55 protein-coding genes, 2 tRNA genes and 2 pseudogenes (1 of these 59 only partly in view) are annotated in these 57,099 nt (G+C 67.6%); 11 read left to right on the top strand and 48 right to left on the bottom strand.

The window, feature by feature from the left end:
• From ABD260_RS09115 to ABD260_RS09055, 13 genes and pseudogenes are all read right to left on the bottom strand, one after another.
• Positions 1-14, bottom strand: the beginning of a protein-coding gene (locus ABD260_RS09115) for a helix-turn-helix transcriptional regulator (RefSeq protein WP_344233227.1). 736 nt of this gene lie to the left of the window's left edge; the window shows 14 of its 750 coding nt (coding positions 1-14); the start codon lies at positions 12-14; its stop codon lies off the left edge, out of view.
• Complete coding sequence (locus ABD260_RS09110; protein ID WP_344232952.1) at positions 14-268, bottom strand: hypothetical protein; 255 nt, start codon at positions 266-268, stop codon at positions 14-16. Before ABD260_RS09110 ends, ABD260_RS09115 begins: the two co-directional genes overlap by 1 nt.
• 229 nt (positions 269-497) lie before the next feature.
• Positions 498-2,714, bottom strand: a complete 2,217-nt coding sequence (locus ABD260_RS09105; RefSeq protein WP_344232951.1) for an FAD-dependent oxidoreductase — start codon at positions 2,712-2,714, stop codon at positions 498-500.
• Between the two features lie 11 nt (positions 2,715-2,725).
• Positions 2,726-3,619 carry a MurR/RpiR family transcriptional regulator gene (locus tag ABD260_RS09100; protein ID WP_344232950.1) on the bottom strand — a complete coding sequence of 298 codons (894 nt, stop codon included), beginning with the start codon at positions 3,617-3,619 and terminating at the stop codon, positions 2,726-2,728.
• A 52-nt stretch (positions 3,620-3,671) separates the two neighbouring features.
• On the bottom strand, positions 3,672-5,045 hold the full coding sequence (locus ABD260_RS09095; protein WP_344232949.1) for a hypothetical protein: 1,374 nt from the start codon (positions 5,043-5,045) through the stop codon (positions 3,672-3,674).
• On the bottom strand, positions 5,042-5,860 hold the full coding sequence (locus ABD260_RS09090; RefSeq protein WP_344232948.1) for a carbohydrate ABC transporter permease: 819 nt from the start codon (positions 5,858-5,860) through the stop codon (positions 5,042-5,044). The genes ABD260_RS09095 and ABD260_RS09090 overlap by 4 nt, the downstream gene beginning before the upstream one ends.
• Positions 5,853-6,794, bottom strand: coding sequence for a carbohydrate ABC transporter permease (locus tag ABD260_RS09085; RefSeq protein WP_344232947.1), 942 nt, complete (start codon positions 6,792-6,794; stop codon positions 5,853-5,855). The genes ABD260_RS09090 and ABD260_RS09085 overlap by 8 nt, the downstream gene beginning before the upstream one ends.
• Positions 6,794-7,966 carry an ABC transporter substrate-binding protein gene (locus ABD260_RS09080; protein ID WP_344232946.1) on the bottom strand — a complete coding sequence of 391 codons (1,173 nt, stop codon included), beginning with the start codon at positions 7,964-7,966 and terminating at the stop codon, positions 6,794-6,796. The genes ABD260_RS09085 and ABD260_RS09080 overlap by 1 nt, the downstream gene beginning before the upstream one ends.
• A 304-nt stretch (positions 7,967-8,270) precedes the next feature.
• On the bottom strand, positions 8,271-8,822 hold the full coding sequence (locus ABD260_RS09075) for an endonuclease domain-containing protein (RefSeq protein ID WP_344233226.1): 552 nt from the start codon (positions 8,820-8,822) through the stop codon (positions 8,271-8,273).
• 165 nt (positions 8,823-8,987) lie between these two features.
• Positions 8,988-9,122, bottom strand: a pseudogene (locus tag ABD260_RS09070) (type IV toxin-antitoxin system AbiEi family antitoxin domain-containing protein); the annotation flags it as partial.
• 143 nt (positions 9,123-9,265) lie between these two features.
• Positions 9,266-10,291 carry a UDP-N-acetylmuramate dehydrogenase gene (locus ABD260_RS09065; protein WP_344232945.1) on the bottom strand — a complete coding sequence of 342 codons (1,026 nt, stop codon included), beginning with the start codon at positions 10,289-10,291 and terminating at the stop codon, positions 9,266-9,268.
• Complete coding sequence (locus tag ABD260_RS09060; protein ID WP_344232944.1) at positions 10,288-10,689, bottom strand: MaoC/PaaZ C-terminal domain-containing protein; 402 nt, start codon at positions 10,687-10,689, stop codon at positions 10,288-10,290. The genes ABD260_RS09065 and ABD260_RS09060 overlap by 4 nt, the downstream gene beginning before the upstream one ends.
• The gene (locus tag ABD260_RS09055) at positions 10,686-11,108 is read right to left on the bottom strand and encodes an FAS1-like dehydratase domain-containing protein (protein WP_344232943.1); all 423 of its coding nucleotides are present in this window, start codon (positions 11,106-11,108) and stop codon (positions 10,686-10,688) included. The genes ABD260_RS09060 and ABD260_RS09055 overlap by 4 nt, the downstream gene beginning before the upstream one ends.
• 71 nt (positions 11,109-11,179) lie before the next feature.
• On the opposite strand from ABD260_RS09055, the gene ABD260_RS09050 reads away from it, so the two are divergent.
• Entirely contained in the window at positions 11,180-11,926 is a 747-nt protein-coding gene (locus ABD260_RS09050) for a (2Fe-2S)-binding protein (protein WP_344232942.1), read from the top strand.
• A 240-nt stretch (positions 11,927-12,166) separates the two neighbouring features.
• Here ABD260_RS09050 and rpmG read toward each other — a convergent pair whose 3' ends face one another.
• From rpmG to ABD260_RS37540, 12 genes are all read right to left on the bottom strand, one after another.
• On the bottom strand, positions 12,167-12,334 hold the full coding sequence (gene rpmG, locus ABD260_RS09045) for a 50S ribosomal protein L33 (protein WP_344232941.1): 168 nt from the start codon (positions 12,332-12,334) through the stop codon (positions 12,167-12,169).
• A gap of 63 nt (positions 12,335-12,397) precedes the next feature.
• A tRNA-Met gene (locus ABD260_RS09040) sits at positions 12,398-12,471 on the bottom strand.
• 42 nt (positions 12,472-12,513) lie between these two features.
• Positions 12,514-12,586 (bottom strand) — tRNA-Thr (locus ABD260_RS09035).
• A gap of 175 nt (positions 12,587-12,761) precedes the next feature.
• Entirely contained in the window at positions 12,762-13,538 is a 777-nt protein-coding gene (locus tag ABD260_RS09030) for a DUF1684 domain-containing protein (protein ID WP_344232940.1), read from the bottom strand.
• Positions 13,535-14,632 (bottom strand): LLM class flavin-dependent oxidoreductase, encoded by a 1,098-nt coding sequence (locus ABD260_RS09025; RefSeq protein ID WP_344232939.1) that lies wholly within the window; start codon positions 14,630-14,632, stop codon positions 13,535-13,537. The genes ABD260_RS09030 and ABD260_RS09025 overlap by 4 nt, the downstream gene beginning before the upstream one ends.
• Positions 14,622-16,550, bottom strand: a complete 1,929-nt coding sequence (locus ABD260_RS09020; RefSeq protein ID WP_344232938.1) for an FAD/NAD(P)-binding protein — start codon at positions 16,548-16,550, stop codon at positions 14,622-14,624. Before ABD260_RS09020 ends, ABD260_RS09025 begins: the two co-directional genes overlap by 11 nt.
• Positions 16,547-17,602: an NADPH-dependent FMN reductase gene (gene ssuE, locus ABD260_RS09015; RefSeq protein ID WP_344232937.1), complete on the bottom strand. Its 1,056-nt coding sequence runs from the start codon at positions 17,600-17,602 to the stop codon at positions 16,547-16,549. The genes ABD260_RS09020 and ssuE overlap by 4 nt, the downstream gene beginning before the upstream one ends.
• 8 nt (positions 17,603-17,610) lie before the next feature.
• On the bottom strand, positions 17,611-18,591 hold the full coding sequence (locus tag ABD260_RS09010) for an ABC transporter substrate-binding protein (protein ID WP_344232936.1): 981 nt from the start codon (positions 18,589-18,591) through the stop codon (positions 17,611-17,613).
• A gap of 8 nt (positions 18,592-18,599) precedes the next feature.
• On the bottom strand, positions 18,600-19,544 hold the full coding sequence (locus ABD260_RS09005; RefSeq protein WP_344232935.1) for an ABC transporter substrate-binding protein: 945 nt from the start codon (positions 19,542-19,544) through the stop codon (positions 18,600-18,602).
• A complete protein-coding gene (locus tag ABD260_RS09000) occupies positions 19,545-20,297 on the bottom strand; it encodes an amino acid ABC transporter ATP-binding protein (RefSeq protein WP_344232934.1) in 753 nt (250 codons plus the stop codon).
• On the bottom strand, positions 20,294-21,187 hold the full coding sequence (locus tag ABD260_RS08995; RefSeq protein ID WP_344232933.1) for an amino acid ABC transporter permease: 894 nt from the start codon (positions 21,185-21,187) through the stop codon (positions 20,294-20,296). The genes ABD260_RS09000 and ABD260_RS08995 overlap by 4 nt, the downstream gene beginning before the upstream one ends.
• A gap of 86 nt (positions 21,188-21,273) precedes the next feature.
• Positions 21,274-21,348, bottom strand: coding sequence for a putative leader peptide (locus ABD260_RS37540; protein ID WP_360164380.1), 75 nt, complete (start codon positions 21,346-21,348; stop codon positions 21,274-21,276).
• A gap of 340 nt (positions 21,349-21,688) precedes the next feature.
• On the opposite strand from ABD260_RS37540, the gene ABD260_RS08990 reads away from it, so the two are divergent.
• Entirely contained in the window at positions 21,689-22,666 is a 978-nt protein-coding gene (locus tag ABD260_RS08990) for a M23 family metallopeptidase (RefSeq protein WP_344232932.1), read from the top strand.
• 28 nt (positions 22,667-22,694) lie between these two features.
• Here ABD260_RS08990 and ABD260_RS08985 read toward each other — a convergent pair whose 3' ends face one another.
• Positions 22,695-23,192, bottom strand: a complete 498-nt coding sequence (locus ABD260_RS08985) for a GNAT family N-acetyltransferase (RefSeq protein WP_344232931.1) — start codon at positions 23,190-23,192, stop codon at positions 22,695-22,697.
• A 106-nt stretch (positions 23,193-23,298) separates the two neighbouring features.
• On the opposite strand from ABD260_RS08985, the gene ABD260_RS08980 reads away from it, so the two are divergent.
• Positions 23,299-23,556, top strand: coding sequence for a hypothetical protein (locus ABD260_RS08980; protein ID WP_344232930.1), 258 nt, complete (start codon positions 23,299-23,301; stop codon positions 23,554-23,556).
• A gap of 100 nt (positions 23,557-23,656) precedes the next feature.
• On the opposite strand, the gene ABD260_RS08975 is transcribed toward ABD260_RS08980, so the two are convergent.
• Entirely contained in the window at positions 23,657-24,178 is a 522-nt protein-coding gene (locus tag ABD260_RS08975; RefSeq protein ID WP_344232929.1) for a GNAT family N-acetyltransferase, read from the bottom strand.
• A gap of 39 nt (positions 24,179-24,217) precedes the next feature.
• On the opposite strand from ABD260_RS08975, the gene ABD260_RS08970 reads away from it, so the two are divergent.
• Both ABD260_RS08970 and ABD260_RS08965 read left to right on the top strand, forming a co-directional pair.
• A complete protein-coding gene (locus tag ABD260_RS08970) occupies positions 24,218-24,793 on the top strand; it encodes a helix-turn-helix domain-containing protein (RefSeq protein WP_344232928.1) in 576 nt (191 codons plus the stop codon).
• On the top strand, positions 24,790-25,998 hold the full coding sequence (locus tag ABD260_RS08965) for a TerC/Alx family metal homeostasis membrane protein (protein ID WP_344232927.1): 1,209 nt from the start codon (positions 24,790-24,792) through the stop codon (positions 25,996-25,998). The genes ABD260_RS08970 and ABD260_RS08965 overlap by 4 nt, the downstream gene beginning before the upstream one ends.
• A 51-nt stretch (positions 25,999-26,049) precedes the next feature.
• Here the strand turns inward: ABD260_RS08965 and ABD260_RS08960 are convergent, their stop codons facing one another.
• From ABD260_RS08960 to ABD260_RS08910, 12 genes and pseudogenes are all read right to left on the bottom strand, one after another.
• Positions 26,050-27,891, bottom strand: a complete 1,842-nt coding sequence (locus ABD260_RS08960; RefSeq protein WP_344232926.1) for a glycoside hydrolase family 127 protein — start codon at positions 27,889-27,891, stop codon at positions 26,050-26,052.
• Between the two features lie 90 nt (positions 27,892-27,981).
• Complete coding sequence (locus tag ABD260_RS08955) at positions 27,982-28,431, bottom strand: acetylxylan esterase (protein WP_344232925.1); 450 nt, start codon at positions 28,429-28,431, stop codon at positions 27,982-27,984.
• Positions 28,379-28,957: pseudogene (locus tag ABD260_RS37535) on the bottom strand (acetylxylan esterase); the annotation flags it as partial. The gene ABD260_RS08955 and the pseudogene ABD260_RS37535, both read right to left, overlap by 53 nt.
• 24 nt (positions 28,958-28,981) lie before the next feature.
• On the bottom strand, positions 28,982-31,159 hold the full coding sequence (locus ABD260_RS08950) for a polysaccharide lyase 8 family protein (RefSeq protein WP_344232924.1): 2,178 nt from the start codon (positions 31,157-31,159) through the stop codon (positions 28,982-28,984).
• A 255-nt stretch (positions 31,160-31,414) separates the two neighbouring features.
• Complete coding sequence (locus ABD260_RS08945; protein WP_344232923.1) at positions 31,415-32,467, bottom strand: DUF1565 domain-containing protein; 1,053 nt, start codon at positions 32,465-32,467, stop codon at positions 31,415-31,417.
• A gap of 37 nt (positions 32,468-32,504) precedes the next feature.
• Positions 32,505-33,041 (bottom strand): hypothetical protein, encoded by a 537-nt coding sequence (locus ABD260_RS08940; protein ID WP_344232922.1) that lies wholly within the window; start codon positions 33,039-33,041, stop codon positions 32,505-32,507.
• A gap of 137 nt (positions 33,042-33,178) precedes the next feature.
• A complete protein-coding gene (locus tag ABD260_RS08935; RefSeq protein WP_344232921.1) occupies positions 33,179-35,173 on the bottom strand; it encodes a heparinase II/III family protein in 1,995 nt (664 codons plus the stop codon).
• Positions 35,166-36,866 (bottom strand): heparinase II/III domain-containing protein, encoded by a 1,701-nt coding sequence (locus ABD260_RS08930; RefSeq protein ID WP_344232920.1) that lies wholly within the window; start codon positions 36,864-36,866, stop codon positions 35,166-35,168. The genes ABD260_RS08935 and ABD260_RS08930 overlap by 8 nt, the downstream gene beginning before the upstream one ends.
• The gene (locus ABD260_RS08925) at positions 36,854-37,639 is read right to left on the bottom strand and encodes an SDR family NAD(P)-dependent oxidoreductase (RefSeq protein ID WP_344232919.1); all 786 of its coding nucleotides are present in this window, start codon (positions 37,637-37,639) and stop codon (positions 36,854-36,856) included. The genes ABD260_RS08930 and ABD260_RS08925 overlap by 13 nt, the downstream gene beginning before the upstream one ends.
• The gene (locus ABD260_RS08920) at positions 37,636-38,517 is read right to left on the bottom strand and encodes a carbohydrate ABC transporter permease (RefSeq protein WP_344232918.1); all 882 of its coding nucleotides are present in this window, start codon (positions 38,515-38,517) and stop codon (positions 37,636-37,638) included. Before ABD260_RS08920 ends, ABD260_RS08925 begins: the two co-directional genes overlap by 4 nt.
• Positions 38,504-39,448, bottom strand: a complete 945-nt coding sequence (locus tag ABD260_RS08915) for a carbohydrate ABC transporter permease (protein ID WP_344232917.1) — start codon at positions 39,446-39,448, stop codon at positions 38,504-38,506. Before ABD260_RS08915 ends, ABD260_RS08920 begins: the two co-directional genes overlap by 14 nt.
• A complete protein-coding gene (locus ABD260_RS08910; protein WP_344232916.1) occupies positions 39,445-40,731 on the bottom strand; it encodes an ABC transporter substrate-binding protein in 1,287 nt (428 codons plus the stop codon). The genes ABD260_RS08915 and ABD260_RS08910 overlap by 4 nt, the downstream gene beginning before the upstream one ends.
• Before the next feature lie 222 nt (positions 40,732-40,953).
• On the opposite strand from ABD260_RS08910, the gene ABD260_RS08905 reads away from it, so the two are divergent.
• Genes ABD260_RS08905 through ABD260_RS08895 form a run of 3 tightly spaced genes read left to right on the top strand, consistent with a single transcriptional unit; the run spans position 40,954 to position 43,305 of the window.
• Positions 40,954-42,021 (top strand): LacI family DNA-binding transcriptional regulator, encoded by a 1,068-nt coding sequence (locus tag ABD260_RS08905; protein ID WP_344232915.1) that lies wholly within the window; start codon positions 40,954-40,956, stop codon positions 42,019-42,021.
• Positions 42,022-42,066: 45 nt separating this feature from the next.
• Positions 42,067-42,879 carry a TrmH family RNA methyltransferase gene (locus ABD260_RS08900; RefSeq protein WP_344232914.1) on the top strand — a complete coding sequence of 271 codons (813 nt, stop codon included), beginning with the start codon at positions 42,067-42,069 and terminating at the stop codon, positions 42,877-42,879.
• A 24-nt stretch (positions 42,880-42,903) separates the two neighbouring features.
• Positions 42,904-43,305, top strand: coding sequence for a VOC family protein (locus tag ABD260_RS08895; RefSeq protein ID WP_344232913.1), 402 nt, complete (start codon positions 42,904-42,906; stop codon positions 43,303-43,305).
• 77 nt (positions 43,306-43,382) lie between these two features.
• On the opposite strand, the gene ABD260_RS08890 is transcribed toward ABD260_RS08895, so the two are convergent.
• Positions 43,383-44,177 carry a methyltransferase domain-containing protein gene (locus ABD260_RS08890; protein ID WP_344232912.1) on the bottom strand — a complete coding sequence of 265 codons (795 nt, stop codon included), beginning with the start codon at positions 44,175-44,177 and terminating at the stop codon, positions 43,383-43,385.
• A gap of 159 nt (positions 44,178-44,336) precedes the next feature.
• Between ABD260_RS08890 and ABD260_RS08885 the strand changes: the two genes are divergently transcribed.
• Entirely contained in the window at positions 44,337-44,876 is a 540-nt protein-coding gene (locus ABD260_RS08885; protein ID WP_344232911.1) for a P-loop nucleotide/nucleoside kinase family protein, read from the top strand.
• A 105-nt stretch (positions 44,877-44,981) separates the two neighbouring features.
• Here ABD260_RS08885 and ABD260_RS08880 read toward each other — a convergent pair whose 3' ends face one another.
• Positions 44,982-45,863 (bottom strand): LLM class flavin-dependent oxidoreductase, encoded by an 882-nt coding sequence (locus ABD260_RS08880; RefSeq protein WP_344232910.1) that lies wholly within the window; start codon positions 45,861-45,863, stop codon positions 44,982-44,984.
• 75 nt (positions 45,864-45,938) lie between these two features.
• On the opposite strand from ABD260_RS08880, the gene ABD260_RS08875 reads away from it, so the two are divergent.
• Positions 45,939-46,382, top strand: a complete 444-nt coding sequence (locus ABD260_RS08875) for a MarR family winged helix-turn-helix transcriptional regulator (RefSeq protein WP_344232909.1) — start codon at positions 45,939-45,941, stop codon at positions 46,380-46,382.
• Here ABD260_RS08875 and ABD260_RS08870 read toward each other — a convergent pair.
• The 3 genes from ABD260_RS08870 to ABD260_RS08860 form a co-directional block, all read right to left on the bottom strand.
• Entirely contained in the window at positions 46,379-46,897 is a 519-nt protein-coding gene (locus ABD260_RS08870) for a YciI family protein (protein WP_344232908.1), read from the bottom strand. The two genes, ABD260_RS08875 and ABD260_RS08870, sit on opposite strands and share 4 nt — an antisense overlap.
• Positions 46,894-47,877, bottom strand: coding sequence for a hypothetical protein (locus ABD260_RS08865; RefSeq protein WP_344232907.1), 984 nt, complete (start codon positions 47,875-47,877; stop codon positions 46,894-46,896). The genes ABD260_RS08870 and ABD260_RS08865 overlap by 4 nt, the downstream gene beginning before the upstream one ends.
• A 121-nt stretch (positions 47,878-47,998) precedes the next feature.
• Complete coding sequence (locus tag ABD260_RS08860) at positions 47,999-51,400, bottom strand: phosphodiester glycosidase family protein (protein WP_344232906.1); 3,402 nt, start codon at positions 51,398-51,400, stop codon at positions 47,999-48,001.
• 201 nt (positions 51,401-51,601) lie between these two features.
• Between ABD260_RS08860 and ABD260_RS08855 the strand changes: the two genes are divergently transcribed.
• On the top strand, positions 51,602-54,358 hold the full coding sequence (locus tag ABD260_RS08855) for a hypothetical protein (protein ID WP_344232905.1): 2,757 nt from the start codon (positions 51,602-51,604) through the stop codon (positions 54,356-54,358).
• 11 nt (positions 54,359-54,369) lie between these two features.
• Here ABD260_RS08855 and ABD260_RS08850 read toward each other — a convergent pair whose 3' ends face one another.
• The 4 genes from ABD260_RS08850 to ABD260_RS08835 form a co-directional block, all read right to left on the bottom strand.
• Positions 54,370-55,341 (bottom strand): cytochrome c oxidase assembly protein, encoded by a 972-nt coding sequence (locus tag ABD260_RS08850; RefSeq protein ID WP_344232904.1) that lies wholly within the window; start codon positions 55,339-55,341, stop codon positions 54,370-54,372.
• Positions 55,342-55,379: 38 nt separating this feature from the next.
• Positions 55,380-56,105, bottom strand: coding sequence for a maleate cis-trans isomerase family protein (locus ABD260_RS08845; protein WP_344232903.1), 726 nt, complete (start codon positions 56,103-56,105; stop codon positions 55,380-55,382).
• Between the two features lie 4 nt (positions 56,106-56,109).
• On the bottom strand, positions 56,110-56,709 hold the full coding sequence (locus ABD260_RS08840; protein ID WP_344232902.1) for a dihydrofolate reductase family protein: 600 nt from the start codon (positions 56,707-56,709) through the stop codon (positions 56,110-56,112).
• A 148-nt stretch (positions 56,710-56,857) separates the two neighbouring features.
• Positions 56,858-57,043, bottom strand: coding sequence for a VOC family protein (locus ABD260_RS08835; RefSeq protein WP_344232901.1), 186 nt, complete (start codon positions 57,041-57,043; stop codon positions 56,858-56,860).
• Positions 57,044-57,099 lie beyond the last annotated feature (56 nt).

Genomic DNA, 57,099 nt, shown 5'->3' with positions numbered 1-57,099 from the left:
GTGTCGACCTGCATCACCGCGCCACCCGTCCGAGGCTGACCCGCCCGGTCCGGCCGGTCAGGGCGTAGGCGGCTGCGGCCGCGGCGGTGATCAGGGCGCTGACGGACGACGAGACGGCGCCGAGGTCCTGTCCGCTGATCAGCAGGGCCGCGGCCAGGCCCACGGTCACTGCGAAGACAGCTACCCGCAGCACCAGGATCACGATCACCACCGTTGGTGCCGCCTGTGTCCGCGAGCGTGGATTGACCGGTTGACGTGTCCGGGACATGCTTTCCCTCCTCCATATGCACGTGCATTTGCACGTGCGCGACTGGAACAGAGAGGACGGTAGCGGTCACGCCCAGTACTCGACAAGCCGCTGAAGAGCAGCTCGAAGGCCCCGATGGCGCGCGTTTCGGCGATTTGGTGCGGGCCGTGGTGCGCGGCACCGGAGCTGACCTGCGGGAACCACGGACGGACTGTCCCGCGGCCGTCCGACCGGACGTTGACAGAAAACTTCAAGATCTGTAGGCGCGGATCGAGACCACGTGGGCGCGGGGATTGCCGTGCGTCCGGTGCGCGGTCAGCCGCAGCTCGGTCGCCTCGATCGGCGTGGGCAGCAGGTGCCGCTGGGTGCGATGGTGGTTGCCGCTGACCTCGGCAACCACCGTCCAGTCGGCGCCCGCGGTGCGCGCTTCCAAGGTGTAGTCGGCGAGGAGGGTCGGGAGCGCTTCGAACGGAGTCCGGTGGTGGTGCAGGTTGATCAGGTCCTCCTGCACATCGGCGTCCAGCACGACGACGATCTCCGCCAAGGTGACCGGCTCGGGCCAGGTGAGTTGCAGCCAGGGCGACGCGTCCCAGGCGAGATCCTCGGACGACCAATGATTCGGCCCGCCGTACGGTCGCGCCTGACCGCCAAGGACCTTCGCGGGTGCGTACGCCGCGGTCTCGCCGAGACGCAAGCACAGTCCGGTACGCGGAAGAATGTGCTTCCACGAACGGAACTGTTCGGTCCACTGCTCATCCGGCGACGGCTCGCGGCGAGTGAAGTGGATCGCGCCGGGAAGCGGCGCGGCGGTGGTGTGGACGGCGATGCCGGGGCTCTGCCGGAGTACGACGAACGCATTGGACGGCTCGGCCGGGTACCAGGTGAGCGGGATGCGTACCCAGCGCTTCTCGCCCGCCGGGAGGTCGATCGTGGCGGAGTCGATCAACTTGGCCGGCAGGTAGTTCTGCGGCTTCACCGGATCGTGCAGCTCGACCGTCAACGATCCGCCCGCGGAGTCGACGAGCAGCTCGAAGCCGTCCAGGGACGGGTCGATCGGGATGATCATGCCGAGGTCCGCGGTCAGCGGCAGCGTGCCGGACGAGACCTCGAAGGCGGGCCGGGTCAGTGTCGACGAGGCGGTCGCGGTTGCCGTCAGCGCCAGGTTCGCCGGGTCGTCGTCGGTCAGCCCGAGCACGGACGCGTCGGCGCGGGTGAGCGCGTACTTCATCAGGTCGAAGCGGTCCTGCGCCAGTTCGCGCGGCGTCAATCCGTTGCGCAGGGCAACAGCCGCGCCGATGCCGGCAGCTTCCCCGATGACGGCGCAGGTCGCCATCACGCGCGTCGTACCGAACGCGACGTGGCTCGCGCTGATGTTTCGGCCGGCCATCCACAGGTTGTGGATGTTGTGTGAATAAAGGGATCGGAGCGGGATGTGATAGGCGCCGTCCGAGAACCAGTGCTTCGATCCACGCTCGGCCGCGTACACCCCGCCGGGCGGGTGCAGGTCGATCGACCAGCCGCCGAACGCGACCCGATCGGCGAACTCGGTCTGGTCGAGTACGTCGTGTTGCGTCAGCACGTGGTCCCCGACGAACCGGCGGTACTCGCGCTTCCCTGGTACCGAACCGATCCACTCCAGCGTCAGGTTGTCCGCGTCGAAGCGCCCGGAGTTCTTGATGTGGTCCCAGATCCCGTACACGACCGCCTGCAGTTCGTCCCGGATCGCCTCGTTGTCGTCGACGACATCGAGCTCGCCGCCCCATTCGATCCACCAGTACGCGCAGCCGTTCAGGTCGGTACGGATCACCCGCCGGTCCGGGATCGCGGTTTCGGTGACGTCCTTGGCGAAGGACGGCGGCACGAACCGTACCGGCTCCCCCGCGTCCTTCGTATAGAACAGGATCGTGCTGCCGAGCGTGTTCGCGTCCGGTACTTCCGGCGCCCACGACTCGCCGTACTGCGATCGCGGCTCGCGCCCGGTCCGGTACTCGGCTCCCGCCAGCATGCCGACCAGCCCGTCGCCGGAGCAATCGACGAAGACCGGACTGACGAACCGGATCTCCTTCTCCGAACCCAGCTGCCAGCCGGTCACCGACCGGATCGCACCGTCCGCGGCATCCACTGTGCGTACGTCCGTGTTCAGGTACAGCGTGATCAGCGGCTCGGCGCGGACCGCCTCCAGCAGGACGAGGTCCCAGTAGTACGGGTTGCCGAGCGGGTTCTGGTACTGGTTCTCGACGAACAGCTCGCCCATGATGCCGGTCTCCCGCGCGAAACTCTGGACGCCGTGCGCGGTCGCGCCGCACACCCAGACCCGGACCTCGCTGGAGGAGTTGCCGCCGAGCACCGGCCGGTTCTGCACCAGGGCGACCGTGCTGCCCTGCCGGGCGGCGCCGATCGCCGCGCAGATCCCGGCGAGCCCGCCGCCGACGACGGTGAGATCGTTCCGCACCTCGAGCTGCTGCATGCACAAACCTTTCAGGTGTCTGGCTGGTCGAAGATTTCCGGCCTCAGGACGGGCTGCCCCGGTCCGTTCGGGTGATTGGCGGTCAGGTGGTCGGGGACGCGCTGCGCGACCAGTACGAAGAGCAGCCCGGCCGTCAGTACGTCGCTGGCCCGCCCGGCGAAGAACTCCGTCCACGCGGGACCGTTGAGCGTGCCGGTGTCGAGGACGATGTCCGCGACCGCTCCGATCGACGAGTCGACGACGCCGGTGATCGCGACCGTCAAGGCGCCTTCAGCCTTGGCGCGCTGGATGAACGCCAAGGTGGTCGGGTCCTGCCCGGACCGGGTCACGGTCAGGGCGACATCGCCCTCGCCGAGCAGGCCGGCGCCGATCTGCGAGGAGCTCGGACCGTCGAAGAACCAGACCGGGATGCCGATCCGGAGCAGCCGGATGTACAGCTCGCGGGCCGGGATCGCGTCGCCCCACTCGCCGTAGATGTGGGTCCGGCGGGCGCCGGCGATCGCGTCCGCGACCCGGGTCGCCGCGTTCAGGTCGATTGCGGCGAGTGCGTTCCGGAGCGCGTTCGCCTGAGTGGACGCCAGCACGTTGAGCACCTGCTCAGGCGGGTCGGCCGGGCCGATCGCCAGGCCGATGTCGCTGGTCCAGCCGGCCTCCAGACCGCGCCCGACCTCCATCGCGAGCGCGGCCCGCAGCGCCGGATACCCGGCGTACCCGAGGTGGGTGGACAGCCGGGTGACCGTCGCGGCCGAGGTCTGCGCGGCCTCGGCCAGCTTGGTGATCGACCCGCGCGCGACCTCGTCCGGGTTCGCCAGGATGTGCTCGGCGACCCGCTGCATCGCCCCGTTCAGCTCGGGCAGGGCCCGCTTGACCTGCTGCAACGGACTCGGACTGCCGGCTCTCTCCATCTGAAATTCCTTCCCCACCCCACCGCTCCGGTCGTCTGCCATCCCGTAATCGTCACGTATAGACGAACTGAGCACTCGCCACACCGTCGGTGTCGCTCACCACCCGCACCCAGTGCGCGCTGAAACCGTCCGGGAAAACATGGGTCCGGATCTGCCCCGGTTCGACCGTCAGCGTCTCGACCGCACCGAACCGGCCGTGCCCGTGGAAGTCGATCTCGACCGTGATCGTGAGCGCGTGCTCGGAGAAGTTCTCCAGGTGCAGGCACTTACCGCGGAAGCCGGTCATCAGGTACGGATCGGACGGCTCGCCCGCGACAACCGGCGTCTCCCACCACGGTCCGCCCCAACCGGCCGGTGCACCGAAACTCCACAGGTCGTCGGTCTTCCCGAACCACAGTCCGGACTGTGGTTCGGCGGTGGTCGGGTTGAGTCCACCGCTCGGTGACGCATTGTCCGCGCCGGCGACGAGCATTCCCCGCCAGGAGCAGAAGTCGCCGAGTACCCAAAGGTGGGTCGAGATCGGCCGTACGCCCCAGATCCGGCCGCCGTACGCCCAGGGGGACAGCTCGTAGAACATGCCGTGGTGGTCCATCAGCAGCCGTTCGTGCTCGACCTCACGGATCCGCGGCCACTCGGTCTGCCATTTGTGGTCGAAGCAGTGCGAGGCCTTCGGCAACCGGTACCTGGTCCACTTCTGGTCCGCCTCGGTGAACACCTCGAGGATCGCCGAGGCCCGGTCCCACCCGGTCGCGAAGATCGTCCCGCCGAACTCGTGCCGCCCGCCGATCGCGGTGTACGGGTCCGTCCGCAGCACCTTCCACTGCTGGCCGTCGTACTCCGCCAGCCGGCCGCGCGCCCGGTCGCCCGCCCATTCGGGTTCGGAGTACTCGTTGGAGCAGACCACCAGCCGTCCGAAACTGGTGTAACAGTCCTTGTAGTGGACCTTCATTTCGCCGTCGGTCCCGAGCTCATCGTTCAGGTCGAACAGTTGCGTGCATTCGTACGTGGTGACGTCCAGCTCGAACAACTCGCCTTCCATCGCGAGTACGTACACATGGGTGTCCGGCTTGGTCAGGTGCCGCGACGTACCGCAGACCCGGAGCGGTTGCAGCTCGGGAATGGTGACGATCTTGTGGTCCTGATCGATCACATGCGGACCGAGAACCAGTTTCGAGGTCGGATAGTGCACGAACCGATTCGTGTACGTTCCGTCGACGCCGAGGGTTTCCGCGACGATTTCCATCGAGAAGTCGGCTTCGATCCTGCGCAAACTCACGCCCGCGCCGGAGGACGCCTTGTGCGAGTTGTAGTTCTGGACGTACAGCTTTCCGTTCCACGGCATCAGCGAGCCGACACCGAGCTCACTGCGCGGCGGACCGAAATCGCCGACCTGCGCGAGCCGCGGAAAGACACCGGATACATTCATTTGATCCCCGTATGGGTCATCGCGGCGATGAACCGCCGCTGCAGGACGATGAACACGAGCAGGACCGGCACGATCGAGATCACCGAAGCGGCCATCGTCAGGCCCGGTGCGATCTGGCCCTGCTCGTCGACGAAGTTGGTCAGGCTGAGCGGCAGCGTGTACTTGTCCGGGTTGCTGATCAGCACCAGCGGCGTCTCGTAGTCGTTCCACGACCAGACGAACGCGAGAATGCCGAGCGCACTCATCACCGGTGTTGCCAACGGCAAGTAGATCCGGGTGAACACGCGCCATTCGTTCGCGCCGTCCATCCGGGCCGCCTCGGCGAACTCAGCCGGTTGGCTGATGAAGAACTGCCGCATCAGGAACGTACCGAGCACGGTGAACATGCCGGGCAGGATGAGCGCCCAGAGCGTGTCGTACAGGCCGAGTTTCTGGAAGTAGATGAACCGCGGTACGAGCAGCAGCTGGGCCGGGATGATCGCGGTCGCCAAGTACAGCAGGAACAACTTGTCCCGGCCTTTGAAGGACATCCGGGCGAACGCGTACCCGGCCATGGTGGCGGTGATCAGCTCGCCCGCGACCCTGAGTGCGGCGACGAAGACCGATCGGCCGAACGCCGGCAGGACGGAGGTCGCGCCGCTCAGTACGGTGCTGAAGTTGTCCCATTGAAACGGGTTCGGGATCCACTGCATCGGGATCTTGTACGCGGCGCCGTCCGGCTTCAGCGCGGTCGAGATCATCCAGGCGAACGGCGCCAGGAAGGCGATCGCGAGAATCCAGAGCGGGAGGCCCCAGAGCCACTTGGATTTAGTCATTGAGGGCTCTCCCTCGTTGGGCCCGCCAGGTGAGCAAGGTCAGGACGAGTACGCCGACGAAGGTCACCAGGCCGATCGCCGACGCGTAGCCGAACCGGTAGAACTGGAAGCCGGTCTGGTACATGTAGTACGAGATCGTGGTGGTCGCGTCGCCCGGACCGCCCGCGGTGATCAGCGCGATCAGGCCGAAGCCCTGGGAGGCGCCGATGATCAGGGTCACCATCAGGAAGATCGTTGTCGGCAGCAACGACGGCCAGGTGATCACGCGGAACTTGGCCCAGGCGGACGCGCCGTCGATGTCGGCCGCTTCGTACAGCTGGCGCGGTGCGTCCTGGAGCGCGGACAAGTAGATCAGCGAGCAGTACCCGACGCCGCCCCAGATCGCCATCACGATCAGCGCCGGCAGCGCCCAGTGCGACGACGCGAACCAGGCCGGCTGGATACCGAAGACGTCGAGGACCTGGTTGACCAGGCCGGCCTTCGGGTTCATCAGCATCAGCCAGGTCATGCCGATCGCGACCACATTGACGATGTACGGGAGGAAGAAGATCGCCCTGAGGACGGCGCGGCCCGGGAGCGGGCGGTTCAGTGCGATACCAAGGCCGAGACCGAGGACCACAGTGAGCGGAACGGACACCGCGACGTACACCAGGGTGAGCGCGACCGCGTGCCAGAAGCCGGGATCGCGGGCGATCGCAACGAAGTTGTCGATGCCGGTGAAGGTGATGCCGCCGAGGCCGGACACCAGGTTCCAGTCGGTGAACGCCAGGACGATGACGCTGATCAGCGGGATCAGGGTGAACGCGACCACGCCGAGCAGGTTCGGGGCGATGAACAGGAAGCCGACCCAGCCGGACGGGCGGATACCGGACTGTTTCTCGGGCTGTTTCTCGATGCGGACCGCCGGTTCGGCCGCGACGGTTGCGGTGGCCATCAGGGCCTCCTCTCGTTCCGGGCGATCGCAGCGTCGGCGAGTCGCCGTACCTCACGGATCGCGACACCGGGGTCCTTCTCGCCGAGCCAGCACAGGTCGCGCTGCTGTTTGACCGCGAGCGTGATCTCCGGGAAACCGGTCAGTCTCGTGTCGGTGGCGAGCTTCGGATCGGCCTCCAGCACTACGCGGCGGAAGGAATCCAGGTCGAAGTACTTCTCCGGTTCCTTGCCGAGCATGCCGGCGACGATCTGCTCGTCGGTGACGTTGCCGAGCGCGGGCAGCTTGCCGCCCTTGAGCATCGGCGTCGCGCCTTCGGTCAGCCAGAACTTCACGAACGCCAGCGCCGCCTCGCGCTTCGGCGACTTCGGGTTGACCATGATGAAGTTGCTGAACGAGCCGCCGTTCCAGTCCCGGCCGTCGACCGTCGGCGCCGGGGCGAACGCGACCTTGAAGTCGTGCGGGTACTTCTTCGCGTCGTACAGGTAGCGCAGGTTGAACGGCGCGGTCGACCAGAGATGGAACTCCTCGCTCAAGAACGAGTTCTGCTGGTACGCATCGAGGTGCCGGGCAAGCACCTCGGTCCAGGGAAAGGCGGTTCCGTCGGCGATCATTTCCCGGCCGAGGCGGAACCACTGCTCGAAGTGCGGGTCGCCGAAGTTCGACCGGTTGCCGTCGTACCAGTAGTTCGGGCCGAGGGCGATCCGCGCCACGTCCGGTACCGAGTACACGCCGACGGTTTTGTCAGTGGTCAGCCGTTTGGCGGTCGCGCGGAAGTCGTCGATCGTCCACGCGTGCGGGAGTTCGACACCCCCTTGCTGCCGCAGCTTCTCGTTGAACAGCACAAAGAACGGCTCCCGCGCGGTGGCGAGCGCCTTCACCTTGCCGTTGTCGAGGTAGGCCCGCGGCTGCTCGGTATCCAGAAACACCTTGAGCTCCGGATCGGCCGACACCCACTCGGTCAGATCCGCCGCCAGCCCAGACCCGGCCCGCAACGCCAACGCACCCTGCGAGTAGGTGAAGTACACATCGATGTCCACGCCACCCTGCAGCGCGGTATCCAGCTTCAGATTCCCGCGATCGTCGTTCACGAACCGCGTGTACTCCACGTCGTACTGCGGATACTTCGCCCGGAACGCCTTCACCACATCCCCCGGCCCAGACCCAGCCGGCACCCCACCCCAAACCTGCAACGCCCCCGCCCGCCCACCACTACCCCCGCCGGAGCACCCCGCCACCAACGCCCCCACCACCCCCGCACCCACCCCGGCCAACACCCCCCGCCGAGAAATCCCTGCACGCCTCACAACCCACCTCCAACCAGATTGCGAAAAAGATTAACCCCAGCCGTCGCGGATGGGAAGGTTCTGTGTAAAAGATTTTCAAAGGGGCTAACGACAGGAGGTAGTGCCTTCGCGGGCCTGATCTGCGGTCGGCGGCCACCGTGATCGGTGTGGCTGGAGGGACTACCTCCTGTCGTTAGCGCGAGGCGAGCGCCCCCCGAACAGTCTCGACCACCCAGCTTGGATCCCCGATGACCTGCTGATACGTGAAGCGGAGCACGAGCCAACCGGCCGCGACCAGATCGTCGTAGCGCCGGCAGTCGGCGGCGAACTTCTGGGCCGAGCCGTGGAACTCGTACCCTTCGGCCTCCAGCGCGAGCCGGGCCGTCCGATGGCCCAGATCGACGCGGACGCGGGTGCCACCGGCGGCTACGACGACCTGCGGCTCGAAGCCGTCAACCCCGGCGCTCACCAGCAGACTCCGCAGCATCGACTCCAGAAAGCTCTCCGATCTCCGGCTGGCTTCGGCCGCGACGCGAAGCGTGTTCGGGCGCCCCGGGCCACGCATCGCCTTGGCAGCCGCTTCCAGTTCCTCCTTCGTCAGCTCGCTTGTGACCAGCGCCGCGTCGGCGACGGCCAGCGCCTCGCCGAAGGGCAGTAGGCGGGCGCAATCAAGCACTGTTCGCAGGATGCACGTCAGTCGAACAGCCCGCTCCGCCGGCGAAACCGCCGCCCAATGCAGCTCCACCGGCCGACCCGGTCGGGGCCTGCGCTGCGCTGGGACCGTGACATGGGGTTTCTCCGGCCGCCTGAGCAACGGCAGTCCCCAGGCGCCCGCCGCGCTCGTATACGAAACGACGCCGTCGTAAGCAATCGCGGCAAGCCGGTCGGGCCCCAGACTCGGGAGCCCGTAGACACCTCGGGCGAGCCGCTCAATCTCACCCCGCCGCACCGCCACCTTCAAGGCCCCGGGCGAGACCACCCTGAGCAACTCAGCGGCAGTCGCACAACCCCCAAGCCGAGCCAAAACCTCGGCAACATCAACCACCCCCAGATCTTGCAGGATTGGCCGGATCCGCGGCTGAAGTTATCCACAGGTGCTGTAAGGGCAGGAGGTAGTCCTCTTGGCTACCGGATCGGTGCGCTCAGTCGGCCGCTGAAGGTCGGGCCGGTAGGCACTACCTCCTGTCGTTAGAGGGTGCAGTTCACCAGGACTGGTTCGTTGACGAGGGTGATGTCGAAGGCCTGGTGGACTTGGGAGCGGACGTGGGTGGCCAGGGTGAGGAGTTCTTTGGTGGTGGCTTGGCCTCGGTTGGTCAGGGCGAGGGTGTGTTTGGTGGAGACTGCGGCGGCGCCGATGGTGAAGCCTTTGGAGACGCCGGCGTGTTCGATCAGCCAGGCGGCGCTGGTTTTGACTCGGCCGTCGGGCAACGGCCATTGCGGGGCGCCGGCGGGGACCTCGGCGGGGGTGTCGAGGATGGGGTTGGTGAAGAAGGAACCGGCGCTCCAGGTGTCGTGGTCGGCGGGGTCCAGGACCATGCCTTTGCTGCGGCGCAAACCGAGAACGGCCTCGCGGACCTCGGTCATCGGAGCGCGGGAGCCGGGTTCGACATCCAGTACGCGGGCCAGCTCGGCGTACTCGACCGGTGCCGACAGATCCCCCAGCCGCAGCTGGAAAGCCACCTCGAGTACGACATACCGATCCGGGTCCGCCTTGAACCGCGAATTCCGGTACGAGAAACCGCACTCCGCCGCGAAGATCGTCCGGATCGCGTTCTCGACCCGGTCCCATACGCGTACGGACGCGATCGTCCCGGCGACCTCATGCCCGTACGCGCCGACGTTCTGCACCGGGGTCGACCCGGCCAGACCGGGTATGCCGGACATCGACTCGAGGCCGCTCCACTCTTCCGCGATCGCGCGCTGGACCACGGTGTCCCAGTCCTCGCCGGCCGCGACGTGGATGGTCGCGCCGGAGCAGGCGTCCGCGTCCACCCGGATGCCGGACGTCGCGACCTTCACCACCGTCCCGCGGAACCCGTCGTCCCCGATCACCACGTTGCTGCCGCCCGAGAGCAGCAGCACCGGCTCACCGGCGGCGTCGGCGTCCCGGACCGTGGCGATCAGGTCTTGCTCGGTCTCGACCTCGACGAACTTGTCGGCCGGCCCACCGACCCGCAGGGTGGTGTACTCGGCCAGCGGTACCTGAGTTTTCACCGGACGCGCACGACCGCCCGGGCCCGGCCGAGGACCTTCTCCTCGTCCGCGACCGCCGTGATGTCGATCTCGGCCAGCCCATCGCTGACCGTGCCGACCTTCGCCGAGAACGTCACGCTCGCGCCCTTGTCGTCATCCGGTACGACCACGGGCTTGGTGAACCGGACGCCGTACTCGACCAGGTCCGCCGGGTCGTCGATCCAGTCCGTGACGACCCGGACCGCGGACGCCATCGTGAACATCCCGTGCACGATCACGCCAGGCAGACCGAGCGCGGCGGCCATCCGGTCGCTCCAGTGGATCGGGTTGAAATCACCGCTCGCCCCCGCGTACCGGACCAGGTCCTCGCGGCGGAAGGTGACGGTCAGCGGCGGAAGTTCAGTACCTGCGAGACTCATGCGTCCGCCCGGTTGTGCGAGAGGGTCGACGTCGCGGTGGCGATCGGTTCGCCGTCGACGGTGGTCAGCGTGGTCTCGTACATGATCACCTCGACCGGGCCGGCTTTGCGTACGGTGGTGATGGTGGCGGTCGCGGCGATGTCGTCACCCGCCTTGATCGGACGGGTGTACACGAACTTCTGCGCGCCGTGCACGATCCGGTCCAGCCGGAGGCCGAGCTCGGCGTCGGTCAGCAGTTGCTCCAGCGCGCGGCTGCCGATCACGAACGCGAAGGTGGGCGGCGCGATCGCGTCATCACCCCGGTACGCCGGGTTACCGTCACCGATCGCGTCGGCGAACTCCCGGATCTTCTCCCGGCCGACCTGGTAGGACCCGGCGGCCGCGTACTCCCGGCCGACCATCGTGGCGTCGATCGTCATATCCGCCAACCTTACTGGCACACTATGACCCGGGTGTCCGCCGCCCACGGTTCTGGAACGGAAGGTTGATCGTGACGGCAGTGGCGGCGCTGGCGAAGTACGCGCCTCGGTACCGGGTGGAGATCGGGGAGCCGACGGGTTCGGAGTGGTTGCGGGTGGACCACATCCTGGAGCCGGGCAGTCCGGAGCTGACCGAGTTGCTCAAGCGCGACGACGAGGCGAGTGGTCACCGGTCGGCGCATGCGAACGCGCTCAGCCTGATGTCGTTCTACGCCGGTCGCGCGCCGGCGACGGCGCTGCTGCTGTGGGCGATGGAGGGTCACGTACTCGACATCCGGCCGCACAACTTGTGGGTCCGGCCGCATGAGGGGCATGGGATCGCGGCGGTAGCCGTACGCTCCGCCGAGTTCTTGCCGGGTGGGTTGGAGACGCTGTACGACGTGGTGCTTCGGCAGCATCTGCTTCCGTTGGCGGAGGAACTGCATCGGCGGACGCGGGCCGGGTTGCGGCAGGTGTACGGCGGGGTGGCGGCCGGGTGCGCGATGGGGTTCTGTGCCGCGACTCGTGAGGAAGTCGCGGTGGAGCCGGGGTTCTTGCTGGAGCGGTGGCGGTCGTTCGTGGCGAAGGCGCCTGGTGGGTTGGCGCGGCTCGGAGAGGTGGAGGTCGCGGCCGGCAAACTCGTGTACCTCCGCAACACCTGCTGCCTGTACTACACCAGCGATTCCGGCCAAAACACCCTCTGCGGCTCCTGCTGCCTGACCCCCCGCACCACCCGCCTATCCGCCTACGAATCCGGCCGCCCCATCCTCACAGTCTGAAACTCCAGAGGCCCGAACCCGTCCGCGAAGACAGCTGAGGGCGGGATCGCGCTCCCAGGGCGCACCGCGTGTCTGAAGCTGCCTGCCCGGCGGGTTTCGCGGTGGCACCCACCACCCCCAACTCTTTCCCTAACAGCACGAAGCCGCTTCGGGTGTCCGAAGCGGCTTCGTGGAAGAACTGAAAATCAGCGGTGGTCCGACCCACCCCCAACTCTTTCCCTTTATGAAGAGAAGGTGGGGTCAGCGGGTTTCGCGGTGGTCGGTGTGGTCGTTGCAGCGGTGGCAGTACTTCTTCAGCTCAAGACGGTCCGGGTCGTTGCGCCGGTTCTTCTTGGTGATGTAGTTCCGCTCCTTGCACACCGTGCACGCCAGCGTGATCTTCGGACGGACGTCGGTCGACTTTGCCACTGCTACCTCTTCGGGTCATGAGTACGCAACTTGGGTGATCGCACTCTCGAAATACTGAGTCGGTAGCGGGGGCGGGAGTCGAACCCGCGACACCACGATTATGAGCCGTGTGCTCTAACCACCTGAGCTACCCCGCCGGGAGAGCGTCATCCCACCCGGAGGTGGGATGCCGTACTCAGAGCCCCTTTACGGAATCGAACCGTAGACCTTCTCCTTACCATGGAGACGCTCTGCCGACTGAGCTAAAGGGGCGGGCCGAGGAGAGAGATTACACGGTCTCCGGGCCCGATGTGAAATCGAGTCTGGAGTGCCTTACAGGCCCCTCAGTCCGTCCCGGAAAGCATACCGGTTCTCACGCGTGCTCTTGACCAATTTTCGCCGTCCCTGCCGAGAACCGGCCTCCGGGTGACCCGCTGTGACCAAGCTCTCAGCGCACCCGCTTCTCACCGGCCGTCACCGGTAGGTCGATCCGGTTGCCGGGTACGGGCGCCGGGCACGTCCCGTACGCCGTGAACGCGAACGGGAGGTTGATCGTCCGGTTGAAGTCGATCGCCACCGAGCCGTCCCGCGCAACCGGACCGGTCGTCAGCACGCGCCAGGGTGCCGTCTCAGCACCGTTCGTCCGGTCGTGGAAGGACAGGTTGAGCCGGCCGTCCCCCGCCGCAGTGGCAACCAGCTCGTACGCCCGATCGCCCAGCGCGACATGCACCGTACCGACCGCGGTCACGTGCTGACGCAGATCGTCCCGCGCGGTCGCCACCTCCACCCGCTGCGCCTTCGGGTACGGGCTGAAGTACCCCGTCACCGACCAGTTGTCGTCCAACGCGTACGCCGGTACGCCGGCGAAGTCCTGTCGGGTCACCGCACCGGGGTCTCGCTGCCGTACCGCGTACCGTCCGCCGCGAAGCACCAGCTCGGCCAACCGGTCGCCGTACAACAGCCAACTCAGCGAACCCGCCTCCGGCACACTCGCCGACACCGTGCCCCGCACCGGCTCACCGCCCAGCGTCAGCTCACCCGCCGCCGACACATGCGCGCGTTCGTCGGCCCACCACTCCCCAGGCAGGCCCTGCAGAACTGTGGGTACGGACGGCAACCAGTCGAAGGCGACGATCGACAGCCAGCCGTAGTCGGTGTCCAGGTCGCGTTCGCGCGCCGCGTGCCAGGTGTGCCAGTCCTGCTCCAGATCGGAAACGACCGTCATGACGCCTTCCTCTGTTCGCGGTGGGCGACCTCGGAGCGGACCAGTGGGATGACATACCGGCCGAAGTCGATCGCGTCGTCGTAGATGTCGTACCCGCGGGCGGAAAAGATCCGTACGCCGAGGTCGTAGTAATCGAGCAGCGCGGCAGCGACCGTGTCCGGCGTACCGACCAGAGCCGTCGAGTTTCCGCCGCCCCCGGTCAGGCCGGTCGGCGCGGTCCAGAGCGCGCGATCGTGCCGCTCACCGGCCGCGACCGCCTTCAGCAACCGCTGCGATCCGGCGTTCTCCGGCGTCGCCGACCGGAGCCGCGGCACCGGCGTACCGCCTGCCTGCACCGCCTTGATCCGGCCGAGGATGTTCTCCGCCTTCTCCCAGGCGAGCTCCTCGGTCGGCGCGATGATCGGCCGGAACGCGATCTGGATCACCGGCCGGTCCGCCCGCCCGGCGCGCGCCGCCTCCACGTCGATGGTCGCGAGCTGCTCCCGCGTCCCGGCCAGCGGCTCGCCCCAAAGCGCGAAGATGTCCGCCTCGGCCGCACCGACCGCGTACGCCGCCGCCGACGATCCACCGAACGAGATCCGCGGCCGCGGCTGCTGCACCGGCTTGATGTCGGCCAGGAACTGCTCGAACCGGTAGTGCGTACCCTCGAAATCGAACCGCTGATCCGAGGTCCAGGCCTGCTTCAGGATCTGGATGAATTCCCGCGTCCGCCCGTACCGATCGTCCTTCGCCAGGAAATCGCCTTCGGCCGCCTGGTCCGCGGTCGAGCCGCCGGTGATCACGTGCACCTCGAACCGGCCGCCACTGAGGTGGTCGAGCGTCGCGAAGGTCTTCGCGGTCAGGGTCGGGTACGCGACGTTCGGCCGATGCGCCACGACCAGGTTGATGTGTTCGGTGCGCCCGGCGACGTACGCCGCGACCTGCGCCGGGTCGGGCGAACCGGAGTGGTACGCGAACAGAATCCGGTCCCACCCGTTGTCCTCGTGGGCACGGGCGAGCTTCGAGGTGTACTCCAGGTCCAGCGCACCGCCGGGCCGCGGCGTCACTTCACTGGCCGGGTTGGTGCCGGCGATCCCGAGGAACTCAACTGGCATGACGTTCTTCCTTTCGTGCTGTAGATGCGGTGGGAGCGAGCAAGGTGAGGAGGTCCCGGGCGACGGCGTCGTTCTGCCGGAAGCCGGGACCGTTGAAATACGGGCGGGAGAACCCGGAGGAACCGGCCGAACCGGAAACCGACGGACCGAGCAGGAACAGGGCCGGGTGTACGGACCCGTCGGCGCGGATCGCCCGCGAACGCGAGTCCGCCTGAAGCTGACCGCCGCCAAGACTCGTACCGTCGGCGGCGAACAACTCGTCGGCCGCGAGTGCACCGGATTCGAGCAGACCGCGCAGTAACGGATCGGTGGTCGCCAGTACGTCCGGCCGCGGCAACCGTGCTTCGACGAAGGCCCGGGCGCGGATCTCGCCCGCGACACCGGTGCTCCGGGCAACGAATTGGTCGTTGTCCAGAGCAACTTCAAGATCAGGTCCGGCGAAGCGCACGATGCCGGCCCGGTGCAGCGCGAGCAGTTCCTCGAGCCGGCGTGGTGGTGGGCCGCTCGCGACGAACGAGAAGAATCCGTGCCACTCGCTCTCCACCCGCCGGACGCGATCTTCGTCGCTCAGCTGGCCGGCGGTGATCGCCTGCGACAGCACGCTGTAGATGCTGAGCAGGGCGTTGAAGACAGCGAGATCCGCGGAGTACGCCGGGTCGGCACGCCGGAGCAGATCGCCTTCGATCAACTCGACCAAGTACCGCTCGAACTCCTCCCGATCCCCAAACAACCGACCTGCCAACGGCCGGTCGACCTCAGCGCGAACGAACCGGTCCGCAGGATCCGGAACAGCCGCGGCGACGGCCGCTCTGAACCGGACGCCGGACGCAGCCTTCAACGGCTTGGCGGCAGGTGACCACGTGTCGAGGAGCTTCGCGAAGGTCTCCCACGAGCAGCGGACTCGCTCCGGGTGCGTACTGAACAGCTGCTGATAATGCGCGTACGCCAACTCCTTCTCGATCAGCGGCTGCACGTCCCGGTCGAAATCGAGTACGCCCTCCCCCAGCGCCTCGCGGGTCAGGTACCGCGTCGGCACCGGTTTCGTACCGGCGACCGTGTAGCCGAGTTTCGCGTGGTACGGAACACCGCGCCGCGAACCCACGTACAACACCGGCTCGTCGCCCGACGGGTGGTACGTGAGCAGCCCATCGCACTCGTCGTACCAGCCGCCGCGACCTTCGGTCAGCAGCACCATCAGATCGACGAACGCCTGCCCGAACCCGCGCACGATCACCGGGTCCTTCGGCCACAACCCGTCCAGCTCGACGTCGGCCGTGTACCCCGGCGGAACGTACGTGAGGCCGGCGTCCGCCGCCTGGGCCGCCCACGCCGATTCCGATGCCGTTGGCAACCGATCCAGGTAGCCGAGGGCAAGGACCACCGCGTCGGCCGCGATCTCCGTGCCGGACTCGAGCACCACCCGCTGATCCGGAGTGAGCTCGACCGCCCGCTCCCGGTGGGTGATCACGGTCGCGGAGAGATCGCGGACGACGCGCTCCCACACCCACGCCAGGTACTCCGCCTGCACCAGACGGGGTGGGAAGTCCATCGGCCCCGGCGGCTCCAGCCCTGCCTCTTCGAGGATCACCGCACCCGGCCCGGCGACCCAGGCGGCAAGATCCGGTCCTGGCGTGATCGGACCATCGCATTCGACCGACTCGTCGGTGAAGATCGTGACGTCCGAGGTCATCGAGTTCATCCACAGCAATCGGGACTGTTCGCGCCGCCAGATCCGCCCACCACCGACCGGGTACGGATCGATCACGTGGATCTCGACCTCGCGCCCGTCCAGTAGTTCGTCGGCGCTCGCGGCGAACCGCTCCAGCAGCCCGACCGTCCGCGGCCCACCACCGACAAACACCAAGGTCGCGGGCGGTTCCTTCCACCGATGCAACCGCTCCCGCAGCAGCGTGCTCATGACGCCACCTTCAGTTCGGCTGGGAGCTCCTTCAGGAAGGGCAGTGGTCCGATCGACTCCGGGTCGGCTTTCAGATCGAACTGTGGTTCGAACCCGGCCGCCAGATACAACCCGGCCGCCTCCGGCTGACGAGGCCCGGTTGTCAGGTACAACCGCCGGTACCCCAGATCCCGCGCCGCCGCCTCCAACTCCACCAGCACCCGACGTCCCAGCCCCTGCCGCCGATGCACCTGCGAGGTCCACATCCGCTTCACCTCCGCAGTCGCGTCGTCGTACCGCCGGATCGCCCCACCGGCGATCGTCTGACCGCCAGACCGCAGCAGCACAAACGCCCCACCCTGCTCGGCATGAAAATCAGACGCCGGCACCTCAGTGAGCTGCGTGTTCTCGTTCGTCCGCCCGTACCGCGTGCTGTACTCCACCACCAGATCCGCCAGCAACGGCGCCGCCTCCGGATCTTCCGGCCGGGCGCGTACGGCCTCGACCGCCGCCGTCTGTACGGGCGTACTCTCCGTCGGCTGATCGCCCGCGATCGTGGCGAGGAACGCCTCGGTCACCTGGTAGAGCGGTACCGACGCGGCCGGATCGAGCAGCAGACCACCACCGTCGTACAGCCGGACGTGCGACGACAGCACGAACCAGCCTTGCCCGATCGCACCGGCGCCGAGACTGGTCAGCACCGGCCGCAGCGCATAGTCGATCACCAGCACATGCGCCGGCGTCCCACCCGTTGCCAACGGCAACACAGTCTTCCCCTTGAGCGCGTACTGCGGAAGCAGGTCGAGGAAGACCTTCAACAGACCGGAGTACGCCGCCTTGTAGACCGGTGTGGTGACCACGACCGCATCCGCCGCCGCCAGTACCGCAGCCGCCGCAGCGATGTCCGGATGATCGGCCTGACCTCGCAGCAACGGACCGGCCGGCAGGTCCCGGAGCACGATCGGCGTGACGGTGTGGCCGTGGCTGATCAGCCGTTTGGTGACATAGTCCAGTACGGCGTCGGTGCGCGACGGTACGGACGGACTGCTCGAAAGAGTTGCGATGATCGCCATGGGTTCTCCTACTTCTTGGGCAGACCGGGCGGATTGATCAGCGACTTCGGGACGGCCTCGGCCTGCAGGCCCCACTTGGCCAGCACCTTCGCGTAGCTGCCGTCGGCGATGGCCGCGTTCAGCGCGTCGGCGAGCGGCTTGACCAGGCCGTTGTCCTTCTTGGTGGTGATCCCGACCAGACCCTGGACCGGGTAGCTGGACGAGACCGTGCCGACGATCTCGGTCTGATGCCGGGTCGCCACGTGGTACGAGGCGTTGGGGTTCGGCCCGAGATAGAGGTCGATCCGCCCCGACTGCAGCGCCAGATAGGTGTCGGCGGACTGCTGGTAGTACTTGATGCTCGCGGGTTTGCGGCCGGCGGCGACGTTCTGCTTGTTCCAGTCGACCAGGATCGCTTCCTGCAGCGTGCCGGACCCGACCGCGACGCTCTTCCCGGCAATGTCGACCGGTCCGGTGATCTTCAGCCCCGAGCGCTGTTTCGCCTCGAAGGCGTGCAGCCCGAGCCGGTACGTGGCGAAGTCGTACTTCTCCTTGCGCAACTCGGACACCCCGATGTTCGAGATCCCGACCTGGTACTTGCCGGAGTCGAGCCCGAGGAACAGGTTCTCCCAGCTGGTGGTCTGGATCTCGGCCTTGAGCCCGAGCACGCTCGCGACCAGGTAGGCGATATCGATCTCGACACCGATCGGTGTCTTGTTGTCATCGGCGGTGAAGCCGAGTGGCGGTTGCCCACCCCCGGCGGACCCGTTCCCGACCACCAGCGTCCCGGACTCGCGGATCGCGGCCGGCAGCTCGGCCGCGATCGAATCCACCTTGGCCGAGGTGACGTGCGGCTGCTTCGCCGAGGTGTCGAAGGCAACCTGCGAGGCGTCACCACCCGCCGCCGGCGCGCTGGTCTGCGGGTCCGCGCACCCGGCAAGCACCAGCCCGAGCGCGAGTACCAGTCCGAGTGCGGGAACCAGCACCCGGCCTTTCCAGAGTTTGTTCATCGGGTTCCTCAGCTCGTCAGCGGGAGGCCGGGCGGGTTCAGCTCGGAGGTGGTGACCGCCTCGTTCGACACGTTCCAGCGGGCCAGCACCTTCGCGTAGCTGCCGTCCGCGATCGCCCCGTTCAGCGCCGCCTGGTACGCCTTCACCAGGCCGTCGCCCTTCTTGGTCGTGACCGCGATCAGGCCCTGCAAGGACGGACCGGCGCCGGAGAACTTTCCGATCGTCTCCGTCTCACCGGACGTCTGCACGTGATAGGCGATCGACGGATTCGGGCCGAGGTACGCGTCGATCCGCCCTGAGCTCAGCGCCAGGTACGTGTCGGTGTTCTTCTGGAAGTACTTGATCGTTGCCGCCGGCAACCCGGCTTTGACGTTCGCCTCGTTCCAGTCGACCAGGAGCTTCTCCTGGTTCGTCCCGGAGCCGACCGCGATGGTCTTCCCGGCGACGTCCTTCCCGCTGGTGACGCGCCAGCTGCCGCCCTTCTTCGCCTCGAACGCGATGTCGTCCTTCCGGTACGTGGCGAAGTCGTACTTCTGCTTCCGCTTCTCCGTGACCGTGATGTTCGAGAACCCCACGTCGTACTTGCCGGAGTCGATGCCGACGAACAGGTTCTCCCAGCTCGTCACGTCGATCTCCGGTTTCAGGCCGAGCGCGTCCGCGACCAGGTACGCGATGTCGACTTCGAGGCCGATCGGGGTCAAGTTGTCGTCGGCATAGAAACCGAGCGGGACGCTGCCGGAGCCGAACCCGCCACCGACGACCAGCGTGCCGCGATCGCGCACCTTCGCCGGCAGCAATGCGACGGCTGCGTCGTTCTTCGGGGTGGTGATCCGATTCTGTTCGGCGGAGGTGTTGACACCGGTTTCGGAGGCGGTGGCTTTCGACTCGGCGCCGCATCCGGCCAAGGTGAGCAGGGCGAGCAGGGCGAATCCGGCAACGATGAGGCGTTTCATTCAGAGCACCTTCGAGATGAACGCGCGGGTGCGCTCGTGGACAGGGTTGTCGAGTACTTCGTGCGGCGGACCCGCTTCGACGATCCGGCCGTCGTCGATGAAGACGACCGTGTCGGCGATCTCCCGGGCGAAACCGATCTCGTGGGTGACGACGACCATGGTGGCGCCGTCGCGGGCGAGCTCCTTGATCACATCCAGGACCTCTCCGACCAGCTCCGGGTCGAGCGCGCTGGTCGGCTCGTCGAACAGCAGCACCTTCGGTTTCAGCGCCAGCGCCCGGGCGATCGCGACCCGCTGCTGCTGACCACCGGACAGTTGCCGCGGGTACACGTCGGCCTTGTCACCGACACCGACTCGTTCCAGCAGCTCGCGTGCGTACTGCTCCACCTCGGCGCGTTTCCGCCGCTGCGCGGACACCGGCGCCTCGACCACGTTCTCCAGTACGGTCAAATGCCCGAACAAGTTGAACGTCTGGAACACGAAACCGACCTGCGAACGCTGCCGGAGGATCTCCCGTTCCCGCAGCTCGTGCAGCTTGTCGCCGCGGCGCTTGTAGCCGATCAGTTCGCCGTCGATCCTGATCAGGCCGCGATCCACCTTCTCCAGATGATTGATTGCCCTCAGCAACGTTGATTTCCCGGAGCCGGACGGACCCAGAATCACGGTCACCGCCCCGGCCCGTACCTCCAGGTCGATGCCCTTCAGTACGTGCAGCTCGCCGAAGCTCTTGTGTACTCCCAGTACGTCGATCATCGCGTCGTACCTCTCGCGAACCGGCGCTCCACGTAGTACTGCACGATCGACAGCAAGGTGGTGAGCACGATGTACCAGACGGTCGCGACCATCAGCAGCGGAACGACCCGGCTGTTCCGGCCGTAGATCACCTGCACTTGGTAGAACAGCTCCGGGATCGCCATCACCGAGACGATCGAGGTGCCCTTGAACAGGCTGATCACCTCGTTGGCGCCGTTCGGCAGGATCGAACGCATCGCCTGCGGCAGCACGATCCGGAAGAACTGCCGCACTTTCGGAATCCCGAGTGCGGCCGCCGCTTCAGTCTGGCCGGCGTCGACGGAGATGATCCCGCCACGGATGATCTCCGCCGCGTACGCCGCCTGATGCAGGGCCAGACCGAGCACCGCGGCGCCGAGTGGACCGAACAGGTTGTTCGTACTGAAGCGCACGAACTCCGGGCCGAACGGGATGCCCAGGCTGAGCTCCTGGTACAGATAGGCGATGTTGAACCAGAAGAGCAGCTGCACGATCAGCGGGATCGAGCGGAAGGCCCAGATGTAGCCCCAGGCAACGACCTGGAGGAACGGGCTGCTGGACAAGCGCATCGAGGCCAGCACCGCACCCAGTACGAAGCCGAGCACCGTTCCGTACACGGTCAGTTGCACCGTCACCCAGAGCGCCGAGAACACCGTCCGGGTGGTGAAGAACTGGAAGAACGTCGGCCAGTCCCAGCCCGGGTTGGTGACCAGGCCGTGGACGAACATCGCGAGCAGGACCAGCACCACGCCGACGCCGACCCAGCGCCACGGGTGCCTGCGGGCGACGACGGGCAGTTCGGACTCGAGCGGTACGGCGGTGGCCGGCGGTCCGGTGGTACCGGATGCGGACGTGACTGAAGTAAAGGACACGGTGCGACTCCCTGGCGGTGGGCAGAGCAGGGCGGACGTCCGGCAAGCGGACGTCTGTGGTCAGCGCGGGGCTGTGGAGGTTCGGGTCAGCGCCGACAGAGGGCGCTGGAGACCCGGAGCAGGTCGATGTGGAGGCGGTAGTACGGCGGCTTGCGCGTCATCTCCGTCTCCTCCCGTAGGTCGTGTCGTTTCAGTATGAGACGCCGCTGAAAGGAAAGTAAGTTGGTCGACAAAGCTCTCATTATGTGGACGCCTTATACCGGTCCGCGGGGCCTGCTCGGCGCCAAAGTTGGCGTGATCCCGATCACGCTTTCGGCGACTTTCTTGCCTGCGCGGTTCACGCCTGGACTTGTACAAGCTGGGAGGCAGCCCTCACGGAGCGTGTCCAATTTCGTTGAACTTTTCGCAATCCGTGTTTGAGGGGCCCGTGATCAGGCCTTTATGGTCGAACAGCCGTCGTACCCCCTCAACGGCGGCGCCCCTCCCCTGGAAGGTTTTTTCGTGCCCACTCACCACCAAGACGTGCCGGAAGCAGATCGGCCGGCCTCCCGTCGTCCGGACGCACCGCGCCGGGTGGCCAAGCACCGCGCACTTCTCCGTCGTGGCTCCACCCGCCGTACCCAGCTGATCGGTCTGACCGCCGCCCTGGCGGCCGCGGCCGGCACCACCACCGTCGGACTCGCGTCCACCGAATCCGGTCCGGCCACCGCGACCGAGGGCACTGGCCTGAACCCCTCACAGGCCAGTGCCCTCACCGCGGCCCGGATCGACCGCCGTGATCTCGGCTCCCGGGACGCGTCCCGGATCAGCCTGTCGCTGGAGTCGTCGCTGCGCGCCGACGCCGACAAGGTCGTCCAGGTCCGGGCCCGGCAGCTCGCGGCCAACGCGGCGCTGGTGCAGCGCCGGGCGCTCGCCCTGTCCGCGGCGAAGGCAGCCGCGGCGAAGAAGGCCGCCGCTACCGCGAAGGCGCTCGCCGATGCACGGGCCGCCGCGGTGGCCAAGGCCGCGGCGATCGCCAAGCAGGCCGCCGAGGCGAAGGCAGCCGCGGCCGCCAAGCAAGCCGCGATCGCGGCCGCCGCCCCGAAGATCGTGCTGCCGACCACCGGCTACCACCTGACCGCCCGCTTCAACCAGGCCGGCGGCCGCTGGGCGCACAACCACACCGGCCTCGACTTCGCCGCCCCGATGGGTACGCCCGTCGATTCGGTGGAGGCCGGCGAGGTCATCCAGGCCGACTGGGCCGGCGCGTACGGCCGCCAGGTGAAGGTCCGGCACGCCGACGGCACGGTCACCTCGTACGGTCACATGTCCGAGTTCGACGTCTCGGTCGGCGACAAGGTCCAGGCCGGCACCATGGTCGGCCGCATCGGCATGACCGGCAACACCACCGGCCCCCACGTCCACTTCGAGGTCCTCCCCGGCGGCGGCTCCCCCATCGACCCCCTCCCCTGGCTCCAATCCCACGGCCTCAACCCGTAAGTACCAGGTCACCCCGCGGCACTCGCTCTCAGAGGGTTTTGGACATGGTCAGGGCGTCTACGTAGGCGCCCTCGATCACGAATTCTCGGGGGTGGGTGCCTTCGGTGATGTAGCCGTGGCGTTCGTAGAGGTGTCTGGCGGGGAGGTTGGTGTGGTGGACGTTCAGGGTGATCTTGCGGGCGTGGCGGTGGCGGCCTTCGGTGGTGGCGGCTTCGAGCAGGGCGCTTGCTACGCCTAGGCGGCGGGCTTGTGGGGCGACGGCCAAGCCGTTGATCGCGAGCACGCCGGCGCCCTCGGGGAACTTGTACTTCTCCTGCAGGCGCAGGTAGCCGACCACCTCGCCGTCGTACTCGGCGACCAGGTGCGCCTCCGGGCCGCTGCGGGAGAAGAACGTGTCGGTCAGGGTCTCCTGGAACGACGGGAACCCCGACATCGCCGTCCAGGCGACCTTCTCGATCGCGAGCAACGCCGCGTCATCCGCCTCGACGGCCTGCCGTACGGTCACCTGCTGCCCGGTTGCACTCACAGCCCAATCCTGCCCCCGCCCAGGGGTCGCCGCCGGCCGCCGGCTATCGAAAACGTAACGGAAAGCGCAGACGCTCCGGCAACATCCGCCCGGATGAACTGTCGGCATGCTCACCGACCGATCCACCCACAAACGCCAACGCCGGCCGACGGCGCTCGCACTCATCCTGATCGCGCTCACCGCCACCTCCTGTGGAACGGTCGCCGCTCAAGGGCAACGCCCGCAGTCGAGTGGTACGTCCGCCAGCAGCGGACCGCCCAGCGCAAAGGACGGCGTACTCCCAGATCGCACCTCGGCGTACAACACCATCACGTCACCGGGCACGCGGTGGACATCGGGCCGCGTGACGCCGACCGCTGGCTGATCCGCCACGGCAGCCGGTACGGCCTCTGCCAGACCTACTCCAACGAACTCTGGCACTTCGAACTGGCCACCACCCCCGGCGGCACCTGCCCCCCGATGAGCTAGACCGGCTCTTTCGGCGGGTCCGGGAGTTCGGCGAGAGGGCGTTGGGACCAGGCGACGTCGTGCCAGCCGTCCAGCTTCCAGCCGATGTTGCGGTACACGCCAATTGGTTCGAAGCCGAGAGATTTGTGCAGGCCTTCGCTGGCCGGGTTCGGCAGGGTCATGCCCGCGATGGCGGTGCGGTAACCGCGGGCGGCAAGGCGGGCGAAGAGCGCCTCGTACAAAGCGCGGCCCCCGCCCGTACGCCGCCGGCCTTGTTCCAGGTACACGCTGACCTCGCACGACCACCGGTACGCGGCCCGCGGCTTCATCGGTCCGGCGTACGCGTACCCGATCACGCGATCGTCCACCTCGAGCACCATCCAGGCATGTGTCTTCTGCGCCGCGGCGATCCGCGCGGCCATCTCGTCCACGCTCGGCGGCTCGATCTCGAAGGTGATGGCGGTGCCGGTGACGTACGGCGCGTAGATGGCGGCGCAGGCCCCGGCGTCGGTCGCCGCGGCGTCTCTGACCAGATGCATGACACGATAGTAGCCATATCTGACGCTATAGTGGCAACCGTGATTGACGATCTGTCCCGCTCCCTGGCCGCGACCGTGCAACAGGCGCGGACCGCCCAGGACCTGTCCGTGAACGCGCTGGCCGAGCGGTCCGGGGTGTCACGCGCGATGATCGGGAAGATCGAACGCGGCGAGGCGCAACCCACCGCCGTACTGCTCGGAAAGCTGTCCGGCGCGCTCGGAATGACCCTCTCCGAGCTGGTCACGCGCGCCGAGAACACCGGCGAGCTCCTCCGCCGCGCCGCCGATCAGCCGGTGTGGACGGACCCGGTCACCGGATATCACCGGCGCGCGGTCTCCCCAGTGACCGACGGCCCGCTGGAGCTCGTCGAAGTCGAGTTGCCCGCCGGGGCATCGATCTCGTACCCGGTCGATGCGTACATCTTCAAGTACCAGCAGCTGTGGATCCTGGACGGCTGGTTGCGGTTCCACGAAGGCAGTCAGATCCACGAGTTGCGTACGGGCGACTGCCTCCAACTGGGACCGCCCTCCGCGACGACATTCCACAATCCGGGGACGACACCGTGCCGCTATCTGGTCGCGCTGGTGAAAGGACGTGGTTGGCTGGGTAGGTGACCGTGTCCCCGCTGGTCTGGGTGCTGACGTTGCTGGCGATCGCCGGCCTGCTGCTGTTCGACTACTTCTTCCACGTCCGCTCCGCGCACGTACCGACCTTGCGCGAGGCCGCCGTCTGGTCCGCGCTGTACGTCGGGATCGCGATCCTCTTCGGTCTCGGCACGCTCATTGTCGGCGGCGGCGCGATGGGCTCGGAGTACTTCGCCGGGTACGTGACCGAGAAGGCACTGTCGGTCGACAACCTGTTCGTGTTCCTGATCATCATGACCAGCTTCCGGGTGCCGCGGGAGAACCAGCAGAAGGTGCTGCTGGTCGGGATCGTGGTCAGCCTGATCGCCCGGTCCGCGTTCATCTTCGTCGGGTCGGCGCTGCTGAACACCTTCTCCTGGGTGTTCTACCTGTTCGGGCTCGCACTGCTGCTGACCGCCGGCAACATGCTCCGGCCGGAGACCGAGGAATCGCATTCCGCGCAGAACCTCGTCGTCCGGCTGGCGCGGCGCTTGTTCCGTACCACCGAGGAGTACGCCGGCGACCGGCTGACGACCGTGGTCGACGGCCGCCGGATGCTGACGCCGATGCTGCTGGTGATGGTCGCGATCGGTGGCACCGACTTGATGTTCGCGCTGGACTCGATCCCGGCGATCTTCGGTCTCACCCAGAACGTGTACGTCGTGTTCACCGCGACCGCATTCAGCCTGCTCGGACTGCGCCAGCTGTTCTTCCTGCTCGACGGTCTGCTGGACCGGCTGATCTACCTGTCCTTCGGGCTGGCCGCGATCCTCGCGTTCATCGGCGCCAAGCTGATCCTGCACGCGTTGCACGAGAACAACCTGCCGTTCGTGAACGGCGGCGAGCCCGTCAACGTACTGGAGATCAGCACCGGCTTCTCATTGCTGGTGATCCTGGTCGTACTGCTGCTGACGATCTTCGCGTCGCTGTTCAGTACGCGCGGGCGTACGCAGACCGCGATGGCGCACATCCGCCGGGACGCGACCGCGTACTTGGACCCCGAGTACACCGACGACCCGGCCGAGCGGGAGCGGATCTTCCAGCGCCTGCTGCGCGCCCGCGACCACATCACCACGCTCGGCCCGAAGGCGAAACAGCAGGTCCGCAACGAAGCCGACCTGATGGCGCTCTGCCGCCAGGTCGCCGACGCCCACACCACCGCCCACCCCACCCACCAAATCCACCCGAACCTCTGACTTTGTGAACCCACCGCGCATTTCCAGCGTGGATTTTTACGCGGTGGCTTCTCAAAGGGCGGTGGGGAGCCAGACGCGCATGGCGGCGACTTCGCGGTTGGCCCAGGCGTAGTACGGGATCGCGACCACGTCGACCTCGGCGCCGGTGGAATCCTGCGCATCAGTCGTGTACGCCCAACCGTCCCGATGCCCGGTACCGATCTTGCCGCGCGCCTTCAGCACCGTCACACCGTCGAGCAGATCGGACGATGCCGCGACCGGTGCCTCGGGCAACAAATGCAGGTCGTCGACGTTCGCCGTGTTGTCCGCTTGCTCGACCGCGTACACCAACGGCCCGCGCTCCAGCGCCACGCACCCGCGAACGGCGTCGATCCGCGGATCAGCACCCACAATCCGGGGCTCAAGCGGCAACTCGAGTACGAACTGCGCGCCCTCGCCTCGCGCGTAACCACCCGCCGCCACCGGCTCCCCATTCAGCGTCGCGCCCTCCGCCCACGCCGGAATCCGCAGCTCGACCACAGTCGGCGTACTGGCGCTGATCCGCACCGAACCGTCCCACGGATACGCCGTCTCCACCGACAGCTCGACCTCCCCCACAGTGATCGTTCCGGCCGCGTACTGATGGAGCTGAATCGCATCCTCGGTGGCAGTCGCCAAGTACCCATCGAGGCTGGCGAGCGTACGCATGATGTTCGGCGGGCAGCACGCACAGTCGAACCACCCGCGCCGCCCATGCGCCGGACTGCGCCAGATGTCCGGGTACGCCCCTCCGCGCAACTGCAACGGGTTGACGTAGAAGTACTCGGTCCCGCGCAACGACACCCCGGCCAGGAAGCCGTTGTAGAGCATCCGCTCGATCGCATCCGCGTACGCGGCCTCGCCCGTCGCCAGCAGCATCCGCCAAGCCCATTGGATGCCACCGATCGCGGCACAGGTTTCCGCGTACGCGCGGTCCGTCGGCAGCTCGTACTCGTCGCCGAACGCCTCGCCCTCCCAGCGCGCGCCCAGACCACCGGTCAGGTACGTCTTGGTCGACCACATGTGATCGAACTGCCGCCTCAGCGCATCGAGCAGTTCCGTGTCACCGGTTTCGAGTGCAACGTCAGCGGCTCCGGCGGCGAGGTACACCGCGCGGACCGAGTGCCCCTCGACCGTTGTCGCCTCGCGGACCGGAACACGATCGGAGAAGTACGCCGACGAGTGCCCGTGCCGCTCGATGATGCCGTGACCGCGGGCGTCGACGAACCACTTGGCCAGATCCAGGTACGCCGCGGTGCCGGTCTCGCGATACAGCTCGACCAGCGCCATCTCGATCACCGGATGCCCGTCCACGTCGACGGTCTTGTCGTCGCCGAACGTGGCGAACAGGTGGTCGGCGAGCTTGATCGCGACCTCGAGCAGCCCGCGGTCGCCGGTGCAGCGGACCTGCGCGACCGCGGCCTGGATCAGGTGCCCGGCGCAGTAGTGCTCGTGACTCCAGACCAGCTCTTTGTACCGGCCCTCGTCGCCCTGGCGGAGCTGGACGACCGAGTCGAGGTACCCGTCGTCGCGCTGCGCGGCCGCGACCACGGTGGTCAGGTCGCGGATTCGCTTGAGCAAATCCGCGTCCGGGTTCCGCCCGTACTCCCACGCGGCCGCCTCGAGCCACTTGTACACATCTGAGTCGGCAAAGATCGGGCCGATCGCCTCGCCGGTACCGATGCCCGCGGCGAGGCGGAGGTTGTGCAGGTTGCCGGCCTTCTCCAGCTGATCCTGACCGCTGGGAATCGCGTCGGCACCGTTGCGGGCCTGCCGGGGCGCCCAGAAACCGCCGGTGATGGTCGCCTCGCCGAGGCCGAGGGGACGCAGCCGGCCCCTGGTCGTGGCGGCCGGGCTGCGGAGGGCTTCGCTCATGCAGGGCTCCTGAGTTCTGGACTAGTCGCGGCACGGAAAAACGGCACACGTTTTCCTTGGCCTCGACGGTAGAGAAATCCGGCGCCCGGATCAACCCCTCAGAGTGCCGGCGAGAGCGTTGAGTTTGCGCGGCAGGTCGTACTCGGCGCCGCCCTCGTGCCCGTTGTAGGTGAACACCTCGATGTCGGCCGGGCCGGCGTAGCGGTGGTAGGCGGCGAACACGGTGGACGGCGGGCAGACGTTGTCCATCAGCGCGACCGAGAACCATGCCGGGCAGGTGGCGCGGGCCGCGAAGTTCACCGCGTCGAAGTACGACAGCGTGCCGATCGCGGTCTCCGCCTCGAACCGATGCCCCTTCAGCCAGCGCGCGATCTCCGCGTACGGGCCGTTGTCGGTGATCTGCGACGCGCGTCGGAAATGACAGAGGAAACGGCACGTCGGCGATCGCGGCGGCGAGATCGTCGCGCAACCCGGCGACCGCGAGCGCGAGCCCGCCGCCCTGACTGCCACCGAGCACCGCAACCCGATCGGCGTCGACATCCGGACTGCTCTGCACCGCGTCGACCGCACGCACCGCATCGGTGATCAACCGCCGGTAGTAGTGCTTCGCCGGGTCCTCGATGCCGCGCGTCAGGAACCCGGGCGAGGACGAACCATGCCCGTCCGGAGCGATGTCGGGGGTATCGGCAACGGTCTTTCCGCCACCACCCTGGCCGCGATTGTCCATCACCAGATGCGCGTACCCGGCGGCGCTCCAGGTCAGCCACTCGTACGGAATGCCCCGGCCGCCGTTGTACCCGATGTACTGCACTATCGCGGGAAGTGGGCCGGTGCGGTGGCGTGGGAGGAGCAGCCAGGCCTTGATCGGTTGTCCGGCCCACCCGGAGAACGTCACGTCCTGGACTTCGACGGTCGCCAGGTGCGCTTCGTACGCCTCGAAGTGGGCGTTGATCGGATGTTCGGCGGTGTCCGCCAGGGTTTGCTTCCAGAACGCGTCGAAGTCCTTGGGTTCTTCGGGGTCTGGGCGATAGTCGCGCAACCGCTCCAGAGGCAGGTCGACCAGCATTTGTGTTTCCTCTCTTGGGCGTGCTCAGCGGAAGCGGACGACGGTGCTGTGGCCGTGCCTCGTGTCGACGACGATTCGCCAGCCGCGGCCGCGGCGGGTGACGCTGACGCCGGCTGCTCGCGAGGTGGCGACTGGGTTCAGGCCGGGTTTGTCGAGGTCGACGGTGACCGAGGTGCGGGTTTGAGTCGGGTCGGAGATGGTGACCGCGCCGCCGACCGACACGACCGAGGCCGGGCCGTCGGTGCTGAGCTCGGCGACCGTGCCGGCCGTCCAGAAGTTCGCCGCGAGCACGTCGTTCAGCCGGATCGCGTGCGCCGTGCTGTCCGAGCGGAGCTTCTGCACCGGGAGCTTGTTGGCGTACGACTGCGTCTGATCGAGCGTCGCCGTCGGGAGCTGCACGTAGTAGTAACCGTGGCCGACCGGTGCGTCGCCGTGCGCGAACCACACGGTCTGGTACGGACGCGTGACCGGATCATCCGTCCCGTACTTCAGGTTGATCTCGCGCCAGGTCGCCGTCCGATTCTCGCGTAGGGTCTGGATCGGAGTGCGGTCCGGGAAGATGTAGCCGCCGGTACCTTCCAGGTGGCACCAGCCGGGTGCGGCGGTGAAGGTCTCGTTGCCGGTACGGAGTTTGCGGTTCTCCACAATCGTCTCGACCGTACCTTCGCCGGTGATGTCCGATCCGATGCACACCATCACGTCATCGATCAGGAACCAGCTCTTCAACGCCCGCAAGTTCGTCCCGTACCCGCGCAGGTCCATGCCGTAGGCACCTATCGTCCGGTTCGGTACGGCGGCACCGCCGACCCAGTCCGCCGCGCTGGTGCTGCGGAAACCATACGAATCGGGCAGTCTCCGAGTGTCGATCGTTGTCCCCGGCAACCGGTACGGATCGACCGTCGGCCAGTAGTCGCCGGAGTAGTGGCCGAGGTCGTCGTCGTACAGCAGCACCATGCCGTCGGACAGATGCCAGCCGTGCAGGTTCTCGTTCTGGATCGATTCGTAGTTGTAGATCCGGGACGAGTACGCGCTCAGGCCGATCGTGAAGGTGGGCCGGTGATGTGCTGCTTTGTCCATCAGCGGGTACTGCTTGTGGGTCACGAGCGGGCCGCGGGCCGGTGCCGGCGATGCGAGAATGGTGCGGGCGGCAACCAACGACGCCGGGTCGGTGACCTTGAGGAAGTCGCGGAAGGTGTCTTCGGTGATCCACTGCTTCACCAGCGCGGTCAACTGCGCTTTTCGGGCCGCGGGTGCGGCCGGGATCAGGCGGAGCGTGCCTTCGATGATTGTCTGGGTCGGTGCGTGGTTCTGCTTGCTTGGTCTCGCGATCTCGCGACCGCAGACTGAACCCATCAGGTCGCCGCGGACCATCAGCGGGTCGAACGCGTCGTCGATCCAGCGATAGATGTTCTCCAGGTCCGGGTCGGTGACTGTCCATTCGGTGCCGCCGAGTAGGTAGAGCAGTGAGGACAGCGTGCCGAGCAGTTCCTTGCCGTACCCGCCGTTGTACGGATGCTTGTAGTGCTGGAGGAACGATCCGTCGCTGTAGAACCCTTCGCCGGTGCCGTCTACGCGGCCGGGTGCGTCGTTGAACGCGAGCACGCTGTTCGCGCCAGCGCCTTCGGTGTCGCTCAGGGCGTCGCGTACTCGTACCAAGGCTGCTGTATCGCCGTCGAGGATGGCGCGGGTGGCTACGACGGTTGCTATCCAGACCCGGTTCGCGCCCGTGGCGATTTGACGGTCGGCGCGCCAGAGGTTCGGGTCGGGGGTGTAGTAGTTGATGGCTTGGGTGTACGTCGTACGTACGTCCGGCTGGATCGCGTCGTAGAGCAGGACCAACGTGTCGGCGAACGCGGAAGCGCCGCCGATCTCCCAGTCGTAGTCGTTGTCGTAGCGCGGGAGGTTTGGGCTGTAGCGGTTGGTGTGCATCCACTCGAGGGCGCCGCGGATGTCGTCGGCAACTGAGGTGTTTCCTTGGTACGCCGAGCCGTTGGTGGCCCAGGCGACCGCGAGCTGCTTGATCCGCCGGAAGTTGGAGGCGACGTGGTTGGAGAGCGTCGTGCTCGCGAGATCGGGCCAGAGGAAGGTACGCGTCGCGGACCGATCGAGCGCGGCCAGCGCGGACTTGGCAGCCCGGTCAACCCGCCCAATCGCGACAGCAAGATCCGGGTCAGCTGGGTCAACCGTCGGACCACCAGTCATCAGGGCCGCCCAACGCAACCGAAGCTCTTCAACGGAGGAACTGGAGGAGCCGGCACGGGCTGTGGTGGAGGAAGTCGAGGCCCAGCTTTGGGCCGGGAGAGCGAGCAGGGCGGCACCACCGAGCGCACCACTGAGTACGGAGCGCCGACGTGGGGCGAGGTCTGTCATGAGGTCCTCTCAGAACGCTTGGGCGATGGCATGGGCGCCGACGGGGTTGAGGTGCACCGAGGACGAGCCGCCGTGACACCTTCCCCATCAGCAGGCGGCTGTCGGGCTGTAGTCCGCGCCGAACGTCCCCACCGAGTTCCCGGCGGTGTTCCCGGACATGGTGTTCCCGCAAACCTGCCCCTGCGGCGTACGCATGAACTTGATCCCGCCGGCCGCGCTGTTCGTGATCGTGTTGCCGTAGATGTTGTTGCTGATCCCGTCGGTTTCGGTGTCACCACCGAGGCGTACGCCCGCGCCGGTGTTGTCGTGGATCGTGTTGTAGCGGAACGTGTTCCCGCTGCCCCGCGCATCCAGCCCGCCGGAGCTCGGGTCCAGCTGCCGGCTGCAGTCGTTGTACTCGACGAGGTTCGCGGTCGAGTTCTCCTTCACGTCGACGCATTCGTTGCCGTACGTGGCAATCGTGTTGTTGTGGATGTGGTTGTTCCGGCTGCGATCGGCTTGGGCATCCGGGGCACCGTTCGCGCCCTGCTGCTCCGGCGCGGTGCCGAGGTAGATGCCCTCGCCGTTCTTCCCGCCGTCGTTGAATTTGAAGTCCCAGACGCCACACGGGCCGATCGTGTTGTCGTGGACGTCCGCGTTGGTGATCAGGTAGCGCAGCCGCAGGCATTCGCTGCCGGCGTTCTTCAAGCGCAGGTTCCGGATCGTCAAAGTACCTACGCCGTCACCGGGCGAGGTGCTCATCACGTACACGAGTTTGTCCCGGTAACCGTCCTTGCTCGACGACGATCCGGCGAGTCCGTCGATGGTGAATCCGTCCAGGGTGACGCCGTCGTGCTGGACCTGGAAGATGCGCGAGTTGCCGGCGCCCTTCACGACCGCGGTCGATGGGCCGGTGACGGTGACGCCGGAGCGCACGGTGACCGCGTCCTGGGGATAGGTGCCGGAGGCAAGGTGTACGGTCGCGCCGCGCGGGGCAGTGTCGAGTGCTTTCTGGATGGTGGCGAAGGGCGTGCTGGCCGAGGTGCCGGAGCTGGTGTCGTTGCCGGTGGTCGAAACGTAGTAGTCGGTGGCGGCATGTGCGGGGACGGCGGGGAGCGCGAGCGCGAGGCCGAGGAACAGGATCGGGACGGTTCTGGACATGCTGGTTCTCCTGAATGGGCGGTCGGATGACGCGATTTCAAGCGCGGTCGGCGACGAGCAGGCCGACCAGAACCGGAACTGTGGTGCCGAGCAGCAGCGGACCTGCTGGGACGACGAGCGAGAAGACGGGCGCGGCGATCGCGGCGCCGAGCAGGGCGGTGCCGCGCGGAACGGAGGTGAACGCGAGCCGGAAGGCGGTGCGGCGCCAGCTCGTTGGTGACTCGTCCGGGGCTCGCGCGGCGGCGACGGCGAGCGCGAGGTGATAGGTGATCGCGGCAGCAAGCAGGCCGACATGAGTCATGAACAGTGCGACCACCAGCGGGCCCGACTTACCGGCCAAGAACCACAAGTTGCTCGCAGCAACAAGCGTGGCGAGGGTCATCACGATCGAATGCGGCAACAACGGACGCCAGAACTTCCGCCACCCGGTGAACACCCCCGCAAAACACCGGTTGTCCCCGTCCCGCCGCCACCGCTCCAGCGCGAACCCAACCCCCGCCAACGCCGGCAACCAAGTGACAATCCCCAAGCACAACAAGACAAACGCGACCCCCGCCATGGCCGGAAAGGTCACCCACCCCAGCAAATCAAGCGCTCTCCGCGAAAGACCCGCGCTACCCGCCCGCCTGCTCTTTCGCTGAGGATCGTGGTCCCGGACGCGATTCCCCGAAGCAGCCGCAGCCTGGGCGGGGTGGTGGGGTTGCGGGGCGTTCACAGGGTGATCCGGGTGGTGGGGGTTTGGATGATGGCGCGAATCTGCAGGCCATCACAATCGTCGGGTGCGGAGCCCGCCCCCGCTTGGGCCGCCGGCTTCGCGGCAATTGTGATGGCCTGGAGATCCGCCACCCCGGCGTCGATCAGCCCGTCGCCGTCCGGGAGGAGGACGGTCTCGTCGCCGAAGGTGATGCCGTGGCCGTGGCGCACGGGGAGACGGCGGGCCGAGGGCGGGGAAGGGTGGAGGGACGAGGTGGGCTCGATGGTGGTGAGCAAGGTGACCGCTTTGGACTGGGGAGCGGTGGCGCGGAGGGTGTGCATGGTGCGGGTGAGGCGCAGGCTGGGGGTGCTTGACGTGGGGTTGGCCTCGACCTCGGTGATCGCCGGCTCGACGGAAACCGGGCTGTGCAACCGCACCCACGCCTGCGCGGACCCCGACCGCAGCGCAATCTCCGCGCCGTACTCGATCGGCCAATCCGCATGCAGCAGCAACGTCCAGTCCCGCGGCGCCTCCGCCTCACACCGATCCAGCAAAACCACCCGCCCGCCCGGCGTGAACACGAGCGTACGGTCGAGCCGCGTGATCCCGAGCTCAGCCGGATACATCGCCGCGAGCTGCGCCGTCGCATGCGCGACCCCATCAGCCGCATACACGTCGACCATCCGCGCCTGCCGCTCGTACGGGATCCCCTTGTACACGTGATACCGGTCCTCGTCCGCATACCCGAACCCGTCGACGAGGATCAGATTGTGGTCGCCAGCGCGCTTCCGGTTGCTGTAACCCTCGTCCACCGCGAGGAACACCCCACGCGACGTCAGCACGAACGAGCCGGCATCCGGATGATGATGCCCCGCACTCAACGTGTCCCAGCCGCGCTCACGATCCAGCCGGTGTGACAGCTCCCACGCCTGATGCCCGCCACCGGGTGACGCCTTGAACGACACCATCGTCGCGTCGTCGTCCCACCCGGTCCGCGCGGTGACCAGGCCGAGATCCGGAAAGTACGCGGACAACGGCGTACGCTCCGCGGGCGCGATCGACGGCAACGTGTCGTCGTACCAGAGCATCTCCAGGTACGCCTCCGGCATCACCCCAGGTTTGACACCACTCGCGTACGCCTCCCGCCAGAAGAACCGTTCCGCGACCTGATCCGCGAGCCACTGTGCCTCCCCGATCCGGTACGCGACCGCGAGCTTCCGGTACAGCGCGACGCTGTGACCACTGCGCCGGTCATGACAGTCGCCATGATCGATGTTCTCCTCGAACCCCGGCGCGCACTGCTGCAACCGATAGGAGAATGTGTTCTTCAAGAAAGCGCAGCGGTCCCACCAGTCGAGTTCTTCCTGGTCCTGCAGGAGATCCAGGTACGTCGCGAGCCACGGCACCCCGTACCGCCAGTAGACAACCCCCTCCATATCCGACCCATCGCCCGGCAGCACCTCGATCACCGTCGCGAAGTTGGCCTTCGCGCGTTCCGTCCACTCCGGCCGCTGCAGCGCGTACCCAGCGGTGGCGAGGCCGGCGTAGCAGATCCAGTTGTGGTTCTGCCAGTACGACGAACTCCACCACGTGCCCTCGGACTCGACGGCGAACTCGTACAACCGGGAGCCCTGCAACTCGAGCTTCGCGCGCAACTCCTTGGCGAGCTCGAAGTCGTCGCCGAGCCAGACTGAGGCGAGCGACAGACCGTGCAGCAGCCAGCCTGCGTCCAGGTCATGGTCGGGCATGTGCGCCTTGCCCCAATGCGGAAAGCCGATGGCGGCCGAGATCCAGCGCGCCGCCTCGCTCCGATACCCCTCGTTGCCGGTCAGCCGATACGCCAGCGCCAGGTTCGCGGCGGCCGGGCCGAAGTACGTGATGCTCGCGGACGGGTGTTCGGTCGGCGGGGTCTGCGTCCGGTACCAGTCGCACTGTTCACGCAGCCGCTTCCACTGCGCGGCGTACCTGCTGTCGAGGCCGGCGCGCAGTACGTCGAGACGCTGCTCATACATCGCCGATCACCTCCGCGAAGTCGATCGGCCGTGTCGAGTAGACCGAGCGGAAGGTCGCGGACGTACCCACGACTGTCCAGTCCAGCCAGGTCCGCACCCGCTGCGGATCATCCGCCGGCCCAGGACCGGGCCGCGTCACCGGCACACCACCGGCTTCGGCTTCGGCTTCGGCTTCGGCTCGATGGAAGGCGTACAACGTCTCATCGCCCACCCAAGTTGTGCGAACCCCGTCCGGCTCGACCTCGACGGTCAACTCCACATCCGGCCGGAACTGCAGCACAATCTCGCGCTCCCGATCGGCCGTCACCCGGACGATGTCCACCAAGCACCCATCACCGGGAATCAGCTGCCGCGTCGCACGCACCCCCTCGTACCACCCGTCGATCTCCGCGGTCACGGACGTCCCGTTCTGCGTCAGTACGCCCGTCGCCTCGGCCGGCTCGGCTCCATCGATGCGGATCGTCGGATGCGCCGCCACCGACTGATAGTGCCGCCGCCACTGGGCATGCCCGTACGGCACCTGTCCCGGATCGGGCTGCCACGGAGTGGTCGCGCCGTACAGGTACAGCGCGAGCTTGTCGTGATGCCCATGCGACCCACCGTGCGGACCGTGGTCGAGAATCGCGTGGATGCCGCCGGTCCGGACCACCGCGTACGACCCGGTGATCGCCCGCGACGATCGCGAACCCATCCGCGGCGGCCCGGCGAACCAACCGATCAGTTTCCGCTCCAGCCCGTCGTATTCCGGCCCAACCTCCGCCAGCGCCCGTTCAGCGACGGCGTCGAGACCGTCCGATGTGAACTGCCGAGCGAGCGCGGCGATCTCCAGCCACTCCAACGCCAACGGCACCCGCAGGTACGGCCCGTCATGCAGCGCCGGCAGGATGCCGCCGTCGGTGGCGATCCCCGCGAGCGCCGCGATCATCGCCTCGAGCCGCTCGGGTACGGACGCCGGGTCGATGCCGCGCAGGCTGAGCAGGTACGCCCGCAGCACGAACCCGTGGTAGTACGTGCTGGCCTCCCACTCCCAGCCGTCCTCGCCAGTCGCTACGTCCAGATGCGCGAACTGCCCGAACTCACCGGTCAGCCACTCCCCCGCGCCGTCCCACGTCTCACCCCGAACCGCGGCCGCCGCCTGACCAGCGGTCGTACCCAGCGCGTTGAACCAGGCGGTGTAGTTCGACGAGAACTTGCCCTGCGCAACCATCGCGTCGCGCGCCCGGCGCGCCCCGGCGACCATGTCGTCGAGCATCGGCAACGTCGCACGCAGCTCGTCCGATGCCGATACAGCCAGGTTGAGAATCGCGTGCGCGATCGGCACACCCCACACCGCGTCGGTCAGCGCCTGATGGAACAGCCGCCCGCGCTGCATCCATCCCTGCGCCTGCTCATGTTCGCCGGACTTCGTCAGCTCCAAGTACAGCCGCGCGTACGCCGTCAGCAGCTCGGCGCCACCACCCTCGTACGAGAGCAACCGGATCCGCCGCACCCACCAGTGATGGGCAAGTACGGTCCACGCCCCGCGTACCGCCGGAGTGTCGACGCGGCAACCGTGGACGCACGGCACGCCGCCCGCCGGAAACTCACCGGTTTCGAACCCGAGGTGCTCCAGCTCGACGCCGTGCGCCGGGCAGACGTACTCGTGCCACCAGCCACCGCGCTCGGTCGGCGGATGACCGGTCAACGGGGCCACGTGCCACCGTCGATGTCGACCGTGATGCCGGTCAGGTAACCGGACGACGGCAGCGCCAGGAAGCGCACCGCGTTCGCGACGTCCTCGACCTGCCCGGCGCGGCCGATCGGCGTACCCGCGACCATGTTCGCCTGGGCTTCCGTCGTGGAGAACGTCTGGTGGAACGCGGTCTCGGCGATGTACCCGGGCGCGACCGAGTTCACCGTGATGCCCCGCGGCCCGAGCTCCTTGGCCAGGCCCTTGGTGAAGCCGCGGACGCCGGCCTTCGCGGCCGCGTACACGACCGAGCCCGGGCCACCGCCGTTGTGCGCGGCGAGCGAGGCCATCGTGACGATCCGCGGGTTCGCCGACTGGGCCAGGTGCGGGATCGCGGCCCGGGTGGTCCGGAAGGTGGCGCCGAGGTTCACGTCGACGACCTGCTGGAAGTGCTCGTCGGTCATCTCCTCGACCTTGACCCGGCCGATCAGGTGTCCGGCGTTGCAGACCAGGACGTCCAGGCCGCCGAGGAAACCGATCGTTTCATCGAGCAGCCGGTTGACGTCGCTCGTACTGGTCACGTCCGCGCCGACCGCGATCGCCTTCCGGCCGAGCTCCTCGATGGCGGAAACGGTCTGGGCGGCGGCGTCGGCGGACTTGCCGTAGTGCACCACCACGTCCGCGCCGGCCGCGGCCAGCCCGAGCGCGATCCCGCGGCCGATACCGTGCCCGGCCCCGGTGACCAGTGCGCGCGTGCCCTGCAGTTCCATCACGTGCTTCCCTTCGGTTTCTGTCATTTGATGCCCGCGGTCGCGAAACCTTGGACGAAGTAGCGCTGCCCGATCAGGAACAGCACCACCATCGGTACGGTGGCCAGCGTGGTACCGGCCATCAGGAACGCCCATTGCGTGTCGTTCTCGGTCCGGAACACCGACAGCCCGACCTGGATCACCCGCAGGCTGTCGCTCTTGGTCACCAGCAGCGGCCAGAGGAAGTTGTTCCACGAACTCTCGAACGTGAGCAGTGCAACGGTGATGAATGCCGGTTTCACCAGCGGCGTCATGATCCGGGCGTAGATGCCCAGCTCACCGAGCCCGTCCAGCCGGGCCGCTTCCTCCAGCTCGACCGGCAGATCCAGGTAGAACTGCCGGAACAGGAACACGGAGAACGGGCTGACCGCGCCCGGAATGATCAGCGCCCACCAGGTGTCCAGCCAGCCGGTACCGCCCTGGCCGGTGATGTCGTTCCCACCGAACAGCGGCATGAACCGGACGATCAGGAACTCCGGCAAGATCTTCGTGTACGTCGGAATCATCAGCGCCCCGACGAAGCCGAGGAAGATCAATGCACTGCCCCGGAACCGCAGCCGCGCCAGCGCGTACCCGGCCATCGACGCGATCACCACGTTCAGCAGGGTGTGACTGATCGCGATCACGAAGCTGTTCCGGGCGTACGTCGCGAACGGCGCCGCGTGCAGCGCGTCGATGTAGTTGCCGAAGGCCCATTTCGTAGGGAACAGCCGGGGCGGGACGGCAGCGATGTCGCCGGGCGTCTTGACCGAGGTGAGCAGCATCCAGACGAACGGCACGATCATGACGAGCGAGATCGCGGTCAGCGTCAGGTACAGCGCGACCCGGCCGGCCCGGGCCCGGCCGACGGTGTCAACGGGTGCCACGGTCACCTCCGGTGATGCGCCGGTTCACCAGAGTCAGGATCAGCAGCATCGCGAAGAGCACCAGGCTCTGCGCGCAGGCGTACCCCATCCGGAACTCGCGGAACGCGGACTTGTAGATCTCGTACGTCATCATCGTCGTACTGTTGGCCGGCCCACCGTCGGTCAGGATGTACACCTGGTCGAAGGACTGGAACGCGCCGATCACCGAGGTGACGAAAACGAAGAAGGTGGCCGGGCGGAGCAGCGGCACGGTCAGGCTGAAGAACTGCCGGACCTTGGAGGCGCCGTCCACCGACGCGGCCTCGTACAGATCGGTCGGCAGGCTCTGCAGCGCGGCCAGGTAGATCAGCATCTTCAGGCCGATCCCCTGCCAGATCCCGACCACGATCACGGCCGGCATCGCCCAGGTGGTGGACGACAGCCAGGCCGGGCCGTCCAGGCCGAGAAAGGACAGGATCGCGTTCGCGAGGCCGCTGCGCGGGTCGTAGATCCACAGCCAGACCAGCGCCACCGCGATCGTCGCGGTCACCTGCGGGATGAAGATCGCGGTCCGGAAGATCGCCCGGCCGGCCAGCTTGGTGTTCAGCATCAGTGCGATCAGCAGCGCGATCCCCATCGCCACCGGGACGGTGAAGAACGTGTACACGCTGGTGTTCAGTACGGCCCGGCGGAACACCTGGTCGCCGAGCAGGTCCTGGAAGTTGGCCAGCCCCACGAAGCGCGGTGGCGTCAGCACGTCGTACGAGGTGAAGCTCAGCACGACCGCGGCGACCAGCGGGATGCCGATCCAGATCAGCGAGTGCAGAACGGCCGGCGCGACCATCAGCAGGCCGGCCCGGCGCCGCTTCCGCGACAACCCGCGGCCCGGAGGAGTTGGGGCCTTCGCGGGCGCTCGGGTGCGGGTCCGCTCCGGAACGATGGTGGCGCTCACAGTCGCGAGATCGCTTCCTTGCTCAGGGTCGCCAGTTCGTCGATCGCTTCCTTGGCGGTCCGCTGGCCCACCACCGCCGTCTCCAGGGTGGTCTTGATCTTCTCCCGGATCTCCATCCAGGCAGCGGTGCCGCCCTCGGACCGGGCCTTGCTCATGTTGTCCAGGGCAAGCTTCACGAAGCCGTTGTCCTTGACGTACTCGGACGTCCGCAGGTTCTGTACGCCCGGTACCGAACCGCGCTGCTCAGCCGTCGGCAGGATCGAATCCGGCGAACCCATGAACTCCACCAGCGCCTGCGCGGCAGCGGCGTGCTTGGTCGAAGCGGACCGGGCCACCAAGGTCCCGCCCTGCAGCATCGCCGGCACCTTGTTGGCCAGGATGAACGCGCCGACCTTGTCTTCCTTGAGCAGCTCCGGGTTCTCCTTCTTGAGCTGCACCCAGAGCGAGTTGTTCGCCATCATCATCGCGGAGCGACCCTGCTGCAGGGTGGTCGGCTGACCGGCGGCGGACTTGAACGAGTAGTCGGCCGACTTGTCCTTGAGCACGTCCAGGAACAGCTGCAACGCCTCGACCCCACGGTCGTCGTCGAACTTGACCTGCTGCCCGGACTCGTCGAACAAGTTGCCGTCGTTCGCGAACAGGAAGGTTTCCCAGCATTGCCGCAGATCGATCGAGAACGGGTCGAAGCCGACGCGGGTGAGTTTGCCGGAGCCGTCGCGACGCGCCAGCTCCTTGGAGATCTCCCGCAGCTCGGCCCAGTCCTTCGGCGGCGCCTTGATGCCGGCCTCGGCGAACAGATCCTTGCGGTAGGTGACGATCCGGGTGTCGAGCACCATCGGCAGCGCGTACAGCTTGCCGTCGAACCGGGACGGCTCCAGCACCCGGTCCTCGTACTCGTACCGCTTGGCCAGGTCGTCCGGCAGCGGCGCGAGCACCTTCTTGTGCGCGAACGGCGGAATCCAGCCGACGCCGAGCATCACCACGTCCGGCATCAGGCCGCCGGCCAGGCTGGTGGTGAGCTTCTCGTTCAGCGCGGTGTACGTCGTGTAGTCGACCTTGACCGTGACGTTCGGGTTCTGCTGCTTGAACGCGGGCAGCAGCTTGCCCTCCAGCAACTGCTTGCCGGTGCCGCCCTCGAACAGCGGGGTGAGCAGCGTGATCTCGCCTTCGACGGGTCCGTCGGCGGCGGCCTGACTGCCGCCGGACGACGTGGAGCACCCGGTGGCGGCGGCGACCGCGCCGAGCCCGAGGGCCGTCAGGACTGATCTGCGGGTGTACTCCATGGCGCGCCTTTCGTGGTGCTGCTTCGGGAGGTCGGTGTAACGATGCACCAGCCAGAGCGGCGCAGTTGTGCGGCGCTGGTGCAACGATGCACCGCATGCTAGGAAGGGTTTTCGATCGGCGTCAAGGGGTCGGCGCCGAGGAACTTCGGCTGGACATTCGGTGATGGGTGATGCATCGTTGCACTGCGAGACGGACGGACGACGGGGTGACAGAATGCGCGGGTGGCCGGTGAATTGAGGACGGGCGAGGTGACGATCCAGCAGGTCGCGACCGAGGCGGGGGTGTCGCCGAGCACGGTCTCGAATCTCCTGAACGGGCGCGCCCATCGGATGCTGCCGCAGACCCGGGAGCGGATCGAGCGGGCGATCGACAAGCTCGGCTACCGGCCGAACCGGGCCGCCCGGCAGCTCCGGACCGGCCGGAACACCACGATCGGGCTGGTCGTGCCGTCGGTCGGCAACCCGTTCTGGGGTGCGCTCGCGCGGCATCTCGAGTCCGCGGCGCTCGCCGAGGGGTACCACGTCCTGCTCTGCAACTCCGAGCGCGATCCACGGCGTGAGCGCGACTACATCGACGAGTTGTGGGCCGATGGCGTCCAAGGCGTCGTACTGTGCTCGTCGTTGCCATCGCTTGAGCACGTGATGCCGCTGGTGGAGCGCGGTCTGCAACTGGTGGCTTTCGACCGGACGTCGCAGGCCGGTGATCCGGCGTCGTTGGTGAGTATCAGCGTCGACAATGCGATCGGCAGCCAGCTGGCCACGCAGCATCTGACCGAGCTCGGGCATTCGCGGTTGGCGTTCGTTTCGGGTGCGCTCGCGAGCGTGAACCGGAAGGAGCGGTACCGCGGGTTCATTGCCGGGCTCGAGCAGGCCGGTCTCGACGCGGAGTCCGCTGTGCGCGCGCCGGTGAAGGGTGACGCGGACGACTTCGGTGATGTCGAGGCGTCCGAGCTCGGGCGGGCGGCCGCCGCGGAGTTGCTCGCGCTGGAGGAACCGCCGACGGGGATCGTCGCGATCAACGACATGTGTGCGCTGGGGGTTTGCCGTGGTTTGCGGGACGGCGGGCTCGAGGTCGGCAAGGACGTGTCGGTGGTCGGGTTCGACGACATCGTGCTGGCTGATCTGTATGCGCCGACGCTGACCACGGTTCGGCAGCCGATGCCGGAGATGGCCGCGGCCGCGTTCACCCAGTTGCGCGCGCGGCTTGAGAACTCGGGGCCGTCGCAGGGGCAGTCGCTGCTGTTCCGCCCCGAGCTGATCGTCCGGGAGTCCACCGCACCACCACCGTGAGCTGCGGGCGCGGAGCCTGCGAGTCGGCGCCGTAGGGTGGGGGGTGTGCAACGGATCTCGTCGCGGAATGCGCGGTTTCAGGTGTGGCAGGCTTCGCTGACCAACCGGACCAAGCGGCAACGCTCAGGTGAGTTCCTGGTGCAGGGCGTCCGGCCGATTTCAGTTGCCGTGGACAACGGCTGGCCCGTGCGTACGGTGATCACTGACGCGTCACGGCCCTTGTCCCGCTGGGCGTCCGACCTGCTGAAGCGGCTTCCGGACGTGGAACGGGTCGCGATGGCGCCGGAGTTGCTGGCCGAGCTCGGCGAGAAGGACGAGGCCGAGCTGATCGCCGTACTGGAGCTTCCGGCCGATGATCTCGACCGGATCCCGGTCGGGCCGGACTTCCTCGGCGTCGTGTTCGACCGTCCGACCGGACCGGGAAACATCGGGTCGATCATCCGCTCCGCGGACGCGTTCGGTGCTCATGGCGTGATCGTCACCGGGCATGCCGCCGACGTGTACGACCCGAAGGCGGTCCGCGCGACGACCGGATCGCTCTTCGCCGTACCTGCTGTCCGCGCCGCATCACATCGGGAAGTACTCGACTGGGTTCGGCGTACGGATGTACCGGTCGTCGTGGTCGGTACGGACGAGCACGGGACGACGGATGTGGACGCGTTCGACTTCACTCAGCCCGTGCTGCTGCTGATCGGCAACGAGACGGCCGGATTGAGCAGTGCGTGGAAGGACGCGGCCGATCACCTCGTACGCATCCCGATCACCGGGTCGGCCAGCTCGCTCAACGCGGCCAACGCGGCGACGGCAGTGCTGTACGAGATCTCGCGTCAGCGTTCCCATTCGTTCAAGACGCGCTGACGCATACGGCCGTACCTTGACTGCATGAGGCCACAACCCTTGATCGCGGTCAGCGATGTGGAGAAGAGCAGTGCCTGGTACCAGCGGGTGCTTGGCGCGGTCAGTGCGCATGGCGGACCGGAGTACGAGCGGCTGAATGTGGACGGGGCGCTCGTACTGCAGCTGCACAATCTGGACGTCGGGCATCATCACGGTACGTTCGGCGATCCGGCGCATCCGCTGGGGAACGGGGTGCTGGTGTGGTTCGAGACGGATGACCTGCCGGCGGCGGCCGCGCGGGCCCGGGGGGCCGGCGCGACCGTCGAGAAGGACATCCATCTGAACCCGAACGCGGAGCACGACGAGCTCTGGCTGCGCGACCTCGACGGCTACCTGGTGGTGCTGTCCTCGGTGGGCCCGAACGACCAGCCGGGCCAGGCGGACTAGCCCGGTCAGGCGGATTGGCTCGGTCCGGCGGATTGGCTCGGTTAGACGGATTGGCTCGGTCAGGCGGATTGGCTCGGTCAGGCGGTGCAGATGAGTTCGCCGTGCAGGATCGAGATCCAGCCGTCCGGCTGATCGCGCCACGTCTTCCAGGCGGCCGAGATCGCTTCGAGCGTCTCCTCGGGCACCCCGGACGTCCGCGCCTGATCCGCCATCGCGGACTTCAGCACCCGATCCGCCCACATGTCACCCCAGAACGCGCGCCCCTCCGGCTCGGTGAACGCCCAGGTCGACGTGGTCGCCTCCACCTGCTCGAACCCGGCCGCCCGCGCCCACGACAGCAGCCGCCGTCCCGCGTCCGGCTCGCCACCGTTGGCACGCGCCATCCGCTGGTACAGCTCCATCCACTCGGTCAGCGCCGGCATCTCCGGGTACCAGACGAAGCCGTGATAGTCCGAGTCGCGTACCGCCACGATCCCACCCGGCTTGCAGACGCGGCGCATCTCGCGCAATGCCTGCACCGGGTCCGCGACATGCTGCAGTACCTGATGCGCGTGCACGACGTCGTACGCGTCGTCCGGCAACTCCAGCGCGTGCACATCGCCGACGACGAACTCCACGTCGAAGTCCAGGCCTTCGAACGCCTTCCGGGTGATCCCGAGGGCCGCTTCGGTCGCCTCCAGCGCGGTCATCCGGCCCGGCTCGACCAGGCGGGCCAGGTCCGCGGTGATGGTGCCCGGGCCGGCGCCGACGTCGAGCACCGCCATCCCCGGCCGCAGGTGCGGCAGCAGGTACGCCGCCGAGTTCTCCGCCGTCCGCCAGCTGTGCGACCGCAGCACCGACTCGTGATGCCCATGCGTGTACACGTTGCCCATCCCAGGCTCCTTCGCCCTCGCCGTCAGCCTCCCACGCTAGCCCAAGATCTTGCTTTATGAGACATATCGTCCTACATTTCGAGACACTTTAGGTGCCCCGGATCCGGCCGGACACGCCGTTTCCGCCGGGTTTCGGTGGGGGCCGATAAGGTACGGCGGGTGCAGTCGAAACCGATGCTTGTCGTGGTCAGTGGTCCGCCCGGAACCGGGAAGACGACGTTGGCGCATCGGATCGCGGCGGCGATCGGCTGCCCGGCGATCTGCCGGGACGAGATCAAGGAGGGGATGGCGCACGCCACCCCCGGGTTCGTGCCCGGCCCCGGCGATCCGTTGACGATGCGTACGTTGTCCACGTTCTTCGATGTGATCGGCCTGCTGGTCGGGCGGGGTACGACCGTGGTCGCCGAGGCGGCGTTTCAGGATCGGCTGTGGACGCCGGGGCTGAGCCCGCTGCTCGGGCGGGCCGACCTGCGGATCGTGCACTGCAGCACGCCGGCCGAGGTCGCGCTGGCGCGGATCACTGCCCGGTCGGATTCCGATCCACGACGGGCCGCGCATGAGGACGCACAGATCAGTCCGGATGCGCGGTTGCGTACCCACAATGCCTTCCAGCCGGTCGATCTGCCGGTTCCCACCTGCACCGTCGACACCACCGCCGAGCCTCCGCTGGCGGACATTCTGCGCTTTCTGTCGCGCTAACGACAGGAGGTAGTCGGCTCCGCGGCGCAGTTGCCGGGCCGTTCAGGCGGGCGTTGGGCGGGCGTGGAGGACTACCTCCTGTCGTTCCGGCACCAGCGGTCGGGGTTAGGTGGCGGCGCGGACTGCGGGAGCTACTTCTTCTGCCCAGCGGGACAGTTGGGTGGCGTAGGGGTCTGGGCCGGTGGGGAAGAGGGTGAAGCCGGCGGCGCCGTGGTCCCGGACGGCGCCGGACAGTTCCTCGATCCACTGGGCGGGCGAACCGCCTAGCCAGCGGCCGTTGTCGTCGCGGGTTTGGCGGAGTGGGGTTTCGGTGATGGCGCCGGGGAGGTTGTAGATCGTTGCGATATCAGACGGTTTGCGGCCGACCGCGAGCGCGGCTTCGTCGATGATCGGGCGGGACCAGCGGTACCGCTCGCTCAACCAGTCAGCCGCATGCCCGGGGATCCAGCCGTCCGCGTTCCGTCCGGTCGCCGCGAGGGACTTCGGGCCGTTCGACCCGGTCCAGATCGGCGGCGCGGGTACGGTGGCCGGCCGGAGTGCACCGATCGGGTAGTGCTTGGTCGGCCTAGGCGTACCCCCGGCCGACAACCCGCGTACGAGCTGCATGGCCTCCTCGAACGCCTCGACCGCCTCCGCCGGACGCAACTCGGGTACGCCCATCGTGGTGATCCGGTCCCACGCCCCGCCGGCACCGAGCCCGAGCACGAACCGCCCGCCGGACAACGCCGCCAGCGAAGTCGCCGTCCGCGCCAGCACCGGCGCCGGGCGCAGCGGCAGGTTGGTGACGTTCACGAACGCGGACAACCGCTCGGTCCGCCCAAGCAGAAAGGCGATCGCGGCGTACCCGTCGAGCATGTCCGGTACGTACGGATGGTCCGCGAGGCTGACGTGATCGAGCCCGTCCCGATCCGCCTGCTGGGCGAGCCGCACGATCTCGCCGACGTCACGGACCGCGTCCGGTGAGCCGTACCCGAACCGCACTGTCATGGTCACTCCTCAGGTAGTTCGCTGTCCTAAATAGTTGTACCACGAACTATTAGCTCAGCGGACTACTATGGGGAAATGGCGACGACGACGGCACGGGACAGCGAGCTCGCGGAGGCTCTGGTGCAGGCGATGCACCGCCTGCAGGATCTGCACGCCGAGACCAGCCGCCCGCTCGGCCTGACCCCGCAACAGGCCCACCTGCTCTGCGTACTGATCGCGGCGCCGCTCGGGATGACCGAGCTGAGCCGGATTCTGAGCATCGAACGCTCCAGCCTGACCAGCATGGTCGACCGCCTGGAGCGCCGCGAACTGGTCGCCCGGACGGCCGCGCCCCGCGACCGCCGCGCCTGCCTGATCGAGCTGACCCCGGACGGCCTGACCCTCGCCCACCAGTGTCACGACGCGGTCGTCGACCGCATCGACACCCTGACCGCGGACCTCAGCCAGACCACCCGGCGCACCCTGGTCACGGCGCTCCGCGCCATCACCACCGCGACAGTCAGCAACGAGGCCGATTAGCGCCGACCGCCGAACTCCCAGGGATGTACTTCGGCGTCTGCCGCCCCGACCAGCGCGGCCGCGGCGGCACGATCCGGCGCCTCGACCAACGCCGCCCTGCCAATGTGACGGTCCTCGTCGAGCAGGTCGCCGTAGACGATCAGGTGGTCGGAAGTGAGCGGGCGGGCCGCGTCCTTGGTCAGTACGAGATACCGGTTGTAGCTGTCGACCGCATGCGCGAACTCCCACATCGTCCGGCCGGTGTGGTTGACGAACTGATACACCTCGACGGCCGTGAAGGCACCGGCAAGGTAGTACGGCTCGTCGTACACAAAGGTGTTCAGCGCCTCGGCATCCGGCAGATCGATGATGTGCAGACTGCCGGTCGACGCCTCCCGGTCCTCGGTCAGCGTCGGCCCGCGCGCGATCAGCTCCGCGTCGTACCGGTCCATGAAGGCCCAGTGCTCCTCGGCCAGCCGCCCTTTCAGCTCACTCGCGCCGTGACGATCCCGGCCGTAGACGAAGTACTGAGTCACGACTCGAGGTACAGCCGCAGGATCGTGTCGTAGTCCACGATCTCGACGCCGGGCACGGACGCCACGATCTCCTGCGACGGGACGATCGCGACCTGCCGCGAGTCCGTGTTCGCACGGACCGGCGTACGGAAACTCCGGCGGCGCTTCTTGCCGTTCACCACGTCCGCGACCGGAAGCTCGAGCCGCCCAAGGATGTCGCCATCCGCACGTTCGAGGATGAAATCAGCATCGGCCGGCTGCCGGACCAGCTTGGTCGCGCCGAACACCGACAGCAGGATCTCCTCGTGCGCGCCCAGGAACTCGTCGACGGTCAAGTCCTGCAGACCGTGCGCGAGGTACGTGCTCTCGAACGGATCCGCCTTCAGCTGCACCGGGTCGACCGGAAGGCTGATGGTGCCGATCGGGTCGAGATGCGGCCGGGCATTGGAGTACGTACGCAGGAAGTCGAGGTACTTGCCGGCCGGCTCGGACCGGTGGATCGCCAGCGCGAAGAACACCCAGTGCGCACGGAACGCGTCGTCGGCGCCGTGCACGAGCAGCGCGCGATCGAACGTCGAGTAGTTGCCCGGCGCGAACCGAAGCAGCTGGTCACCCCGGCCGACGAACTCCTCGCCGAGCAGGTTCGCCGCGTTCGGGTAGCGCTCGGTCAGCGCCTGCTTGCCGGCCTCGGTCGCGATCGTCGCGTCCTTGAACAGGTTCTCCCCCGGCAGCGTGATCACCGGATCACCCTCGCCGAGCCCGAAGTACTCCTCCACGCTCGCCGCCTTCTGCCGCCGCACCTCCAGCGTCCGGTACTCGCGGCTCAGCCCGACCAGCTCGAGAATGTTCCAGTCCGGGGTCTCGGTCAGCACCATCATCCGCGGGAACAGCATCGGGCCGGGCAGCTCGGTCCGGTGGCTCACCGGCAGATGGCCGCTCACACCCTTCAGGTGCTCCGCCCAGAACTGCCCGTTCACCTTCACGAACTCGGTCGGCTTCATCGTTCTCCTTGCTCGAACACTCGGACTTCAACCTTCAACTCCGCCCTGAGCCGACCCTATTCCCCACCGGGTAAACCTCGGCCCCTGACCTGCGTTTCCGCAGGTCAGGGGCCGAAGGGCATCAGCGCTGGACGGTGATCGTGGCCGAGCCGGTGACCGGCGCCAGCGACGAGTCGTCCGTGTACGGGCGCATCGAATCGTTCGTCACCGACACCGTGATCTTGCCCGCCCGCAGTGCCGTCAGTTTCCGCGTCACCGGATCGAGGACCGCAACCTTGCCGGTCAACCGAGCCGCCAGCACGACTGCTGGTCCCGAACCGATCGCCAGGTTCGGCGAGCCGCTCCAGTGCACCGACATCGGGTAGCGCAGCGGCACCACACGCGTACCGGTTCCAACGCCTTCCGGCTGCACGATGCTGCCGCTGAGCTGCGCTGTCGTACCGATCCGCACCGAAGCCGGCGCGTCGAGTGTGATCGATTGCGCGAACGCCCGTACGTCCGCTTCGAGCCACTGCTGGTCAGCCGGACGGCGCGCGTCCACCGACCAGTCGACCCAGCCGGTGAATCCACCACGGTCCGGCGAGCCGTACGGATTCTTGCCGGACGACGGAAGCACCGCGTACGGCACGCCTTCGACCCGGTGCACGTTCGCGACCTGCGCGTGCGATCCGACCATCGCCGCGCCCTTGCGGGTGCTGTTCCGGAAGTTCGTCAGCAGGTTCTCGATCAGGGCGACCTCGTCCCGGTCGCCGAGCTGGCTGGACTTGGTCTCCTCCGGATCGTCGACCGGGTGATGCGCGAACACCATCACGTTGCGGATCGACCGGTCGGTGGCCGCGCTAGCCAACGCCTGCTTGAGCATCGGCAGCTGATCCCAGGCCGACGTACGCAACGTGCCAAGCGCGCTGGCCAGCAGTACGAAGCGCGTGCCCTTGTGGTCGAACGTCCGGTACGGCTGCCCGAACTCGTTGGTGAAGTTGGTCAGATCCGATTGCGTGTTGTTCAGCCCGTACGACTCGTGGTTTCCGGGCACGTAGTAGCAGGGCACGGTGCTGCCCTTCGGCGTACTGTTCGGCGCCGGTTCTTTGCCGACCGGAATCAGGTCGCAGCCCGCGTCGGTCAGCACCTTGCGAGCCAGCGAAAGGTCCTGCGGCAGCCCGCGATCGGTGATGTCGCCGTTGAGGACGACCAGGTCGGGACGTGTCTTCCGGATCCGTGCCAAAGCCGCCGTCGCGACCTGCGCGAGCGCCGGGCTGTCAGCGGTGAACTGCACATCCGAGAGCGTCGCGAATTTGAACGTCCCGCCGGTCAAGTTGCCGTCCGCCGAGACGAGCGGGTCCGCGACGAGGTCCGGCTGCGCGGGCAGCTCGATCGCGGTCGGTACGTCGGCCTCGAACCGGTCGAGGACGAACGTGCCGGCCTTCTGCTGCGCGACCGCGGTGTTGATTCCCTGGAAGGACGAGATCGAGATCGGGTACACCGTGTTCGCGGGCACCGTCCAGGTGACGTTCTGGTAGTCCGGTCCCGCCTTGAGCCCGGACCCGTACAGTCCGAGGGATTTTCCGTTGCCGTCGAACAGTCCGGTGTAGGTAAGTCCGCTCGGTACGTCGATGCTCGACTTGATCCGGAGCCGCAGCCGGAGCGGCTGTCCGGGTACCTGAATCCGGTTCGCCGCGCCGTTGGCGGAGATGCCGACATTGCGCATCGCGGGGAAGTCGATGCGCAGGCCGTCGGGGTCGGCCGAGCGGGTGGTGGCGGCAGTGCTGTTGTTGTTCCAGCGCTGCAGCACGTCGTCGTTGAAGTCGTACACGACCTTGGTCTCGACGCCGACCGTGATCGGCAGCTTCACCGATTTGCCGGCCGCAGAGATCGTCAGGATCGTGGCGGCGTTGGTGAGCGGTGTGATCTTGAGCTTCCCGCCGACGGACTGGATGTCGACGACGCTGTGGTCGTAGTCCAGCTTGAGGTCTCGCGGGTCGATCGGCGCGGTGTAGCCCTGGCCGTCGCGACCGGTGACGGCGACGTTCACCGCGTTGGCGGGCGTCGCGTCGGGCAGGGACAGCCGGTTGTTCGACAGTTCAAGCGCGGCGAGTGGCCCCAGTACGTCGACTCGCTGAGCTTTCTTGATCCGGCCGACCTGGGCGGTCACCGTGATCGGTCCATGACCGCCGCCGGTCAGCGTGCCGTTCTTGATGCTGCCGCCTTTGGCCTTCCAGACCAGCTTCTTCGGGTCGATCGCTACCGGCGTCAGGTGGTTGTCCACAGCCTTCGCAGTCACCGTCCGGTGCATGCCCGGGAAGACCCTCAGCCCGCGGTCCGCGGCCGCGTCGCCACTCAGCAGCAGCTCGTGGACCTTGCCGTCGCCGGGGCTGACGAAGACGCCGACGCCGTTCGGGTCGTTGCGCTCCTGGCCGTCCGACGGGTTGTTGCGGACCGTCGCACCGTCCGCGCCGAGGGCCCGCGCGACCATCGTCGTCGAGCCGCCGCCGTCCAGGTTCACGGCCGTCTCGATCCCGCGATCGGCCAGGTCCTGGGCCTCGCGGTCGATCCCGACGCCGCCCTTCCCGGTGCCGCCCGGTCCGTCCCAGGTGGCGAGGACGAGCGTACGGCCGCCGTTCTTGAATCCGAGCGCGGTCCGCGGCGCGATCGACCGATCCAGACCGGGAACGACCTGTCCGTTGCGGACGATCGTGCCGCCCTGACCGAGCGCGAACTTCATCGACTTCGCCGCGTTGTCGGCGAGCTTGTAGTGCAGGGTGACCGCGTCGCCCGGCTGCAAGGCCCGCAGCGCCGCAGCGGCCGAGTCGCGGCCGACCAGGTAGAAACCGTCCGCCGAAATCGGGCCATTGCCCGCGGGGCCGGTCGGTGTCACCGACACAACCTTGTTCTTCTGGACCAGTACCTCCGCGACGTCGGCCGTACCGAAACCGCGGTTGCGGCTGTACTCGCCCCAGATCGGCGTGTACGCGACCAGCCCGTTCGCCGGTACACCACCGCCGTTCGCCGCGTTGATCGTCAGTACTTTGTGGTCCGTACCGGCGAATGTCGCGGTCGAGTCGACGGCCAGGTCGACCAGCTGCGCGATCCCGTCCTTGCTCACCCCGACGTGCTGCCGGCCGCTGGCGTCCGCGGTCTTGAGCAGTTCGCCGTTCTGTACCTCGCCGCCGAGGGCCGCGTTGCTGTTGCCGATGTCGAAGAACTCACCGTTGACGCCGGCGACCGCGCCCGCCTTGTTCGCGGCCACGCTGAGCGGACCGCCGGATGCGACCGGGCCGGCGGTCAGCAGGTCGGTACTCACTGCCTTGTCGGAGAGATCGATGGTGAGGTACTGCGTGTCGACCCACCCGCGCTGGTCGACGCTCTTCACGTGGTTGAGGGAGATGCCGGGACCGACCTTCTCGGTCGTGTCGACCAGGGCGAGACCGGAGACCGGGTGATCGTCGGCGTACCCGACGGCCGGCAGCGACCACAGGGTCGCCGCAGCCGCGACGGCCGCGATCCCCGTCGTCAAACGATGTTTCATCGTCGACCTGTGCTTTCCGAACGAGCCAGACCGGGCGGGTTCACGCAGTCGCCGGCCGCGCCGCGCTCGGGGCGGCGCAACCACTCACCGTTCCCTGACTCGACAACGGGTCGGTGAACCACTGACGACGCCGCTTGGTCGGGTCGTGTACATCTTACCTGAATGGCTTTAGGTTAGGCTTGGCTAACTTACTCACTCGAGGTGTTGGAGGGCGGACAGATAGTCGCCGAGTGGCTGCGGACCGCGCGTTTTCGTCCAGGCTGGATTCTGGTCAGCACCGAGTCCGCCCGGTTACTGGCCGACCCGGATCAGCTGGCCGTCGACCTGAGCTCGGTCGAGAACGAGGGCAACGGCGTCTACCTGGTCCAGTCCGGGACCGGCGAGCGTTTCCACCTGATCAAACACGTCGGCCCACTGCCCGCCGGCATAAACGCCGAATACACCCTCGACCACACAGGCACGTCCGGCCCGCCCGGCTCGTCCGGCTCGTCCGGCGAGGTCGGCGAGGTGCCTGTCGTGGTGCTCACGCTCTCCGAGCGGCTGCCTGAGGATGAGGTCGCACCGGTTCTCGCCAGGTCCCTCGCCGAGTCCACGGCTGCACTGCGCGCCGTGCACCAGCAGCCCGAAGTGACCGAGACTGCTCAACCCCTGACCACCGCTGCCCAACCTCTGGCGCTCGCCGCTGACCGAGTGTTCGGGCCCGCCGGCACGCCTGATGTCGACGTGGTCCAGCGGCCGAGTGATCACGGTCTTCGCGCCGAGCTACTGCAGCGTGGGCGGATGGCCGACCGGGCTTCATCGCGGGCACCCGGCCGCGCGCGGAACGTACACAAGAAGGTCCGGGAGTTGGCGCTCACGATGGGGGTGGCTGACGAGCAGCCGAACGCCGAGTTGCGCCGCACCCTGCTGACCGCGGACGAGCGCGCGATCCTCGACCGGGCCAAGAACCGCACCCGCCCGCTCGAGGACCGCGCCGCCCCGCTCGGGTACTTCGGCCGCTCGGTCGGCAGCTCCGGCGCCTCGTCTCTGCTGATGGGCACTGCCGCGGCCGCGTTCACCGGCGACCCGCTGGTCGGCGTCGGCATCGCGGTCCCGACGATCGTCAACGCGGCCATCGGTTCGATCACCGAGCGGCGCCTGGACAAGCAGAAGATCGCCGGCCGCCGGCCCGCGTACGACGCCGAACGCAAGGTCCGCGAACACGAGCACCCCGGCCTCCCCGCCCTGCTGGACAGCCCACCGCCCGACCCGCCGACGGCAAAGAAGATGCCGATGGCAACAGCTTGGCGCAACTACGTCACCCGCTACACGATGCCCACCCTCGCCACCGCCGCGGTCGCCGGCGCGCTCACCCCACTCGGCGTACCGGCCATGTCGACCGCGCTGGTGATCGCGTCATCCGCGCTGGCCAAGTCGCTGGCCGAACGCCTGGTGGACAAGAAGAAACTCGAGTTCCGGCTCAAGCGCCTGGACGTCACCGAGCGCGTACGCCTGTCCGACCCGGACTTGTACGTCAGCCGGCTCGCCGCCGAATTCACCGACCTCCAGCGCCGCCTCGACCAGCTTTCCGGGCAGCACCCGGCTGCTGGGGACACTGGTGCGGGCGATCGGCCTGATCTCGCGGACGTTCCGGGCGCGCCACCGTACACGGTCAGCTTGTCTTCGCAGCTGATCGAGAACATCTCGGGTACCGCGCGGCGCGCGTTCGTCGGCGGCAGCGCCAAGCCGAGCGCCAACCCGTCCGCGGTCGCCGAGCACCTCAGCCCGCAGGTCCAGAGTCTGCTGAGCGCGGCCGGTCCCGGGCTGCTCTGCGCGGTCACCGGCGCGATGGGCGACCAGTACTTCCTGAACCGCGACGAAATCGCCCGCGACGCCGCCAAACTCTGGCTCCGCGGCCACCAGGAAGCCGCCCAAGCCGCCGCCCTGGCCGGCGTCCTCGAACCCCGCCTCCGCGCCTTCCGAGACTTCACCACCCAACTGGAAAACTTGACCGCAACCAAGGCAGCTGAAACCAGAGACCTGCCGGTGGTTACCGCTCCGCCGATTGGGCCTCGGCCGTTGGCCCGGGCGGGGTGGCGGGCGTACGCGGTTCAAGCGGCAGCGGGATCACTCGGAGGAGTCGCCGGAGCGGCCGGGCTGGGCTTGGTGGTCGACATCCCGGACCTCGCGCTCATCTTGACCGCCGCGGGCGCCACCGGAACGATCACCGCGACCCCAGCCGCCCGCTTCCTGTTCCGCCGCCACGAACTCGGCGTCCACGAAGCCCTGGAAACCAACAAGGCGTTCAAGGCCGTCAACCAGTCCGAACTCCGCAAACAACGAGCCGTCGCCCGCTATCTCCTGGCCCAGCTCTCCCTCCAGGCCGAAGCGATCGTCCAGCAACTGGGGTCCGCGATGGGGCACTACGAATCTGTGGCTGGCAGCAACGGGTTTCCGGAGCTTGGTGCCGTCGCCCCGGCTGACGGGCGGCGCGTCACCGGGGGCATCACTTGCCAGGTCCGCGCCGGTACTGCCTTGGCCATCCGCCGCCTGGCCGTCGAACCCGGCAGCAAACCGCAGCTCCTCGAGCGGTTGATCGCGCTGGAAAAGCTCGACCAGGCCGCGAACGCCAGTGATCATCACGCGGTCCACGGCACGGAGGAGTCGCGTGCGTACGTACAAGAGAAGTTCGACGAGGCGCTGGCGGAGGCTCATCAACTGTGGCGCGATTGTGGCGCACCGAACGGGCTCGCCCTTCCCGCGCTGTCGGACACCCCGCCGGAACCAGTGCTCGACGAGGACGACAAGCTCCGCCGAATGGTCAACCAGCTCCTACACCACCGCGCCCGACCCGCGGAAACAGCCACCGGTCTCGCGGAGAACAGCTCCACCGGTCACGGCGCGGACAGTACGTCGGGCAGTCGCGCCGCGGACAACGCCAGCACCCGCCGTACGCCGAATGACGGCCGCAACCGCTGATCCGTCTGCGACTACTCGTCCGGGTTGTCGCGCTGTGCACGGAACCTGTCCGCGAGCTGCCCCGGTTCGGTCTCCCACCATGGGCGCATCAGCTCGGGCTCACGTTCCCCGGCCGCGACCCGCTCGGCGACGACCTGGTCGAGCCGCCGATCCACCACCGCCGCCTCGGCCCGGTCGGCGCGTACCCAGCTGACGAGCTGACCGGCCAGGAACGGGAGCCCGACCATCTCGGCGAGCGTCAGCATGATCCCACCACCGAACCGCTGATCCTGATGCGGCGTCGGCCCCCACCCGTGCCGTACGGACAGGTAGTACCCGGCCGCGAGTACGCCCGGACTGGTCATGATCAGAATCCCCGGCAGCGCATCCAGCAGTCCGTCCAAGAACCCGATCGCAACGCGCACCGGCGGCGTACACCACTCCGGCAGCGACTCGCCACCCATCATCGGCCAGAAGAACAGGCAGCCAACCAGTACGAGCTGTAGCCGCAGGAGCTCGTGCAGTACGTCGTTCTGCAGTACTGCGAGGTAGTACGGCGTGAAGTACACCAGCGGCAGCAGCGCCGCGCCTAGCAACGAGCTGACAGCCGGGAAGGTCAGTACGCGCAGCAAGCGCCCCGACCCGACCGATGGAAAGTTCAGCGTGATCAGCTGCATCGGTCCACCGAACGCCAGCAACACCGGTGTCAGCGCTAGCAGCAGCACGTTCTGCACTGCGTACGGCCAGAACAGCACGCGGTCGTACGTACCGAGGCAGGACATGGTCAGTACGACCACACTGCCGAGTCCGGCAACGAAGAACACGGCCGTACGCCACACCGGCCAACTACCACCCCGGCGCACCACTCGCCGTACGCCCAGCAGGTAGACCGCCCCAACGACCAGCACTCCGATAAGCACCGGCACGTCCAGCGTCCAGGCCCCTAGCGCCCGCCCAACCGTCAGGGGCTCCAACTCACCCTGCATGGCCGCTCCCATCGCCATGCATCCCACGCTAGACCCCTCACCCAGGGCGCACGCCGTCAGGTACGCGCGAACAGCCGCCCGTACCCTTCGACCGGGAGCGCACTACCTGTCGCGGCGAGAACCGACCAGAGCAACACCTGGTTGGCCTCGAGAACCAGTTGGCCGGTCCGGCGTTCCAGCTCGTCGATCGCGCCCACGGCACGGAACCCGTTGCCGGCGATGAACACCGCCTCGGCGTCCACCTCCTGATGGGTGACCCAGTCGATGACGTGCTGCGGGCGTACCTGGGCCGGGTTCTTGGGCAGCGGCGTCGCGGTCAGGGTGACGGCGTCGATTCCTTGAGCGCGGAAGTAGGCGGCGCCCAGCTCACCCATCTCGTCCTCGAACCACGGTGGATGGATCAGGGCAACTCGGCGTACGCCGAAAGTCTTCAATGCCTGCGCGGCGGCAAGTCCACTGCTCACGACCGGTACGCCGGCTCCGTGGCGGAGGCGGCTGATCAGGTCCGCTTCGGCCACGTGCCCGATCGCGTAGGCGGTGGTGGTTGAGGCGTACGCAATGGCGTCGACCGATGCCTCGCGGAGCGGTGTGATCGCTTGCTGGAGCGTCGAGGGTACGGTCAGCGCGCGCAGGTCCGCGGCTGCGGACGGGGGCCATGGCGTCGGATCGACTCCCTGCGATATGCGCGCGAGCACTACGTCGAGGCCAGGTGCCATCTCGGGGAGTTCGACTTCGGGACCTGGGGCGGCGTGCGGTGTCAGTACGCCGATCTTGAGGGACATGGGTTCACTTCAGTACGGGGAACACGAGGTGGGTCACGCGGTCGCCCTGGACGCAGGTGGTCGGGTTGCCGAGCAGGATCTCCGCGGAGAGTTCGCCGAAGAACGGCCGGTTTCCCGTACCCATCACCACCGGCACCAAGTCGACCGCCACCTCGTCCAGCAAGCCCAGCTCCAGGCATTGCCTGGCGATCGTCCCGCCGGTGACAGCGACGACACGATCACCGGCAAGCTCCTGCGCCCGGGCGATCGCGGCCTCCACCCCATCCGTCACAAACGAGAACGGCGCGCGGGGATGAGCATCGACCCACTCTGCCGGCGCCTCATGCGTCACGACGACAACCGGTACGTCCAACGTATGCCGGCCCTGCCACCCGTCCGCCACCTCGAACAACGTCCGCCCACAAACCAGCGCCCCCAGCGAATCCACCCACTTCCGCAAGTGCACCGCGCTCTGCGGCGTCAGATGAATGGCAAAGTCCCCCGCCGGAGTCGGTACCTCGACCTCCCCGTTCTGCAACCAGTCGAACAAGTGCCCGATGGTGTTGTCCCGCTTGGCCACATACCCATCAAGCGAAACATTCGCCTGCCCAACCACCTTGCCCACGCCGCGCACCCCTCTTCTGCCGTCGATGCCACCACCGGCCGTACACGCCAACGCCACAAGCGACCCGCCACCCGCAAGCAAACGATCCCACCCCCACAAGGTCAACCCATCCGCCCTAATGCGCTGCCCCGCCCACTCCCCCGAGCTTTCAGCTGTCGCGCCCTTGCCAGGTGGTCACACAGACCTCGTTCCCCTCCAGATCGGCAAGCACCCAGAACGCCGGAGCACGCTCCGCGGACACCAACCGCCCGCCGGCCGCCAGCGCCCCCTCCACCCGCCGCTCCGCCTCATCATGCGGAACACAAACATCAAAATGAATCCGATTCCGCTGCACCCGAAGTCGGATCGTAGCCATGTCGTTCTGTGAGCCAAGGAGTTGGTCTTGTGAGT

Origin of the sequence: Kribbella hippodromi (assembly GCF_039531045.1) — a bacterium.
In the GTDB taxonomy this organism is placed as follows: Bacteria; Actinomycetota; Actinomycetes; order Propionibacteriales; family Kribbellaceae; genus Kribbella; species Kribbella hippodromi.
This window is presented reverse-complemented; position numbering and strand designations above follow the sequence as displayed.

Bases quoted from the DNA above. Each gene is read 5' to 3' on its own strand.
- ABD260_RS09110 (WP_344232952.1), bottom strand. From the start codon at position 268: ATGTCCCGGACACGTCAACCGGTCAATCCACGCTCGCGGACACAGGCG.
- ABD260_RS09105 (WP_344232951.1), bottom strand. From the start codon at position 2,714: ATGCAGCAGCTCGAGGTGCGGAACGATCTCACCGTCGTCGGCGGCGGG.
- ABD260_RS09100 (WP_344232950.1), bottom strand. From the start codon at position 3,619: ATGGAGAGAGCCGGCAGTCCGAGTCCGTTGCAGCAGGTCAAGCGGGCC.
- ABD260_RS09095 (WP_344232949.1), bottom strand. From the start codon at position 5,045: ATGAATGTATCCGGTGTCTTTCCGCGGCTCGCGCAGGTCGGCGATTTC.
- ABD260_RS09090 (WP_344232948.1), bottom strand. From the start codon at position 5,860: ATGACTAAATCCAAGTGGCTCTGGGGCCTCCCGCTCTGGATTCTCGCG.
- ABD260_RS09085 (WP_344232947.1), bottom strand. From the start codon at position 6,794: ATGGCCACCGCAACCGTCGCGGCCGAACCGGCGGTCCGCATCGAGAAA.
- ABD260_RS09060 (WP_344232944.1), bottom strand. From the start codon at position 10,689: ATGAGTCTCGCAGGTACTGAACTTCCGCCGCTGACCGTCACCTTCCGC.
- ABD260_RS09055 (WP_344232943.1), bottom strand. From the start codon at position 11,108: ATGACGATCGACGCCACGATGGTCGGCCGGGAGTACGCGGCCGCCGGG.
- ABD260_RS09030 (WP_344232940.1), bottom strand. From the start codon at position 13,538: ATGACGGTCGTTTCCGATCTGGAGCAGGACTGGCACACCTGGCACGCG.
- ABD260_RS09025 (WP_344232939.1), bottom strand. From the start codon at position 14,632: ATGCCAGTTGAGTTCCTCGGGATCGCCGGCACCAACCCGGCCAGTGAA.
- ABD260_RS09020 (WP_344232938.1), bottom strand. From the start codon at position 16,550: ATGAGCACGCTGCTGCGGGAGCGGTTGCATCGGTGGAAGGAACCGCCC.
- ssuE (WP_344232937.1), bottom strand. From the start codon at position 17,602: ATGGCGATCATCGCAACTCTTTCGAGCAGTCCGTCCGTACCGTCGCGC.
- ABD260_RS09010 (WP_344232936.1), bottom strand. From the start codon at position 18,591: ATGAACAAACTCTGGAAAGGCCGGGTGCTGGTTCCCGCACTCGGACTG.
- ABD260_RS09005 (WP_344232935.1), bottom strand. From the start codon at position 19,544: ATGAAACGCCTCATCGTTGCCGGATTCGCCCTGCTCGCCCTGCTCACC.
- ABD260_RS09000 (WP_344232934.1), bottom strand. From the start codon at position 20,297: ATGATCGACGTACTGGGAGTACACAAGAGCTTCGGCGAGCTGCACGTA.
- ABD260_RS08980 (WP_344232930.1), top strand. From the start codon at position 23,299: ATGCTCACCGACCGATCCACCCACAAACGCCAACGCCGGCCGACGGCG.
- ABD260_RS08975 (WP_344232929.1), bottom strand. From the start codon at position 24,178: ATGCATCTGGTCAGAGACGCCGCGGCGACCGACGCCGGGGCCTGCGCC.
- ABD260_RS08960 (WP_344232926.1), bottom strand. From the start codon at position 27,891: ATGAGCGAAGCCCTCCGCAGCCCGGCCGCCACGACCAGGGGCCGGCTG.
- ABD260_RS08955 (WP_344232925.1), bottom strand. From the start codon at position 28,431: ATGTCGACGCCGATCGGGTTGCGGTGCTCGGTGGCAGTCAGGGCGGCG.
- ABD260_RS08950 (WP_344232924.1), bottom strand. From the start codon at position 31,159: ATGACTGGTGGTCCGACGGTTGACCCAGCTGACCCGGATCTTGCTGTC.
- ABD260_RS08945 (WP_344232923.1), bottom strand. From the start codon at position 32,467: ATGTCCAGAACCGTCCCGATCCTGTTCCTCGGCCTCGCGCTCGCGCTC.
- ABD260_RS08935 (WP_344232921.1), bottom strand. From the start codon at position 35,173: ATGTATGAGCAGCGTCTCGACGTACTGCGCGCCGGCCTCGACAGCAGG.
- ABD260_RS08925 (WP_344232919.1), bottom strand. From the start codon at position 37,639: ATGACAGAAACCGAAGGGAAGCACGTGATGGAACTGCAGGGCACGCGC.
- ABD260_RS08910 (WP_344232916.1), bottom strand. From the start codon at position 40,731: ATGGAGTACACCCGCAGATCAGTCCTGACGGCCCTCGGGCTCGGCGCG.
- ABD260_RS08895 (WP_344232913.1), top strand. From the start codon at position 42,904: ATGAGGCCACAACCCTTGATCGCGGTCAGCGATGTGGAGAAGAGCAGT.
- ABD260_RS08890 (WP_344232912.1), bottom strand. From the start codon at position 44,177: ATGGGCAACGTGTACACGCATGGGCATCACGAGTCGGTGCTGCGGTCG.
- ABD260_RS08880 (WP_344232910.1), bottom strand. From the start codon at position 45,863: ATGACAGTGCGGTTCGGGTACGGCTCACCGGACGCGGTCCGTGACGTC.
- ABD260_RS08875 (WP_344232909.1), top strand. From the start codon at position 45,939: ATGGCGACGACGACGGCACGGGACAGCGAGCTCGCGGAGGCTCTGGTG.
- ABD260_RS08865 (WP_344232907.1), bottom strand. From the start codon at position 47,877: ATGAAGCCGACCGAGTTCGTGAAGGTGAACGGGCAGTTCTGGGCGGAG.
- ABD260_RS08860 (WP_344232906.1), bottom strand. From the start codon at position 51,400: ATGAAACATCGTTTGACGACGGGGATCGCGGCCGTCGCGGCTGCGGCG.
- ABD260_RS08850 (WP_344232904.1), bottom strand. From the start codon at position 55,341: ATGGCGATGGGAGCGGCCATGCAGGGTGAGTTGGAGCCCCTGACGGTT.
- ABD260_RS08845 (WP_344232903.1), bottom strand. From the start codon at position 56,105: ATGTCCCTCAAGATCGGCGTACTGACACCGCACGCCGCCCCAGGTCCC.